40 protein-coding genes and 1 tRNA gene are annotated in these 41,271 nt (G+C 49.2%); 28 read left to right on the forward strand and 13 right to left on the reverse strand.

The features are described from left to right. Window positions 1-162 precede the first annotated feature (162 nt). The 15 genes from HMPREF2700_RS05030 (at window position 163) to ylqF (ending at window position 14,181) form a co-directional block, all read left to right on the forward strand. A complete protein-coding gene (locus HMPREF2700_RS05030; protein ID WP_070590715.1) occupies window positions 163-2,388 on the forward strand; it encodes a DNA internalization-related competence protein ComEC/Rec2 in 2,226 nt (741 codons plus the stop codon). A 304-nt stretch (window positions 2,389-2,692) separates the two neighbouring features. Beyond that, complete coding sequence (locus tag HMPREF2700_RS05035; RefSeq protein WP_070590718.1) at window positions 2,693-3,313, forward strand: phosphoribosylanthranilate isomerase; 621 nt, start codon at window positions 2,693-2,695, stop codon at window positions 3,311-3,313. Between the two features lie 36 nt (window positions 3,314-3,349). Continuing rightward, window positions 3,350-3,952 carry a DNA glycosylase gene (locus tag HMPREF2700_RS05040; protein WP_070590852.1) on the forward strand — a complete coding sequence of 201 codons (603 nt, stop codon included), beginning with the start codon at window positions 3,350-3,352 and terminating at the stop codon, window positions 3,950-3,952. Window positions 3,953-3,956: 4 nt separating this feature from the next. Next, the gene (locus HMPREF2700_RS05045) at window positions 3,957-4,367 is read left to right on the forward strand and encodes a hypothetical protein (RefSeq protein WP_070590721.1); all 411 of its coding nucleotides are present in this window, start codon (window positions 3,957-3,959) and stop codon (window positions 4,365-4,367) included. Between the two features lie 111 nt (window positions 4,368-4,478). Continuing rightward, a complete protein-coding gene (gene trpB, locus HMPREF2700_RS05050; protein WP_070590723.1) occupies window positions 4,479-5,681 on the forward strand; it encodes a tryptophan synthase subunit beta in 1,203 nt (400 codons plus the stop codon). A gap of 194 nt (window positions 5,682-5,875) precedes the next feature. Continuing rightward, window positions 5,876-6,781 carry a DMT family transporter gene (locus HMPREF2700_RS05055; RefSeq protein ID WP_070590726.1) on the forward strand — a complete coding sequence of 302 codons (906 nt, stop codon included), beginning with the start codon at window positions 5,876-5,878 and terminating at the stop codon, window positions 6,779-6,781. A gap of 52 nt (window positions 6,782-6,833) precedes the next feature. Then, window positions 6,834-8,123 (forward strand): adenosylmethionine--8-amino-7-oxononanoate transaminase, encoded by a 1,290-nt coding sequence (bioA, locus tag HMPREF2700_RS05060; RefSeq protein ID WP_070590853.1) that lies wholly within the window; start codon window positions 6,834-6,836, stop codon window positions 8,121-8,123. Beyond that, window positions 8,120-8,776, forward strand: a complete 657-nt coding sequence (gene bioD, locus HMPREF2700_RS05065; RefSeq protein ID WP_070590729.1) for a dethiobiotin synthase — start codon at window positions 8,120-8,122, stop codon at window positions 8,774-8,776. Before bioA ends, bioD begins: the two co-directional genes overlap by 4 nt. Further along, complete coding sequence (locus tag HMPREF2700_RS05070; protein ID WP_070590731.1) at window positions 8,766-9,260, forward strand: chorismate--pyruvate lyase family protein; 495 nt, start codon at window positions 8,766-8,768, stop codon at window positions 9,258-9,260. The genes bioD and HMPREF2700_RS05070 overlap by 11 nt, the downstream gene beginning before the upstream one ends. 174 nt (window positions 9,261-9,434) lie before the next feature. After that, window positions 9,435-10,355 carry a 4-hydroxybenzoate octaprenyltransferase gene (ubiA, locus tag HMPREF2700_RS05075; protein WP_070590734.1) on the forward strand — a complete coding sequence of 307 codons (921 nt, stop codon included), beginning with the start codon at window positions 9,435-9,437 and terminating at the stop codon, window positions 10,353-10,355. A 269-nt stretch (window positions 10,356-10,624) separates the two neighbouring features. After that, window positions 10,625-11,074 (forward strand): PTS IIA-like nitrogen regulatory protein PtsN, encoded by a 450-nt coding sequence (gene ptsN, locus HMPREF2700_RS05080; protein WP_003747374.1) that lies wholly within the window; start codon window positions 10,625-10,627, stop codon window positions 11,072-11,074. A 3-nt stretch (window positions 11,075-11,077) separates the two neighbouring features. Continuing rightward, window positions 11,078-12,040, forward strand: a complete 963-nt coding sequence (gene hprK, locus HMPREF2700_RS05085) for an HPr(Ser) kinase/phosphatase (RefSeq protein WP_003747372.1) — start codon at window positions 11,078-11,080, stop codon at window positions 12,038-12,040. Next, the gene (gene rapZ / locus HMPREF2700_RS05090) at window positions 12,021-12,875 is read left to right on the forward strand and encodes an RNase adapter RapZ (protein ID WP_070590737.1); all 855 of its coding nucleotides are present in this window, start codon (window positions 12,021-12,023) and stop codon (window positions 12,873-12,875) included. Before hprK ends, rapZ begins: the two co-directional genes overlap by 20 nt. Window positions 12,876-12,909: 34 nt before the next feature. Continuing rightward, window positions 12,910-13,146 carry a protocatechuate 3,4-dioxygenase gene (locus HMPREF2700_RS05095; RefSeq protein WP_049351430.1) on the forward strand — a complete coding sequence of 79 codons (237 nt, stop codon included), beginning with the start codon at window positions 12,910-12,912 and terminating at the stop codon, window positions 13,144-13,146. A 93-nt stretch (window positions 13,147-13,239) separates the two neighbouring features. Further along, window positions 13,240-14,181: a ribosome biogenesis GTPase YlqF gene (gene ylqF / locus HMPREF2700_RS05100; RefSeq protein WP_049322861.1), complete on the forward strand. Its 942-nt coding sequence runs from the start codon at window positions 13,240-13,242 to the stop codon at window positions 14,179-14,181. Window positions 14,182-14,236: 55 nt separating this feature from the next. Here ylqF and HMPREF2700_RS05105 read toward each other — a convergent pair whose 3' ends face one another. From HMPREF2700_RS05105 to HMPREF2700_RS05140, 8 genes are all read right to left on the reverse strand, one after another. Next, the gene (locus HMPREF2700_RS05105; RefSeq protein WP_070590739.1) at window positions 14,237-14,830 is read right to left on the reverse strand and encodes a LolA family protein; all 594 of its coding nucleotides are present in this window, start codon (window positions 14,828-14,830) and stop codon (window positions 14,237-14,239) included. Between the two features lie 58 nt (window positions 14,831-14,888). Further along, window positions 14,889-17,111: an NADP-dependent isocitrate dehydrogenase gene (locus HMPREF2700_RS05110; protein WP_070590743.1), complete on the reverse strand. Its 2,223-nt coding sequence runs from the start codon at window positions 17,109-17,111 to the stop codon at window positions 14,889-14,891. Window positions 17,112-17,283: 172 nt separating this feature from the next. Beyond that, window positions 17,284-18,486 (reverse strand): beta-ketoacyl-ACP synthase, encoded by a 1,203-nt coding sequence (locus HMPREF2700_RS05115; RefSeq protein ID WP_070590746.1) that lies wholly within the window; start codon window positions 18,484-18,486, stop codon window positions 17,284-17,286. 3 nt (window positions 18,487-18,489) lie between these two features. Further along, complete coding sequence (locus HMPREF2700_RS05120; RefSeq protein ID WP_070590749.1) at window positions 18,490-19,008, reverse strand: hypothetical protein; 519 nt, start codon at window positions 19,006-19,008, stop codon at window positions 18,490-18,492. Window positions 19,009-19,105: 97 nt separating this feature from the next. Then, a complete protein-coding gene (locus tag HMPREF2700_RS05125) occupies window positions 19,106-20,344 on the reverse strand; it encodes an NAD(P)/FAD-dependent oxidoreductase (protein WP_070590752.1) in 1,239 nt (412 codons plus the stop codon). A gap of 134 nt (window positions 20,345-20,478) precedes the next feature. Then, entirely contained in the window at window positions 20,479-22,797 is a 2,319-nt protein-coding gene (locus HMPREF2700_RS05130; protein ID WP_070590755.1) for an MMPL family transporter, read from the reverse strand. A 93-nt stretch (window positions 22,798-22,890) separates the two neighbouring features. Continuing rightward, window positions 22,891-23,508, reverse strand: coding sequence for a 4'-phosphopantetheinyl transferase family protein (locus HMPREF2700_RS05135; RefSeq protein ID WP_070590757.1), 618 nt, complete (start codon window positions 23,506-23,508; stop codon window positions 22,891-22,893). A gap of 52 nt (window positions 23,509-23,560) precedes the next feature. Continuing rightward, a complete protein-coding gene (locus tag HMPREF2700_RS05140; RefSeq protein ID WP_254323096.1) occupies window positions 23,561-24,073 on the reverse strand; it encodes a hypothetical protein in 513 nt (170 codons plus the stop codon). A gap of 199 nt (window positions 24,074-24,272) precedes the next feature. Here HMPREF2700_RS05140 and HMPREF2700_RS05145 point away from each other — a divergent pair. Both HMPREF2700_RS05145 and HMPREF2700_RS05150 read left to right on the forward strand, forming a co-directional pair. Further along, window positions 24,273-24,365 (forward strand) — tRNA-Ser (locus tag HMPREF2700_RS05145). An 80-nt stretch (window positions 24,366-24,445) separates the two neighbouring features. Beyond that, window positions 24,446-25,006: a pseudouridine synthase gene (locus HMPREF2700_RS05150; RefSeq protein ID WP_070590759.1), complete on the forward strand. Its 561-nt coding sequence runs from the start codon at window positions 24,446-24,448 to the stop codon at window positions 25,004-25,006. A gap of 54 nt (window positions 25,007-25,060) precedes the next feature. Here HMPREF2700_RS05150 and HMPREF2700_RS05155 read toward each other — a convergent pair whose 3' ends face one another. Both HMPREF2700_RS05155 and radA read right to left on the reverse strand, forming a co-directional pair. Next, window positions 25,061-25,867, reverse strand: coding sequence for a DUF4198 domain-containing protein (locus HMPREF2700_RS05155; RefSeq protein WP_070590761.1), 807 nt, complete (start codon window positions 25,865-25,867; stop codon window positions 25,061-25,063). Window positions 25,868-26,018: 151 nt separating this feature from the next. Then, the gene (radA, locus tag HMPREF2700_RS05160; protein WP_049322871.1) at window positions 26,019-27,395 is read right to left on the reverse strand and encodes a DNA repair protein RadA; all 1,377 of its coding nucleotides are present in this window, start codon (window positions 27,393-27,395) and stop codon (window positions 26,019-26,021) included. Window positions 27,396-27,475: 80 nt separating this feature from the next. On the opposite strand from radA, the gene HMPREF2700_RS11390 reads away from it, so the two are divergent. The 4 genes from HMPREF2700_RS11390 to HMPREF2700_RS05175 are packed head-to-tail and all read left to right on the forward strand — an operon-like array spanning window position 27,476 to window position 31,763. Continuing rightward, window positions 27,476-27,655, forward strand: a complete 180-nt coding sequence (locus HMPREF2700_RS11390) for a hypothetical protein (RefSeq protein WP_083303953.1) — start codon at window positions 27,476-27,478, stop codon at window positions 27,653-27,655. A 59-nt stretch (window positions 27,656-27,714) separates the two neighbouring features. After that, on the forward strand, window positions 27,715-28,839 hold the full coding sequence (locus HMPREF2700_RS05165) for a DNA cytosine methyltransferase (protein WP_070590764.1): 1,125 nt from the start codon (window positions 27,715-27,717) through the stop codon (window positions 28,837-28,839). Further along, entirely contained in the window at window positions 28,836-29,873 is a 1,038-nt protein-coding gene (locus HMPREF2700_RS05170) for a restriction endonuclease PLD domain-containing protein (RefSeq protein WP_070590767.1), read from the forward strand. The genes HMPREF2700_RS05165 and HMPREF2700_RS05170 overlap by 4 nt, the downstream gene beginning before the upstream one ends. Continuing rightward, window positions 29,874-31,763 carry a Z1 domain-containing protein gene (locus HMPREF2700_RS05175; protein ID WP_070590769.1) on the forward strand — a complete coding sequence of 630 codons (1,890 nt, stop codon included), beginning with the start codon at window positions 29,874-29,876 and terminating at the stop codon, window positions 31,761-31,763. It begins immediately after the preceding gene. A gap of 69 nt (window positions 31,764-31,832) precedes the next feature. Here the strand turns inward: HMPREF2700_RS05175 and HMPREF2700_RS05180 are convergent, their stop codons facing one another. After that, a complete protein-coding gene (locus HMPREF2700_RS05180) occupies window positions 31,833-33,305 on the reverse strand; it encodes a S41 family peptidase (RefSeq protein ID WP_004520081.1) in 1,473 nt (490 codons plus the stop codon). A gap of 214 nt (window positions 33,306-33,519) precedes the next feature. Then, window positions 33,520-35,436, reverse strand: a complete 1,917-nt coding sequence (locus HMPREF2700_RS05185) for a murein hydrolase activator EnvC family protein (protein ID WP_070590770.1) — start codon at window positions 35,434-35,436, stop codon at window positions 33,520-33,522. 173 nt (window positions 35,437-35,609) lie between these two features. On the opposite strand from HMPREF2700_RS05185, the gene HMPREF2700_RS05190 reads away from it, so the two are divergent. The 7 genes from HMPREF2700_RS05190 (at window position 35,610) to HMPREF2700_RS05220 (ending at window position 39,936) form a co-directional block, all read left to right on the forward strand. After that, entirely contained in the window at window positions 35,610-36,155 is a 546-nt protein-coding gene (locus HMPREF2700_RS05190) for a CreA family protein (RefSeq protein WP_049328632.1), read from the forward strand. A gap of 27 nt (window positions 36,156-36,182) precedes the next feature. Next, complete coding sequence (locus HMPREF2700_RS05195) at window positions 36,183-36,731, forward strand: YqgE/AlgH family protein (RefSeq protein ID WP_049322876.1); 549 nt, start codon at window positions 36,183-36,185, stop codon at window positions 36,729-36,731. Then, entirely contained in the window at window positions 36,724-37,179 is a 456-nt protein-coding gene (ruvX, locus tag HMPREF2700_RS05200) for a Holliday junction resolvase RuvX (RefSeq protein ID WP_003680463.1), read from the forward strand. The genes HMPREF2700_RS05195 and ruvX overlap by 8 nt, the downstream gene beginning before the upstream one ends. A 164-nt stretch (window positions 37,180-37,343) precedes the next feature. Further along, window positions 37,344-37,766 carry a YidB family protein gene (locus HMPREF2700_RS05205; RefSeq protein WP_070590772.1) on the forward strand — a complete coding sequence of 141 codons (423 nt, stop codon included), beginning with the start codon at window positions 37,344-37,346 and terminating at the stop codon, window positions 37,764-37,766. Window positions 37,767-37,915: 149 nt separating this feature from the next. Then, window positions 37,916-38,464 (forward strand): carboxymuconolactone decarboxylase family protein, encoded by a 549-nt coding sequence (locus HMPREF2700_RS05210; protein ID WP_070590773.1) that lies wholly within the window; start codon window positions 37,916-37,918, stop codon window positions 38,462-38,464. 125 nt (window positions 38,465-38,589) lie between these two features. Further along, window positions 38,590-39,681, forward strand: coding sequence for an acyl-CoA dehydrogenase family protein (locus tag HMPREF2700_RS05215; RefSeq protein WP_070590775.1), 1,092 nt, complete (start codon window positions 38,590-38,592; stop codon window positions 39,679-39,681). A gap of 84 nt (window positions 39,682-39,765) precedes the next feature. Continuing rightward, the gene (locus HMPREF2700_RS05220) at window positions 39,766-39,936 is read left to right on the forward strand and encodes a rubredoxin (RefSeq protein ID WP_003680460.1); all 171 of its coding nucleotides are present in this window, start codon (window positions 39,766-39,768) and stop codon (window positions 39,934-39,936) included. Window positions 39,937-39,983: 47 nt separating this feature from the next. On the opposite strand, the gene dapC is transcribed toward HMPREF2700_RS05220, so the two are convergent. Beyond that, entirely contained in the window at window positions 39,984-41,174 is a 1,191-nt protein-coding gene (gene dapC, locus HMPREF2700_RS05225) for a succinyldiaminopimelate transaminase (protein WP_070590777.1), read from the reverse strand. Window positions 41,175-41,271 lie beyond the last annotated feature (97 nt).

The raw sequence follows: 41,271 nt of genomic DNA on the forward strand, positions 1-41,271 counted from the left end.
AAAAAACGCAATCTGTTTCAGATTGCGTTTTTTTGCGTCTACCGGTTTTGAAATGATTTGAACCGCTCTTTTTATCTGCTAATGCTGGTTGGTGTTTGTCATAATCTACTAAAAGTATTTATTATTACATATCTAATAATCATAATTTAAGGGAAAACGTTCATGGCGTGGCGGTTTGTGTTGCCTGCTTGGGTGGTGGGTGTAGTACTTTCGTTTGCGTTGCCGTTTGTGCCGCCATGGTGGGCTTGGTTGTCTGTAATCATTGTTACGCTTGCGTTGTGTCGAAGATTTGCTGTGGCTTGGTTGGTGCTGGCCGTCTGTGTGGGCATGGTGTTTGGGGTGTGGCGGACCGGGCTGGTATTGGCTGGTCAATGGCCTGTGGGGGAGGCAGTGGCTAAAGTTTTGACGGTTGAAGTGGCGGATATGCCGCGTGATGATGGTCGGCGTGTGCAGTTTGCGGCAAGGGCTTGGGATGAACGTGGGCAGGCTTTTGATTTGATGTTGTCCGATTATCAGCGGCGCGATTGGGCGGTAGGCAGCAGGTGGTCTGTATCGGCGCGGGTAAAGCCGGTGATTGGTGAAGTGAATGTGCGCGGTTTGAACCGTGAAACATGGGCTTTGGCCAATGGTATCGATGGCATGGGTACTTTGGGGCGCGATAGGAAACTCGTGCGGCAAGGCGGTGGTTTTGATTTGGCTAATATGCGTGATGCGGTAAGCCGGAGTTGGAAGAGAATAGGGGACAAATATCCTGAGTTTTCAGACGGCATAGGGCTGATGCGTGCTTTGAGTATTGGCGAGCAATCGGCGTTGCGGCCGCCTTTATGGCAGGCATTCCGGCCTTTGGGACTGACGCACTTAGTCAGTATTTCGGGCTTGCATGTGACGATGGTGGCGGTATTGTTTGCCTGGCTGATCAAGCGAATTTTTCGTTATTTGCCGTGGATTCCGGCAAAACCGCGTGTGTGGATATTGGCAGGCGGTGTTGCCGGTGCTTTGTTTTATGCGCTTTTGGCCGGTTTTTCTGTACCGACGCAACGCAGTGTGTTGATGTTGGCTGCGTTTGCGTGGGCATGGTGGCGCAGCAGTGGCGACTCGGGTTGGACAGCATGGTGGCAGGCTTTGGCCGTTGTTTTGTTGTTGGATCCGTTGGCCGTATTGGGCGTGGGAACGTGGTTGTCTTTCGGTTTGGTTGCTGCTTTGATTTGGGCTTCATCAGGCCGTCTGAAAGAGTCGGGCTGGCGTTTGGCTGTACGGGGGCAATGGGCGGCGACTGTATTGTCGGTGGTATTGCTGGGCTATTTGTTTGCTTCGTTACCTTTGCTCAGCCCGTTGGTTAATGCGCTGGCTATTCCTTGGTTTTCTTGGGTGTTGACGCCGTTGGCTTTGCTGGGTTCGGTTTTCCCGTTTGAACCTATCCAGTTGGTAGCGGCATTTTTGGCGGAATATACTTTACGCGGTTTGGTATGGCTGGCTACGGTATCGCCTGAATTTGCCGTCGCAGCGGCGCCTGTGCCTTTGCTGGTGTTGGCGATGATGGCAGCTTTGCTGTTATTGCTACCTAAAGGAATGGGCTTAAAACCTTGGGCATGTCTGGTTTTATTGGGTTTTGTATTTTACCGTCCTGCCAAGCTGGAGGAGGGGGTGGCAAGAGTTACGGTGATGGATGCAGGGCAAGGTTTGTCGGTGTTGATACAAACGCGTAACCGCAATCTTTTGTTTGATACGGGAACGGAGCAAGTGGCGCAAACAGGTATTGTGCCGAGTTTGAACGCCATGGGCGTGCGCCGTTTGGACAGCCTGATTTTGTCGCACCATGATATTGACCATGACGGCGGTTTTCAAAGTGTAGCGGCTGTCGGTACCGATAAATTGCTTGCCGGACAACCTGAGTTTTATCCGAATGCAGAGTTTTGCCAAGAAGACAAATGGCAATGGGACGGCGTAGATTTTGAGTTGCTCAGGCCGTCTGAAAATACGGGCAAGGAAGATAACGACCAAAGCTGCGTGTTGCGTGTCGTGGCAAACGGCAAAGCCTTGTTGATAACCGGCGATTTGGGCGTGAAGGGCGAGGCAGGTTTGATTGAGAAATACGGCAATGCACTGTATAGCCAAGTGTTGGTATTGGGACATCACGGCAGCAGCACGGCTTCGTCGGGCAGCTTTCTGCATACGGTTTCGCCGCAATATGCCGTGGCATCCAGCGGCTATGCCAATGCTTACAAACATCCGACCGTTGCCGTACAAAATCGTGTACGCGCGCACGGTATTGCTTTGTTGAGAACGGATTTGTCAGGCGCGTTGGTGTTTGCTTTGGGACAGGGCGATATATTTCAAGGCCGTCTGAAAAAGGATAAGTTTTATTGGCAGAAGAAACCGTTTGAGTAAAAAGGCTAAAAGGCCGTCTGAAAGACTTTTTCAGACGGCCTTAATATTTTTTATTGACGGGCATTATCCAAATTTTGTGTGAATCCAATTGTGGATAGTTTGGTTTGATATTTGATAATAAAGAATAAATTAATCGTGATGAAAAAATAGGCAGTTTTAAGATAGGGTAATAATTACAAAGTTATTAGTAATTATCGGCTGATGGTTGTTTTAAAGTTTAAGGCCGTTTGAACCTGATATTTCATGTTCAGACGGCCTTAAACTTATATAATATCCGACCCATCTGTTTAAAAAGGCAATCCCCATGAACACCATACGCACCAAAATTTGCGGTATTACCCGACCTGAAGATGCGCTGGCCGCAGCCGAATTAGGCGCGGATGCCATCGGGCTGGTGTTTTACGCCAAGAGTAAACGGGCAGTGAGTATTGAGCAGGCGCAGGCGGTTGTGAAAAACCTGCCGCCGTTTGTATCGGTGGTGGCCTTGTTTGTGAATGAAAACGAGCAAACCATCCGCGAAATTTTGCGTCAGGTGCCGATAGATGTGATTCAGTTTCACGGTGATGAAGACGATGATTTTTGCCGTCGGTTTGACCGCCCGTATTTGAAGGCTGTGCGTGTACAGTCCGCTGCCGATATTCAGACGGCCTGTACCAAATTTTCGAATGCCCGCGCCTTGCTGTTTGATGCCTATCATCCGACCGAATACGGCGGTACGGGACAAAGTTTTGACTGGACCATGTTGTATGGCAATATCAGCAAACCGTGGATACTTGCCGGCGGATTGACTGTGGAAAACGTTGCCGAAGCGGTAAAAATCAGTGGCGCGGCGGCGGTGGATGTGTCCGGCGGCGTGGAAATCTCCGGCGGGGTTAAGAGCAGGGAGAAAATGGCGGCGTTTATTCAGGCAGTAAAGGCCGTCTGAAATTTTGTTTGAATGAAAAACAACAGGAATGCAGATATGCAAGAGTCAATCGTCGAATCCCACCCCTTCGCAGCCTTGTTGCCGCCGCAGGCAACGGTCATGATGATGGGGACGTTTCCGCCTAAAGAAGAAAAACACGCGATGCAGTTTCATTATCCGAATTTTCAAAACGATATGTGGCGTGTGTATGGGCTGGTGTTTTTCGGCGATGCGGCGCATTTTCAAAAGCAGGGCGAAAAAGCGTTTGATGCCGATAAAATCAAAGCGTTTTTAAGTGAGAAAGGGATTGCATCCTGTCCGACCGTGTTGAAGGCAATACGCGAACATGGCAATGCTTCGGATAAGTTTTTAAAAGTGATAGAAACCGTCGATTTGGCGGCAGTATTGGCGCAAATGCCCGAGTGCCGCCATCTTTGCACCACCGGCGGCAAGGCAACCGAAGTTTTGTTGGAGATTCAGGGCAGCGGCATGAAAATGCCGAAGACTGGCGAAACAGTACCGTTCCCCTATGCGGGGCGTGATTTGACTCTGACGCGCCTGCCTTCGACTTCGCGTGCCTATCCTTTGAGTTTGGCGAAAAAAGCGGCGGCATATCGGGCTTTTTTTGAAATGGCTGGATTGACTGTTTTTCAGGAGTAGAGCGATGGACCGTTATGAAATTTCTTTAATGACGTTTATGGCGTTGTGGTGGCTTGTTAATGTCGTCTCAGTGTGGCTGAAGGCCAAACAATGGTACATCAGGGTATTGTTGGGCGGAACGCTTTTATATGTGATACAAATATCTTCAGTCATTATGTCTATTAAGGGCCTTAATTGGATATTTTTGAACGCAAGCACTATAAATACCAATGAGTTGATTATTGCTTTGCTTGTGCTTAACTTTCTGGGTTGTTGGTTGCTGGCACTGTGGCTGGGGATGTTGGCATTAAAAATATGCTTGAGAAACAAAAACGAAGAAAAACATATTGCGCCGCCGTTGGGTACGGCGTTGGTTGCAACATCGAGCTGTACGCTGTTGTTCCTATTTTGTCTGCTGATATTATTATTCAATTAGTTGCCGACAAGATGAATGGAAAACGGCTATAATTGCTGACAATTTTACTTTCAGACGGCCTTATACTGAATCAGGCCGTCTGAAACCATAAAACGAACAAGGAAAAATCCCATGAAAAATTATCACGCTCCCGACGAGAACGGCTTTTTCGGCGAACACGGCGGCCTGTACGTTTCCGAAACCCTGATTCCTGCTTTGCAAGAATTGGCAGAAGCCTATAAAGCAGCGAAAGAAGATCCTTCATTTTGGGAAGAGTTCCGCCATGATTTGAAACACTATATCGGCCGTCCCAGCCCTGTTTACCATGCCGCGCGATTGTCCGAGCATTTGGGCGGCGCGCAAATCTGGCTGAAGCGTGAAGATTTGAACCACACCGGCGCGCACAAAGTCAACAACACCATCGGTCAGGCATTACTCGCCCGCCGCATGGGCAAAAAACGCGTCATCGCCGAAACCGGAGCGGGTCAGCACGGCGTGGCTTCTGCCACTGTTGCCGCGCGCTTCGGCATGACTTGCGACGTGTACATGGGCGCGGACGATATCCAACGTCAAATGCCGAATGTGTTCCGCATGAAATTATTGGGTGCGAACGTGGTCAGCGTTGACAGCGGCAGCCGTACTTTGAAAGATGCAATGAACGAAGCCATGCGTGAATGGGTGGCGCGTGTGGACGATACGTTCTACATCATTGGCACTGCCGCAGGTCCTGCGCCGTATCCTGAAATGGTACGTGATTTCCAATGCGTGATCGGTAATGAAGCCAAAGAACAAATGTTGGAAGCCATCGGCCGCCAACCTGATGTTGCCGTTGCCTGCGTGGGCGGCGGCTCCAACGCCATCGGTTTGTTCTACCCTTATATCGAAGAAGAAAACGTACGTTTGGTCGGTGTAGAAGCCGGCGGTTTGGGTGTGGATACGCCTGACCACGCCGCACCGATTACCAGCAAAGCCCCTATCGGCGTATTGCACGGTTTCCGTAGCTATTTGATGCAGAACGAAAACGGCCAAGTCTTGGGTACGCACTCCGTTTCCGCAGGCTTGGACTACCCAGGCATCGGCCCGGAACACAGCCATTTGAACGATATCAACCGCGTGGAATACACCGTTGCCAAAGATGACGAAGCACTCGAAGCCTTTGACTTGCTCTGCCGTTTCGAGGGTATTATTCCTGCGCTGGAATCCAGCCATGCCGTTGCTTGGGCGGTGAAAAACGCGCCGAAAATGGGCAAAGACCAAGTGATTTTGGTTAACCTCTCCGGCCGCGGCGATAAAGACATTAATACCGTGGCGAAACTCAAAGGCATTGAGTTGTAAGTCTTATTGATTGAGCAGTAAAGGCCGTCTGAAAAAGCTGGATTTCAGTCTTTCAGACGGCCTTTGTTTCCATAATGATTCAGCGTAGTATTTTATCCGCGCAAACTCTATCAAGTATCGGCGGCTAAGGAAATTTATCCTTCCAAACCGAGCTTGTACGCTTTCTAAACCAATTATTCAATTTATCCATCACCATGAAACATTTAGCAATCCATCTAAAACTATTGGGCATGGCGGCGTTTTGGGGCGCATCTTGGCCGATGGGGCGGATGCTGGGACAGGCGCTGCCGCCTTTAACGGGCGGTATGCTGCGCTTTTTGACGGCGGCAATCTTGCTTTTGGGCTGGTTGTTTGCACGGTATCGGTTGCGTACTTTGGCGGTTTTGTCGCGTAAACAATGGCTTGGGTTGGCACTGGCGGCGGCATTCGGCGTATTTGGTTTTACCGTATTGTCTATGCTGGGTTTGCAGCGGATTCCTGCTTCAAGGGCGACGGTATTGGTCACGTTCAATCCTGTGCTGACGATGTTTTTTGCAGCTTTGTTATTTGGCGAGAAACTCAACGGCAAGATTGTGTCGGGTATGTTGTTGGCAGTGGCAGGCTCGATATGGGCGGTTACGCATGGCGAGATTGCGGCATTTTTGTCGGGCGGCGGCATAGGGTGGGGCGAAGTACTGGTGTTTTGCAGCCTTTGCTGCTTGGTTACTTATACGATGATAGGCAGGGCGGTGTTGCAGGGGATTGATGCGCTGACGGTTACCGTGGCCACCGCTTGGCTGGGTGCAATGATGTTGCTGCCGCCTGCGCTGATTTCAGACGGCCTACCGTTTGGTATGCTTGCCGAAATGGACGGCAGGGGCTGGTTTGCGTTGATTGGTTTGTCTGTCGGGGCAACGGTGTTGAGCTATGCGTGGTATTTTGAAGGCGTGAAGACTTTGGGCGCAGGCAGCGCGGCGGCGTACATCACTTTGGTGCCGGTATTCGGTATTTTGTGTTCCGCTTGGTTTTTGGGCGAGGCATTGCATGTTTCCTTGGTTGCCGGCTGTTTGGCGGCGGTGGGCGGATTGGCGTTGATGCAGTACGGAAGACGTGCCGTCTGAAATAGAAAATATGTTATATAATAATGAAACTAATCAAACCATTGTTTTCAACATGTCTGAACCTTCCTCCCTGCTCGATTTTGACCGCGCCCATTTGCTTCATCCCTATACATCCATGACCGACCCGTTGCCTGTTTATCCGGTGCGCCGTGCGGAGGGCGTGCATATTGAATTGGCGGACGGCACGCGGCTGATTGACGGGATGTCGTCTTGGTGGTGTGCGATACACGGCTACAATCATCCTTTTTTAAATCAGGCGGTTGAGGCGCAGATTAAGCAAATGTCTCATGTGATGTTCGGCGGTTTGACGCATGAACCTGCGGTGGAATTGGGCAAGTTGTTGGTCGGGATTTTGCCTCAGGGTCTGGACCGTATTTTTTATGCGGATTCAGGTTCAGTTTCGGTAGAAGTTGCGCTGAAGATGGCGGTGCAATACCAGCAGGCGCGGGGTTTGACCGCGAAGCAGAATATTGCGACGGTGCGGCGCGGGTATCACGGCGATACTTGGAACGCGATGTCCGTCTGCGATCCGGAAACGGGGATGCACCATATTTTCGGCAGCGCTCTGCCACAGCGTTATTTTGTCGATAACCCGAAAAGCCGTTTCGACGATGAATGGGACGAGGCGGATTTGCAGCCTGTCCGCGCCTTGTTTGAAGCGCATCATGCGGATATCGCCGCCTTTATTTTGGAACCGGTCGTGCAGGGCGCGGGCGGTATGTATTTTTATCATCCGCAGTATCTTCACGGATTGCGCGATTTGTGCGACGAATTTGATATCGTGTTGATTTTTGACGAAATCGCCACCGGATTCGGGCGCACGGGCAAGATGTTTGCCTGCGAGCACGCGGAGGTCGTGCCGGATATTATGTGTATCGGCAAGGGCTTGAGCGGCGGCTATATGACGTTAGCGGCGGCAATCACTTCGCAAAAAGTCACCGAAACGATTTCGCGCGGCGAAGCGGGCGTGTTCATGCACGGACCGACGTTTATGGCGAATCCGCTGGCGTGTGCCGTTGCCTGCGCTTCGGTCAAGCTGCTTTTGTCCCAAGATTGGCAGGCAAATATCCGCCGCATCGAAAGCATTTTAAAAGGCCGTCTGAAAACCGCATGGGACATTCGCGGCGTGAAAGACGTGCGCGTTTTGGGTGCCATCGGCGTGATCGAGCTGGAAAAAGGCGTGGATATGGCGCGTTTTCAAGCGGACTGCGTGGCGCAGGGCATTTGGGTGCGCCCATTCGGCAGGCTGGTGTACCTTATGCCGCCTTACATCATTTCAGACGGCCTCTTGACCGAACTCGCCGACAAAACCGTACAAATCTTGAAGGAACACAGCAAATGAAAGGCGTTTACTTCGTCAGCGGCATAGACACGGACATCGGCAAAACCGTCGCCACCGGCGTGTTGGCAAAACAATTATTGCAGCAAGGCAAAAGCGTGATCACGCAAAAGCCCGTGCAAACCGGTTGCCAAAACATCGCCGACGACATCGCCGTCCACCGCAACATCATGGGCATATCCTTGCAGGAAGCCGACAAACAAGGGCTGACCATGCCCGAAATCTTCAGCTATCCCGCCTCGCCCCATCTCGCTGCCCGTCTGGATGGCAGGGCTTTGGACTTAAACAAAATCCGCGCCGCCACGCAAAAATTGGCGGAGCAATATGAAATCGTATTGGTCGAAGGCGCGGGCGGATTGATGGTTCCACTGACGGAAGATTTGTTGACCATTGATTATGTTCAGCAACAGGCTTATCCCGTCATTCTCGTTACCAGCGGACGGCTCGGCAGCATCAACCACACCCTGCTCAGCTTCGCCGCGCTCAAACAATACGGCATCCGGTTACACAGTCTAATTTTCAACCATATTCACGACAGCAAAGATGAAACCGTTGCCAGCGATACCTTGGAATATCTTAAAGGCCGTCTGAAAGATGAGTTTCCCGAAGCCAAATGGCAGGAGTTGGCCAAAACAGAGGTGGTAAATGGAGCTTGATATACCGTGTGGCACGCTTTGTTCGCATGCCGAAGCTTCAAGTCTTTTGCCGTCTAAGGCCGGACAACTGCTGACCGTTTCTTCGCTAACCGCCGCTTTACGCGCTTCCGGTAAGGATTTTTCAGTCGAGCCGGTGTATTTGGGTTTGACGAAGGGTGCGGAAAACGGAGACGAAATCTTTGTGCGCGATGTTTTGCTCAAACTGGACGGCGAAACAGTGATACAAGCCAGAAGCGCGTGCCGGCCGGATAGCCGTCTATGGACTGAATTATTAGATTGCGGAACGCAGCCTTTGGGCGAGCGTCTGTTTGACGGTACATTGCCGTTGAAACGTTCGGATTTTGAGTTTCTTCGTTTTGAAGATGCCGATCATCCGTCTTTCAGACGGCCTGTTACCGCGCGCCGTTCGTATTTCAATTGGAACGGCGAAATATTGGAATTAACAGAATATTTCTTATTGAAATTAATGGATTTATACCGATAAGGCCGTCTGAAAAGAAAACCGATTGCCGATGTTTGTCATAATTCTGTTATAATACAATAAATTAAATCGTTAAGATTCGTTTGATTTCAGACGGCAATAAATTATAATAAGAGCTAAGGCTCTAAAAATGCCTTTCCTTCAGCATCCATACATATACAACGACACATTACACCAATGAACATACGGCGCTTTTTCCTACAATTTTTACCGCGTTACGCTGTCGGACGGATGGTGATATACGCCAAACTGATGCGCATCGACAAACCCATCGGTACCCTGCTTTTGCTGTGGCCGACTTATTGGGCATTGTGGATTGCGTCTAAAGGCGTTCCCGACGCGGATATTTTTATTGCCTTTACCGCAGGTACATTTCTGATGCGCAGCGCAGGTTGCGTCGTGAATGACTTTGCCGACCGCAATTTTGACGGCGCAGTAGAGCGTACCAAAAACCGCCCGTTTGCCAAAGGTTTGGTTTCCAAAACCGAAGCGCTGCTTTTGACCGTCATGCTGTGTCTGATGGCGGCCTTGTGTCTGGTGCCGCTCAACCGCTTTACCTGGCTGATGAGCCTTCCGGCCTTGTTTCTGGCCGTCACATATCCCTTTACCAAACGCTTTTTCCCGTTGCCGCAGTTTTATTTGGGACTGGCATTTTCGTTTGGCATTCCCATGGCCTTTGCCGCCGTGCAAGGCCGAGTGCCTCCCGAAGCGTGGCTGATGTTTACCGCCAATGCCTTATGGACGCTGGCTTACGACACGATTTATGCCATGGCGGACAAAGAAGACGATTTGAAAATCGGCATTAAAACTTCGGCAATCACATTTGGCCATCACGACATTAGCGCAACCATGCTTTGCCATTTTTGGTTTACGGTATTGATGGTGGTGTTGGGTATCAAAATTGGCGCAACTTGGCCGTATTGGCTGGTATTGCCGATAACCGCGTATTGGCAGTGCCAACAATATGCCGCCATCCGTACGAGCGACCGTCAGTTGTGCTTCCAAACGTTTTTGGCCAACAACCGCATCGGCTTGGCGTGGGTTTGCGGATTGGTCTGCCATTATTTCTGGTTGTTTTTGGTGTCCAAACTGTTTTAAAAAACGAGGTTGGGGCCGTCTGAAAAGAAAGGGAAAAGGAGTATGCCGGACATACTCCTTTTTATTTAAACCGTGATTTAGCCAATGATGGAATTTTTACTTTAAATTAATTATAATCAAATGGTTGGATTATTTTCGGCTCGTTAAAAAATATCAAAAACAACATGGAAAATGTTAGCGGGACGAGTGTAAATTACGCCTTCAGGATTGAGATTTGCACCGACAATCGGTACAATCCCATTGTTTTGCGACATTTAAAAGAGATACATATGAGCCTGATCGGCGAAATTTTACCTTTGTCCCATATCGTTTTGGATTTGGAAGTCAGCAGCAAAAAGCGTCTGTTTGAAGAGGCCGCACAGCTGCTGGAGAATGAAGCAGAATTACCGAACGCCAACGTGTTCGACTGCCTGTTTGCCCGTGAAAAACTCGGTTCGACCGGTTTGGGGCAGGGGGTGGCGATTCCCCACGGCCGTCACGCATGCGTGAAAAAAGCTACCGGTGCGTTTATCCGCACCAAAGAGCCGGTCGCCTTTGATGCGCCCGACGGCAAACCCGTTTCCCTGATTTTTATCCTGCTTGTGCCTGAAAACGCTACCGGCGAACATTTGGAAGTCTTGTCCAAACTGGCCGGCAGATTCTCTCAAAAAGCCGTCCGTGAAGCATTGATGGCCGCGACTTCTGCCGAAGAAGTACGCACACTCCTGACCGAAGAGTAATTCATGCCCAGCATATCCGTCCGCCGCCTGTTTTCCGATAATCAGCACAAACTCGAACTTGCTTGGGCTGCCGGCAATTCCGGCGCGGACAACCGTATCGGTGTCGAAGCCGATAAACCCGTCTTGGCCTTGGTCGGCCACTTAAACTTTATCCATCCCAACCAAATTCAAGTTGTCGGCGTAGCCGAAGCCGAATATTTACGCCGTCTGGAATCGGGCGAACTCAACTATGATTTCGGCGAGCTTTTCGACATCCCCATGTCTTTGGTCATCGTCGCCAACGGTTTGCCGGTTTCGCCCAAATTACGCGATTATTGCCATACCAACAGTATCCCCTTACTGACTTCTAAACAGGAAAGCCCGCACTTGATGGACGTTTTGCGGATTTATCTGCAACGCACATTGGCAACTTCCACCATCAAGCACGGCGTATTTTTGGATGTATTTGAAGTGGGCGTACTCATTACCGGGCAGTCCGGCTTGGGTAAGAGCGAATTGGCATTGGAGCTGATTTCGCGCGGCCACAGCCTGATTGCCGATGATGCGGTCGAACTTTTCCGTACCGGCCCGGAAATGCTGGAAGGCCGTTGCCCGCCTATGCTGCGTGATTTCCTCGAAGTACGCGGTTTGGGCATACTCAATATCCGCCATATTTTTGGCGAAACCTCCATCCGTCCGAAAAAAATCCTCCAGCTGATTATTAATTTGGTTCCGGCCGACGACGGATACATGAAACAACTCGATCGATTGAGCATCCGTACCGAAACAGAATCTATCCTCAACGTCAGCGTCCGTTCCGTTACCCTGCCTGTTGCAATCGGTCGAAACTTAGCAGTATTGGTTGAAGCTGCAGTGCGTAATTACATCCTTCAATTGCGCGGTAAAGACAGCACCAAAGAATTCCTCGAACGCCATCAAACACAACTCAAAGAAAACGAACAAAATCATGAAAATCGTCCTGATTAGCGGCTTATCCGGCTCAGGAAAATCCGTAGCCCTCAAACAACTTGAAGATTCAGGCTTTTATTGCGTTGATAATCTGCCTTTGGAAATGTTGCCTTCGCTGGTGTTGTACCATATTGAACGCGGCGAAGAAACCCAGCTTGGTGTCAGCGTTGATATTCGTTCCGGTATCAATATCCAAGAAGCGCAAGAGCAAATCCAATATTTACGTAATGAAGGGCATCAGGTCGAAGTCCTGTTTGTTGAAGCTGAAGAGGGCGTGTTGGTTCGCCGCTTCTCAGAAACCCGTCGCGGACATCCTTTGTCCGGCCAAAACCTGACTTTGTTGGAAAGCCTGCAAAAAGAACGCGAGTGGCTCTTCCCGCTTAAAGACATCGCATATTGCATCGATACGTCCAAAATGAACGCACAGCAGCTGCGTTATGCTGTACAACAATGGCTCAACATTGAACGTGTCGGTTTGCTGGTCATTCTTGAATCCTTTGGTTTCAAATACGGCGTCCCCAACAATGCCGACTTTATGTTTGATATGCGTAGCCTGCCCAATCCGTATTACGATCCGGAATTGCGTCCCTTTACCGGCATGGACAAGCCTATTCAAGATTATTTGGGCCAGCAGCCGTTGGCTCAAGAAATGGTTGATGACATCGACCATTTTATTAGCCACTGGCTGCCGCGCCTGCAACAAGAGAGCCGCAGTTATGTGACGATTGCCATCGGTTGTACCGGCGGTCAGCACCGCTCCGTCTATGTTGTGGAAAAACTGGCCGAACGCCTCAAAGGCCGTTACGAACTCCTTGTCCGTCACCGTCAGGCACAAAGCTTGGCAGGACGCTAACTTGCCGTTTCAGACGGCCTCAAAGGAAGAAACCATGAAAAAAATCAGTCTGACCGCATTATCCCTGCTTATCTTGACCGCCTGTGCAACAGAGCCTGTCACTGCTTACCGTTGGCACCGTACCGGCGCAAGCGAAGCTGAAGTTTCCCGCCAAATCAATACCTGCAAATCACAAGTTCAAAATGGAACCAAACGTGGCGATACATCCAAAACGTTTGAGCAATGTATGGATGAAGCAGGTTATTACAGCTACGAGCATGGCAATCTCTAAATCCTGATTGACCGATTATCCAAATACCGAGGCCGTCTGAAAAACAATGATTTTTCAGACGGCCTCAGATACGAATAGAAAGAATAAAAAGACATGGCTATCCAATGGTTTCCCGGCCACATGAACAAGGCAAAAAAAGCCATTGCCGAACGCATTAAAAGCGTTGATATGGTGATTGAGATGTTGGACGCGCGTATGCCTGCTTCCAGCGAAAATCCATTGCTTGCCCAGTTGTCCAAAGGCAAGCCCAAACTGAAAATTTTAAATAAACAAGATCTTGCCGATCCCGAGCGCACCAAAGTTTGGCTCGAACACTACAACAGCCGCCAAGATACCCGCGCCATTGCGCTTGATTCTTCCGAAACCGGCGCTCATGGCAAAATTACCCAAGCCTGCCGCGCCATGATTCCGCATCGCCAAGGTATTGAGAAGCCGTTGCGTGTTCTGATTTGCGGTATCCCCAACGTCGGCAAATCCACCTTGATTAACGGTATGATCGGCAAAAAATCTGCCAAAACCGGCAACGAACCCGGTATTACCAAAGCCGAACAGCGCCTTTTCCTTGCAGACGATTTCTGGCTTTACGATACCCCCGGTATGTTGTGGCCAAAAATTATCGTCGAAGAAGGCGGCTACAACCTTGCGGCCGGCGGTGCAGTTGGACGCAACGCGCTGGATGAAGAAGAAGTAGCACTTGAGCTTTTGGATTACCTCCGCCGCCATTATCTGGCCCTGTTGCAAGAGCGCTATCAAGCCGACAAAGATCCAAGCAGTCATTGGGACGATACTTCTTGGCTGGAGTGGATTGCCAAAAAACGCGGTGCGGTTTTGAGCGGCGGACGAGTCAACTACCAAAAGGCCGCTGAAAATATCCTGACTGATTTCCGCGAAGGCAAAATCGGCAGAATTACGCTGGAAACGCCAAACCAATGGGAAACTTGGCTGAAAAAAGCCAGACAGAAAGAGGCCGAACTCAAAGCCATTCGCGAAGCCAGAAAGGCGGAAAGAAAAGGGCAGCAGCCTTCTGCCGATTAATATAAAAGGCCGTCTGAAATCTATTTTCAGACGGCCTTTTGTTGGAATAGACAATTTAGAGGGCGGTACGGCTGAAGCTGTCCAGAGCTTTATCGGTTTGGATTTGGTTGAACTGCATGGTGGTTTTGTCGCCTTGTTTTTCGTCCAATTCGATTTTTCGTACCAGCGTATCACCGTTGATTTCGATACGGTTGAAGATTTGGCGGGTAATGGCGGTTTTCGGAGTTAAGATCAACGTCCATTTTTTCTCGTTGCCGTTTAATTTCAAATCAAATTGTTTTTCCAAGCCTTGGGTATTACCGCCCAAAAGGTCGAGGAAGAGTTTGATTTGGCGGCTTTGGCCGTTGAGTTTGCTGGCGTTTGGGTTGACCCATTGGCTGCCGTTCCACTGCATGATGCCGTCTGAACGCACGCGCAGGGTGGTTTCAAATGGTTTTTGCATTTTCCAGAGCAGGCCTTTTTGTGGGACAAGGGTAAAGCTGCCGCTGGTGGTCATGGGTTTGCTGAGGGATTTGAGCTGGCGTTGTTGGACAAAATTGCCTTGCACGTTTTGCGGTTTTTGCAGGGTTTGTGCCAATTCGGCAGGGGAAAATGCCCACAAAGCCGGAGCACTGATGAGGAGAGTAAGAGAAAGAATGGTTTTTTTCATTGTGTTTCCATAAGGTTTGAGGCCGTCTGAAAATTCAGACGGCCTTTTATTGCTTTAATTATAAGGCTGACAAGGCCTGATTAAAGGTTGCGCTTGGACGCATCGCTTGTGCAGCTTTTTCAGGATTGGCTGCGTAGTAGCCGCCGATGTCGACCGCTTTGCCTTGTACGGCAGAGAGTTCTTCAACGATTTTGGCTTCGTCGGCAGTCAAAGCGGCTGCCAATGGAGCAAATGCGGCTTTCAGTTCGGCATCTTTGTCTTGCGCCGCCAATTCTTGCGCCCAGTAGAGGGTGAGGTAGAAATGGCTGCCGCGGTTGTCGAGTTCACCTGCTTTGCGTTTAGGCGATTTGTCGTTCAACAGCAGTTTTTCGGTGGCTGCATCCAAAGTGTCGGCGAGGACTTGGGCTTTGGCGTTGCCGGTTTTTTGCGCCAAATGTTCAAACGATACGGCAAGTGCGAGGAACTCGCCCAAAGAGTCCCAACGCAAGTGGTTTTCTTCGAGGAATTGTTGAACGTGTTTCGGTGCAGAACCACCCGCGCCGGTTTCAAACATACCGCCGCCATTCATCAATGGAACGATAGACAGCATTTTCGCGCTGGTACCCAGTTCCAAAATTGGGAACAAGTCGGTCAGGTAGTCGCGTAGGACGTTGCCGGTTACGGAGATGGTGTCTTCGCCGTTTTTCAGACGGCCCAAGCTGAATTTAGCAGCTTCTTCAGGAGCAAGGACGCGGATGTCGAGGCCGTTGGTATCCAGTTCGGCAAGGTAGGCTTTAACCTTGGTGAGCAGGCTCTTGTCGTGCGGACGGTTTTCGTCGAGCCAGAACACGGCTGGTGTATTGCTCAGACGGGCGCGGTTGACGGCGAGTTGTACCCAGTCTTTAACCGGAGCGTCTTTGGTTTGGCACATACGCCAGATATCGCCGGCTTCAACGTCGTGTTGCATCAGGACATTACCTGCTGCATCAATGACTTGAACTTGGCCGTCGGCTTCGATTTCAAAAGTTTTGTTGTGTGAACCGTATTCTTCGGCTGCTTGCGCCATCAGGCCGACGTTAGGAACGGTACCCATGGTTGTCGGGTCAAACGCGCCGTGTTCGCGGCAGAAGTCGATGGTTGCTTGGTAAACGCCGGCATAGCTGCTGTCAGGAATGACGGCTTTGGTGTCTTGCGCTTTGCCGTCTTTATCCCACATACGGCCGGAGTTACGAATCATTGCAGGCATAGAAGCATCGACGATGACATCGCTAGGAACGTGCAGGTTGGTGATGCCTTTGTCGGAATCAACCATGGCCAAATCAGGGTTGGCGGCGTAAACGGCGGCGATTTCAGCTTCAACGGCGGCGCGGGTGTCCGCATCCAGTTTGTCCAGATTGGCAAGCAGGTTGCCGAAGCCGTTGTTGACGTTGATGCCTGCGGCAGCCAGTTTGTCGCCGAATTTTTCAAATACAGGCGCGAAGAACACTTTGACGGCGTGTCCGAAGATAATCGGGTCGGACACTTTCATCATAGTGGCTTTCATGTGCAGCGAGAACAATACGCCTTTTGCTTTCGCGTCTTTCACTTGTTCAGCAAGGAAGGCGAGCAGGGCTTTTTTGCTCATTACGGTTGCGTCGATAATTTCGCCGGCTTTCAGGGCAACAGGCTCGCGCAGCTCTTTTTTGTTGCCTTGTTTGTCGGTGAATACGATGGATACGGAAGTCGCTTCAGGTACGGTAACGGATTGTTCGTTATGGAAAAAGTCGCCGCTTTGCATGGTGGCAACGTGGGTTTTGGAGTCTTTTGTCCATGCACCCATGCTGTGCGGATGTTTTTTCGCAAAGTTTTTCACTGCTTTAGGCGCGCGGCGGTCGGAGTTGCCTTCACGCAGGACAGGGTTTACCGCGCTGCCTTTGATGCGGTCGTAGCGTTCGCGTACGGCTTTTTCTTCATCGGTTTGAGGGTCGGCAGGATAGTCGGGAACGGCAAAGCCTTTAGACTGCAATTCTTTAATCGCGGCAGTCAGTTGAGGTACGGATGCGCTGATGTTCGGCAGTTTGATTACGTTTGCATCGGGTTGTTTCACCAGTTCGCCCAATTCGGCAAGCGCATCGGGTACGCGTTGCGCTTCGGTCAGGTATTCGGGAAACGCCGCCAAAATACGGCCGGAGAGAGAGATGTCGCTGGTTTTGACATCAATATCGGCGTGGCGGGTAAACGCCTGCACGATTGGCAACAGGGATTGAGTGGCCAATGCAGGAGCTTCGTCGGTGTAGGTATAGATAATGGTGGATTTAGTCATGGGATTATTCTCTATGTAGGTTAAGTTTTTCTTTTCGGGCACATCGCGAGAAGAAACGTGCTAAGCCTATTATGGCATATTTCGGCGGATTTGGTTGTTGTTTTGATGTTATTGTTTTTTAAGTTGCGGAAAAGAAAAAGGCCGTCTGAAAAGACAGCCTAAATATAAGGACTTATCCGATAATCAAAACGGCATTGCTGCCGCCGAAGGCAAATGACGAGCTGGCGGCAATGCGTTTTTCAGACGGCCAGCGGCTGTTTTCGTCGGTCAAAGCGATGTTGGGCAGCTCAGAATCGGGTACGTTGTCCCATTGTTGCGGCGGCAGTTTGCCTTCCGGATTGTATTGGCGGTTGGCCATCAACCAGGCAAATGCGGCTTCAATCGCACCGGCTGCGCCTAAGGTATGGCCGGTGGACGGTTTGGTTGAGGTGCAAAGGGTGTGGCTGCCAAACACTTCGGCAACGGCTCGGCTTTCCATGCTGTCGTTGTGTTGCGTGCCGGTGCCGTGCAGATTGATCCAGCCGATGTCTTCCGCTTTCAAACTGGCTTTATCCAAAGCGGCCTGAAAAGATTGGGCTGCACCCAAACCGTCGGGGCGGGGCGAAGACATATGGTAGGCATCGCTGCTTGCACCATAGCCCAGCAACTGCATTTCGCCGTCAAAATCTGCATCGCGCGTCATTACGAAAAATGCGGCCGCTTCGCCGATATTGATGCCGTTGCGGTTGGCGGAAAAGGGCTTGGCGATGCCGTCTGAAAGCACTTCCAAAGAGGCAAAACCATTAATCGTCAGCGGAGAAAGCGTATCTGCGCCACCGCAAATCACGGCATCACACAATCCGGCACGAAGCAGTCGGGCTGCGCTGATGAGGGCGCGTGCGCCGGAAGTGCAGGCGGTGGAAACGGTATAGCGCAAGCCGTCCAAGCCGTACACTCGGGCGATAAATTCGGAGGGAGAAGCCATGGTGTGTTGCAGCTGTTTGAACGGAACATCCGTCCATTCACCGCCTTGGACAACGTGTTGGAACAAGGGGATATTTTCGTCTGCGCCACTGGTGGACGTACCGGTAACGACAGCGACCCTTTCTTTGCCGTAACGGGCAATGGCCGTCTGAATCAGCACGTCTATTTGCGAAAGCGTGTGCAGGATAAGCTGGTTGTTGCGGCTGCGATGCGCTTCGGGAATGCTGTCGGGCAGAGGCATCAGGGTTTCTTTGACTGCACCGAAAGCATGCTTTTTGCCTTTTACCCATTGGTCTGAAAAAGTCAGGGGCGTGTTTTCAGACGGCGTGAGTAAGGCATCGGCATGAACTTGCAAGCCGCTGCCCAATGCGCTGGTCAGTACTGGACGGCTGAGATAAACAGGAGTATTCATGAATTAGTCTTCTGCAATCGGGCTGACCGTCCAGAAAGTTTGGTCGGGGAAGCCGATAAGGAATTGTTCGGAATGGTGGGCAACACACCACAAGTCATGCTCGCGATAGCTGAACACCGCGCCTTTGCCGTCAGGACAGAAGCCTTGATGAGTGGCATTTTGTTGACGGACTTCAGGGTAAAGCGTGGCGGCGTGTTCGGCGGCCAAAAGCGGCAACAGGGCAGCAAACAGTCGGCGCGAAGTGGCATTGGGCATCACAAAGCCGTCATTTTTCCAGCCTTTGGTGCTGACCGATTGACGCGATACCGGCGCACCCAGTGCATCGGTTTGGACAAAGCGGATGCCGTCTGAATGAGGTTCGACTGCCAAGAGATTGGTTTGAACGGTTTGCCCTGCCGCATTGGTTTGCTCGAGTTTGAACCATTGGCCTTCTTTGGAAAGCGGCGGCAGCGTTTGCGGATGGGGCAGCGAGGTCGCGCATGCGGAAAGCAGCAGTGCGGCAAGCAAAGGGATAAATCGCATAAGGTTTTATCTATCGGTCAAAATATTTAATGATGAGGGTAGATTTTCAGACGGCCTATTCTGTTTTTAGGCGCGGCCGTCTGAAAGGCATTCGTCCTTATTCTACCTTCAAATCGCCCACCAATGCGGCAAGCGTGGACAAGCGTTGCTCGGATTTTTCCACGAATGGATTATCCGTATCCCAAGCGTAGCCTGCCAAAATAGACGAAATCATGCGGCTGATTTCAGGGCTGCGGTTGGGCGCATAGATGGCGTTTTGGAAGCGGAAATCGTACCAGCCGGTTACATAAGTGCGGAACGCGTTCACGCCGACCATCAGTTGATCGGCAAATTCGGTTTGCCAATCGGCGGCTTCGCCTTTGAGCTGTTTGTCCAGTAAATCGGCAGCCAGTTTGGCAGAGTGCAGGGCAATGGTCACGCCGGAGGAGAAAACGGGGTCGAGGAATTCGGCGGCGTTACCTAAAAGAGCGAAGTGTTTGCCGTATAAGGTTTTTACGTTGGCAGAGTAGCCTTGAATAGAGCGGAACGGGAAGTCGTTTTCCCAAACGGCTTTATCCAAGATTTCCGCCAGCATCGGGCATTCGTACACAAATTTTTTCAATACGGCTTCTGATTCGCCTGCCAGTTTGTCGGGCGTGCCGACAACGCCGATGGAGCAACGGTTGTCGCCGAAAGGAATCAGCCAAATCCAGACATCGCGATGTTCGGGATGCGTATTGATCAGGATTTTGTTGCGGTCGAATTTCGGACTGGTGATGTTGTCGTCGATATGCGTGAAGTGGGCTTGGCGCGGAGGCAGCTCGGACGGACTTTCCAAATCTAAAAGGCGGGGCAGGACACGACCATAACCGCTGGCATCCAAAACAAATTTGGCGGTCAGTTCATAGTTTTCGCCTGTATCGGTCGCAACGCTCAAACGTGCCATATCGCCGCTGTTGTCAAACGCGGTTACGCCATGTCCGAAGCGGACATCGACGCCTTGTTTTGCCGCTTCATCAATCAGGATTTTGTCGAAGATGCCGCGGCGCACTTGATAAATAGTACCGGGGCCGTCTGAAAATTTTTCAGTAAAGTTGAAATCTGTGTAACGGCTGCCCCATGAAAATGCAGCGCCGTCTTTAAATTGAAAGCTGGGCTCGGCATGCACTGCATCGGCAAAACCGGCTTCTTCCAACATCTCCATACAATGCGGCAACAGGCTTTCGCCGATGACAAAGCGCGGGAAATGTTGTTTTTCCAATACGCAAACTTTAAAGCCTTGTTTGTTCAGCAAAGCAGAAGCAACCGAACCTGAAGGGCCTGCGCCGATAACGGCAACGTCAAATTCTACGGACATTTGAAAATACCTTTGATTTTAATGATAAATAATGTTTAATCCATCGCCTGAAATTTTTCAGACGGCCTTTTGCGACTTGGCGATAGAAGTTGAAACAAAATATCGCTTCAATTTCAATCGTCTTCATCTTTTGTCTAATTTTTCAACAATGTGCCTGCCAGCCAAATATTGAATGCTACGCCGATGGTAACCGTCATGCCGAACGCTGCAACGGCGGGCGTGCTGCTGATGGCGAGCAGGGCAAAGGAAATAGCTGTCGTTGCGGCAGCAAGCAGCATACCGCCTAATTTTGCCAGGGCGCTGTGGTGTGCGGTGGCGGCATAGACGGCATAGTCCACGCCGATGGCGGACACTAAAAGCAGGCCGAACATGGCAAACAGGCTGACGGGAATACCTGCCAAACCGAGTACGGCAACGGTGCAGATGGCGGCAGCCAGCGGCACGGCAAGGATTTTGCTACCACGTTTGAAACCGAACATTTTCCACAAGAGCAGCCATGCCAACGCATAGGAAGCCAGTTTCAACCATGCGGCCTGATCGCGCGTGTGGTGGAAAAGCTCGTTTAAGTGGGCGCGTTTGTCTGCCCAGTGTACGCCGGAGACGTGTTGCGCCACGGCGCGTACGGCGGCTTCATCGGTCATGCCGTTCAAACGAACGATGGCAGCAAAACGGCCTGGTTCCACTTCACCCAAATACAAGGAACGCCAAGCTTCTGCCAAATCGGTATTTAGGCCGTCTGAAAGCGATAATGGTTGCGTATCGGCAGCTTGCAGCAGGGCATCGCGCACGGTTTTGCGCGGAATACCGATTTCAGTAAGCGGTTTCCAGCTATCAGGCAACTTGGTCAATTCGCGCAGGCGGTTTTGCAGTTTTTGCTGTTCCGTCGTCGGCAGGATGAATTGGTCGGGCGATTGGATGCCGGACAGTTTGCCTTGCGCGATTAAGGGCTGCAGGGCGCGGCCGAGTTCGGCGGTTTTCTTCAATAGGGCATCTTCGCTTTGTGCTTCGGCCACCAAATATTTGCCGCCAAAATCCGTGCCGCTTAACTGACCGATTTGTTGTACTTCGGTCAACATCGCGGTCGGCATATTGACCCATTGACGGATGTCGTCACGCCAGTCGCTGCGCCACAGTCCGACTGCCAGCAAAATTCCGCCCACGATTAACCAGCCGCGTTTGTGCAGGCGGTTTTTCAGACGGCCTGACAAGGAATAGAGCTTTTCGGTTAATGCGGAAAAAGGCACGGTTTTGGCACGGTAGCGGCGAAACAGCGGCGGCAGCCATAAAACGGTGGCACCAAATGCGCCAAATAAGGCAAAGCCTGAAAATACTGCGGTTTGGCGCAATACAGGCAAAGGGGTGAACCACAGCAGCGCGTAGCCCAAGACGGTAATCGTCAGGCTGACGGCAAAACTCGGCAAGACATGTTTCATTGCCGATTCAGCCTGCCAAACGGTCTTTTCAGACGGCCCGAATACCGACGGAGCAAGCCAGTGCAACGGGAAATCCACCAACATACCCACCAGGCTGGTGCCGATGACGATGGTCAGGATATGCACTTCGCCGAAGGTTAATAACGCAACCGCCAATCCGGTCAACATACCGGCTGCCAGCGGCAAGGACAGCAAAAATACCCGGCCGCTGCGGAAGACCCACAAAAGCAGCGCAAAGGTCAGCCCAAGCCCGACCATGCTCATCAGCCGGCTTTCTTTTTCTGCAGCTGCTTTGGATACGGCGGCGAACAATGCGCCACCTGCGCTTAAGGTTTCCGCGCCGTTTTCCGAAGCGATTTGACGGCTTTGCGCCATCAGCGGCAAGAGGGCATCGTTGCCGGAAAATTGATCGCCACCGGCGAGCCGTCCGCGCAAGAACACCCAAGTTTTGCCTTTGTCTTCGGCAAACAGCATGCCGTTGTCCATGTTCCACTGCAAACGGCTTTGCGGATTGGCTTTGTCGGCAACAAAGCGTCCGAAGCCCAGCCAGTCTTGTTCTAAAGACAAAGGTGAGGGGGCGGCAAACGGATTGGCCGCGACTTCAGCACGCGCTTGAAAATAGGCTTGCGGCTGCTCAAACAGCAGGCGTATTTCGTCTTGCGGCAAAATCGCCAAACTCAGTTTCTGCATATCCGCCCGTACTTTGTCCAGATTCGGCGTCATGCTGCTGTCGACTTGTTCAAATATGCCGCTTTTGCGCCATACGTCGGCAATTTGTGAGGTCGTCTGAAAAGCGGTTTCGGCATCGGTACTGCCTGCAAGCAAAATGACTTGCGAATTGAGCTGCGCTTCTGCGGCTTTATCTGCAGCCGTCAGTAAGGCATCGGGTTGCTGCTCGCTTGGTAACAATGCGGTCAAATCGGTTTGGATGCGCGCTTGTGAAGCAAAGGCATAAACCAAAAACAGGGTAAGAAACAGGATAAGGGCAGTATAGAGGCGGTTTAGGAGGCGAAGATTCATCGTTCAGACGGCCTTTTGCAAATGCTGCTGTTGGTGTGTGGAATAAGTAAAAGTGCAGTAAATTAAATCAGATTATTATTATTTTGTCAGTTGTTAGATAGTTTGCAGGTCGGTTAAATCATTGGGCTTGAGCGAGCCGAAAAACTGCCATTGCAGGGCGACGGCTTTTCCCTTCCAAACGCAGGCAAGTACCATCATATCTGCCAAAATTGCGCTTGTGCCGTGCCAATCGGTTTGCTTTCCAGCGCGTAAACCGACGGGTTGCCCTGAATCGAAAACATAGCCGACCGATTTCATGTCCGATGGAAAATCCAAATTCGCCGCTTTAATCAATGCTTCCTTGAAACACCACAATCGGTAAAACGTTTCAGACGGCCAGTTTGCCGTTTCCAAATAGTTTTGTTCTTCCTGTGTGCAGACCAAAGCCGACAGCGCTTTGAAATCGCGCGGGCGGATAAATTCGATATCGACTCCGGCTGTTAAGGGCTGAGGCGCACACAATAAAGCGGCAAAGCCTTGGCTGTGGCTCAGCGATACAATCGGTAAATCGGTTTGCTGTTTTAACGCGCGGCTGACTTGCCAGTCTTGACGCTGCGCCAGTTGCAGCGTGGCAGTCAAACGTTGTGAATCGACCGCGTTTAGAGACGCATGGTCGTAGCGGGCGGCAAAAGACGGATCGGCCAGCAGGCATTGAAGGGGTGTCGTATCCATAAAATAGAAAAATGCCAAACTCCATATTGAAGTCCGGCATTTTTGATATTGCTTAGTGGAAGCTGCCTTTCAAAACCACACGGCTGTTGAATGTAGCGATGTGGCATTCGTACTCGTTACCGCCTTTGGTTACTTTGTCAAAGTAGCTAACCAGATGAACGGATTTGGCTTTTTTACGAAGTGCAGTGCTTTGGAAGCGTTTAACTGCGCTCAGGAATGCGCGTTGGCAGGTTTCATCAGGGGTTTTGCCGACTGAGTTGGAGATTTGACGGGAAGTCAAAGTCGCACCGGATGTGCTGCCGTAGTGAACGCGGATGCTAGGATCCAAAGCGGATTTAGCTTCGGCAGAGTTCAAAGCTACATCGACTTTACACATATAAATATCGTTTTGACCTTTGCCATTGACTTTATGGCCTTCACCCATGCTGCGACAGGCAGAATCGGCGGCAGTTGTTTTTTGAGTAGAAGTTTGAGAGGAGGAAGTAGATGGTTGGGAATTGCCGGATTGTGAGCAAGCGGCAAGCATCAGGGCGGATACGGCAACTAAAGCAGAAAAACGTAACATACGAACTCCTTTGTAATAAGGGGTGTGAAAAAAGGTTTACAGAAAACAGAATCATTTTAACATATATGAAAGAAGTATAAAAATAGGATGATGCAAAAAATATTATATTTTTATTTAAATGATTTCATAGCGTTAAGAAAGTTTGGGGCGGTAATGCTTGACGAGGGAGGGGAGAAAGCGTATATTGCGGTCTTCCTTAGGAGTAATGGCTGAGAGGCTGAAGGCACTTCCCTGCTAAGGAAGCATGTGGGGTCAACCTGCATCGAGGGTTCGAATCCCTCTTACTCCGCCAAATATGAAAGACACCGTTTATACGGTGTCTTTTTTATTATCCGGAATTTCTTGGAATCCAAGACCGTCTGAAAGTGTGAAATGAACGATTTGATTATCCTAAACAAGCCTTATGGCGTGATTTGCCAGTTTTCTGCACATGAAAAACATCAGTGCCTTAAGGATTTTGTCGAGAAACCGGGATTTTATCCGGCCGGCCGTTTGGACACGGACAGCGAGGGTTTGCTGCTGCTGACCAATAATGGCCGTTTGCAGGCGCAGATTGCCGACCCGAAATTCAAGCAGGTTAAAACTTATTGGGCGCATGTGGAGGGTTCTCCTGATGAAGCCAAATTGGATTTGTTGCGCCGTGGCGTAGATTTGGGCGATTTTGTCACCCGTCCGGCAGAGGTCAGGATATTGGAAGAGGGTGAGGCAGGTGTTTTATGGCCGCGCGTGCCGCCGATTCGCGTGCGTAAATCCGTGCCTGATTTTTGGGTGGAAATCAAAATTTCGGAAGGGAAAAACCGCCAAGTGCGAAGGATGACGGCGAAAGCAGGCTTTCCATGTTTGCGCTTGGTCCGTGTGGCAATAGGCCGTCTGAATCTGTTTGATTTGAATTTGGAATTGGGACAATGGCAGTTTGCGCCGCATCGTCCTTAAATAGGATGAATAAAGGCCGTCTGAAATTTCAGACGGCCTTTTGTTATGGAAAAATCAATGATGTGAATGACCGATTTGGAAGGTCATTGTGGTGTAGTTCGCCTGTTTTTGGCACACGCTTTGATCAGGGAAATCGGCTTTGTGTTCTACGCTGGCCTTCCAGAAACCTTGGCGCAATGGAATGATGCTGACTTCGCCTTTGTCATCAGTGGTATCGGAGAAGGCTTGGGCTTCGGTTTTATGGGTTTTGCTGCGGTCGCTGGTGTCGAAGCCGTCAAATGTAGCGGTAACGGTAGCGTTGGGCAGCGGCTCGCCATTGAAGAGGACGCAGACTTTGAAGCGTTCGCCGACGTGGACGTTGGCAGGGTTATCCAAAGGTACGATTTCCAAATGTTGGCCGACTTGCTTGGTGATGATGGCGGTATCCGCACTTTCATGGCCGACATTGACGATGTTTTTACCGAACATACGGGTTTGCTCGCAATAGTTTGCATCAGGCATTTCTTTGATGCTTGCCTGTTTCCAACCCGCGTTGTTTTTTGACCAGAAGGTCGGTTGGTATTCGGCGGTTACCAAGTAGCTGCCGTCTTTAACGGGCAATTTGCTGCGGTATTGGTAATTGTATGTACCTTTTTGAATCATGTTTTCTTTGCCTTTTTCAGTCACCAGTTGCATGGGTTTGCTGAAAATGTGCAGGCGGTCTTTGGCGATGGGCTCAAGCTCCGGGAATTCGCCATAGCCTAATTCGGCTTCAAGGTATTCGCCGCCATGTGTGTGGGCGGTTTCAACCCAAACGCGGTGGGCGTGTGCGGCAGTGCTGAACAGGAAGGCGGATGCGATAAGCAAAGCGGTTTTCTTCATGATTTCTCTCCGATTTTCGATGTGTAGAAAAGATAGAATAAAATGGTTTGTTATAATATAACAAAAATATTTAAATTTAAAGAGAGGCCGTCTGAAAGTTTTCAGACGGCCTTTTAGATGATTGTTTTTTGAGGCGGATTATCGAAACGGTTTAGTCCCCGTCACGACAAACGTCAATCGCTTCCTGCAAACTGCTGACGCCGTAGATTTTCAGGTTTGGAAACTCTTTGGCATTGCGCGGCATATTGGCTTTTGGGACGATGGCGCGTTTGAAGCCGAGTTTTTCCGCTTCTTTAAGCCGCTCTTGCCCGCGTGCTACAGGGCGGACTTCGCCGCTTAAGCCAATTTCGCCGAATACAACGGTTTTTTCAGGCATGGGTCGGTTGCGGAAGCTGGAGAGCATGGCGAGGATGACGGCGAGGTCGGCGGCAGGTTCGCCGATTTTGACGCCGCCGACGGCGTTGAGGAACACGTCTTGGTCGAAGCAGGCGATGCCGCCGTGGCGGTTGAGGACGGCGAGCAGCATGGCGAGGCGGTTTTGTTCGAGTCCGACGGTGAGGCGTTTGGGGGTAAAGCCGTGTGCGTCATCGACCAATGCCTGAATTTCGACCAAAAGCGGGCGGCTGCCTTCCTGCGTGACCAAAACGCACGAGCCAGGCGTGTCGTCGCGGTAGCTGGCGAGGAAGATGGCGGACGGGTTGGATACGCCTTTTAAACCGTTTTCGGTCATGGCGAATACGCCCAGTTCGTTTGCCGCGCCGAAGCGGTTTTTGATGGCGCGTATCATGCGGTAGTTGGAATGTTGGTCGCCCTCGAAATACAACACGGTATCGACCATATGTTCCAGTACGCGCGGGCCGGCAATTGCGCCGTCTTTGGTAACGTGTCCGACCAGTATCATGGCGATGCCCATCTGTTTCGCCATGCGCGTCAGTTGGGCGGCACACTCGCGCACCTGCGACACGGAGCCGGGGGCGGAGGTGATTTGGTCGGAATACATGGTTTGGATGGAGTCGATAACCACGACTTCGGGCTGATGCTGTTTCAAGGCCGTCTGAATCGCTTCCATGCGGATTTCGGCAAGCAGGTTCACGCCTTCGGTGGGCAGCTCCAAACGTTGCGCACGCAGGGCGACTTGTTGTGCGGATTCCTCGCCGGAAACGTACAGCACTTTGCGGCTTTGCGCCATTTTGGCGATGGTTTGCAACAGCAGCGTGGATTTGCCGATACCAGGGTCGCCGCCGAGCAGAATGACCGCACCATCGACCAAACCGCCGCCCAATACGCGGTCAAGCTCGCCCATGCCGGTCGGATTGCGCGGCACTTCGGTAGCGGTAACGGCGGAGAGGGATTGGACGGTCGAGGTGTCCGCCGCCCAAGATTGAAAGCGGGCGTTTTTCGGCTCGGGCGCAGCCAGGCTTTCCTGAAGCGTGTTCCACTCGCCGCAATGCGGGCATTTGCCCTGCCATTTCGGGGAAGTACCGCCGCATTCGGAACATTGGTAGATGGTTTTGGGGGCTTTTGCCATGGTGTTTTCCCTGTGGAATATTTGATGTGTGAAAAGGTCGTCTGAAAACAATCATATCGTTTTCAGACGACCTTGGGATTATGAATACTTTATTTATAATTTCAAGTATTCATCACTTGTTTAATGCAGCGGCATTTGCTGTTTTTTTGCGGCATAATAGGAAAAATTTACATGGAAGTTTTAGAAAAATGATTTTATTTCAAAATAACGATGGTAAGCTTCTTGCCTTGCCTTGCCTTGCCTTGCCTTGCCTTGCCTAGTTCTCTATTGAAATCCCTTCAAGGGTTTTTATCAAATCTATGCATAGGAGTGAAATCCTATGTTATCTAAAAAAATCTCAAATTTTAATTCATCTGACAATAAACCCAGAATTCTATCTCTATTTTCAGGATGTGGAGGTTTAGATTTGGGTTTTCACCAAGCTGGTTATGAAACTGTTTGGGCGAACGATTTTTCCCATTGGGCTTGCGAAAGTTTCCGTAAAAATATCGGCGATGTCATCGTAGAAGGTGATATTGAACAAATTGATCCGAATGATCCAACTATTCCCGATTGCGACATCATTTTAGGCGGGTTCCCTTGTCAAGATTTTTCCATGATTTGGAAACAGCCGGGCTTAGAGGGTGAACGCGGCAATCTTTATAAAAGCTTTTTACGTTTTGTAAATGCAAAAAAACCGAAAGTTTTTGTTGCTGAGAATGTGAAAGGTTTGTTGACTGCTAACAAGAAAAAAGCCATCCAGCAAATTATTACCGACTTTGAAAATTGCGGTTATTACGTTCAGGCAAAGCTGTATAACTTTGCTGAATTTGGCGTACCTCAATTTCGTGAACGTGTGCTGATTGTCGGAGTACGTTTGGATACAGGATTTGATTTTCATCATCCAAAACCGACACACAATGAAACTGGCGAAAATGGCTTAAAACCATATGTAACTGCTGGTCAGGCGATATCTAATATTCCACAAAATGTTAGTAATAATGAATTACTAAAAATTAGTGATAAAACACGCCGTATGTTGGAATTAATTCCTGAAGGTGGAAATTTTACTGATATTCCTAAAGATCATCCTTTATATGTGAAAGGTATGATTAGCCACGTTTATCGTCGTATGCATCGGAACGAGCCATCAAAAACAATTATTGCAGCAGGTGGCGGTGGTACTTGGGGCTATCACTTCCCTGAACCGCGTGCTTTTACTAATAGAGAACGAGCAAGGCTTCAAAGTTTTCCTGATGATTTTGAGTTTGTCGGATCAACAACTGAAGTACGTCGCCAGATTGGTAATGCTGTTCCTCCTCAAGGTGTAGTTGAGCTAGCAAAGGCTATCTTACCAATTTTTTCAGGCAACTATAAAAAAGTAGATTTACATAAGAAATTGAAAGCAGAGAAGGATGTTTTATTTCATGACCGACTGAGCAAAATTCGAGGGGGAAAACAATGAATACAGTTTTTTCCAATATCGCCAATGCCAAAATTACTGAAAAATCGCTTAATACAGTTTGGATGGATTTATTTAAATCAGCGGATGAAGTTTTGATGGTAACAGGTTATGTATCTAATGATGCAGTGGTTGAGCTACATAAAATTTTGGAGCTAAATGATCACATTCAAAAAATAGATTTATTGGTTGGAATGCATTATTTGGAAGGTTTTAGCCATTTGCAATATGACAGCTTATGTAAACTAAATGATTTTTTGCAACATGAGAAAAGAGGAGCTGTCTATATTTCTCCTTTTGTGAAATTTCACGGAAAAATGTATTCCTTTAAAAATAATCAACAAATCAATGGGTTAATTGGTTCTGCTAACTTAACGTGTTTTTGGGATAGTACGGAACGTACTTATGAAACCATGTTACATTTGGATGGTAAGGTTGCACAGATGTTGCAGGCAGATATTCAAAATACCATTCATAAGCTAGGCAAAAATATCCAAGAAGTTGAGAGGCCGAGTACATTTATTGAACATAACAGTCATTTAGAAAATTGTTTGGGGGTACAGAAAATTGTACCAGAAAAGATTCGGCAACTATTTGCCCAAAAGTCAGAATATCATTTCTCAATTCCGGCTAAAACCGAAGAAAAAAGTAATTTGAATGTATTTTTTGGAGAAGGTCGACGAGATAAACGGGGGTTTGTCAAACCACGACCCTGGTATGAAGTAGAGTTGATTGTATCCAAAGACATCACTTCACAAGAAGGTTATCCGATTCTGAAGTCTTTTACAGTTATTACTGATGATGGTTGGCAATTTCAATGTAAGACATCGGGAGATTATTCCAAAAATTTCCGCTCAGAAAATGATTTGAAAACACTTGGCAAATGGATTAAAGGTCGTTTGGAAAATCGTGGTTGTCTGCAAAATAACGAGAAGATTACGCATGAAACCTTACGCCAATACGGTAACGATCATTTTGAGTTCCGTTCAACCGACAATCCTGATGTTTGGCTGCTCTCATTTAAGGGGAAAAACTAAATGTTGCAAACCTACTTGAATCAATTGACCCCGCCTGAATTAGCTGATTCTGTTAAAAATACCGTTGATGGTTTTATGGGGAAATTATCACAAACTGAACCGAAAATCGCTCAAAATGTTTTATTGCTGGGCAATGTTCAAAGTGGCAAAACGGCACAGGTTTTGGGTGTATTAAGTGCGCTGGCTGATGATGGCGACCACAAAGTTTTTTTGTATCTTACTACTGACAGCGTAGATTTACAGGAACAGACAGTCAAGCGCGCCGAAGCTAATCTGAAAAATTTTATTGTGTTGTCTGAAAACGATGACCGAAGTTTTATGCAGGTAATGAAGGCAAATAATCCCATCTTGGTTGTGATTAAAAAGAATGCCCGTGTATTGAAACGTTGGCGTAATTTGTTTGCCAGTCAAAGTAGCCTGAAAGGCTATCCTTTGGTTATTGTGGACGATGAAGCCGATGCGGCCAGCCTAAATACTAATGCTGATAAGCCGGATAAAGATGTCAGTACTATCAATAAACTGCTAAATGACATTAAGAATTCCTGTTGTCAAAGCCTATTTATTCAGTTGACCGCCACACCTCAATCGCTTTTATTGCAACATGAAGAATCTGATTGGCAACCTGAATTTATCCATTTCTTTGAAGCTGGTGAAAAATACATCGGTGGCAATTTTGTCTTCTCTGATCCTCCAAGCTATATCGTTCGCTTCATTGACAGTGAATTGGACGATATGAAAGATGCGAGTGGTGAAATTGCCGAAGGGGTAAAACAGGCATTGCACAGTTTTCTGCTTACTTGTGCAGAGTTTGCTTTATGCGGTAAAACTAATTGTAATTTTGCTTTACATCCAAGTTATAAAATCCAAGACCATCAAGCCTTCTCTCAAAAAATCCAAGCTTTTTTAAATGATTTGGTACAAGCGATTAATAGCGGGGAGAATCTTGCAGACAGCTTTAAAGAAGACTATTTGGATTTACAAAAGACCAAGCCTGATATTCATCATTTTGAGGAAATTTATGAAAAACTAATAGAACTTTTAGAAAATAAGCAAATTTATATTCTCGTCGTTAACTCGCAGACAGAATCAGATTTTGATTTAGAAAGAGGCTTTAACATTATTATTGGTGGGAATGTGATTGGACGAGGCTTAACTATTCCGAAATTACAAACGGTTTATTATAGTCGCACTGCCAAAAAAACGAATGCAGATACTTTCTGGCAACATTCGCGTATTTTTGGATATGACCGTGATAAATCATTATTACGGCTTTATATTCCGTTTGATGTCTATTACTTCTTTGTACAACTCAATCAAGCAAATAATCTGATTATTGAGCAGGCAAAAAATTCAGACGGCAATATTCAGGTTATTTATCCGGAAAATATCAATCCGACTCGAAAAAATGTATTGAAATTCGACAGTATCAATCAAATTGTGGGTGGTGTGAATTATTTTCCACTTCACCCAAACGAGGATAATTTGTCGGAGATTAACAAGATTTTGCCTTCTATTTTGAAAGATGAAATTCAATCTGATTTATATCAAATGGATATAGAAGATTTATTCTTGGTTCTAGATAAATTGGGTCATTATGTCCCAGATGACTGGAATAAGGAAAAATTTATTGCTGGTGTAGAAGCATTAAAGGCACAACGTCCAAGTTTTAAAACTTACGTTTTGATCAAAACAGGACGTAAACTTTCTCGAGCAACTGGCACAATGCTTTCGGAAGACGACCGTAAATTAGGAGAAAAATATCCCAATGATTTATTTCTTACACTTTATCAAGTAGTAGGAAATAAAGACAAAGGTTGGCAGGGAGAAGATTTTTGGTTACCTAATATTAAGTTGCCATATAAGGGACTGGTGTATTGGGGGGTGAAATAACATAAAAAAGGTCGTCTGAAAATAATCATATCGTTTTCAGACGACCTTTTTTATTGAGAAATAACAGGTTTATTTTTTGCTGTCTTTATCCGCATCTTTTTTCGGTGCAGGTTTTTTCGCTGCCAAGCCCAAAGATTTTTGCCATTCGGCTGGATTTTTCACCAAGTCCAAGGCTTTACGGAGTTGATCGTCTTTGGCCGGATTTGGAATGCGGCGGCTGGAGATGTCTTCGTCTTTGTCTTTTTTGGACTTGTCTTTATCGGCTTTGGTTTCGGCGTTGGCAGGCGTTTCGGTGCTGCTGTTGACGTCTTGGCCGCCCAACGGATTGCCGATATGGCCGACCAAATCGGCTTCGCGGCTTTCAAAAGCGCGGTCTTTGTCTTTGACTTCAACGTCAGGAACAATGCCTTGCGCCTGAATTGAGCGGTCGTTTGGCGTGTAGTAAAGGGCGGTGGTCAGTTTGACTGCGCTGCCGCCGGAAAGCGGAATCAGGGTTTGCACGGAGCCTTTGCCGAAACTTTGTGTGCCGACGACGACGGCACGTTTGTGGTCTTGCAATGCGCCGGCAACGATTTCGGAAGCGGAGGCCGAGCCTGCGTTAATCAGGACGGTCATCGGAATGGTTTTCAGCTCGGCAGGCAATCCGGCCAACGGGTCTTTGCCGCTGGTGGTTATGTAGTCTTCGGCAGTTGCTTTGAGAACCATGCCTTCTTTTTTGTTGCGGCCTTTGGTGCTGACAACGGTTACGTCAGGCTGCAGGAAGGCTGCGGATACGCCGACTGCGCCGTTGAGCAGGCCGCCCGGGTCATCGCGCAAGTCGAGGATGATGCCTTTGAGCGGGCCTTTGTTTTCTTTGACAAGGGCTTGTGCGGCTTCGTTGAGCGCAGCAACGGTGCGCTCTTGGAATTGGGAGACGCGGATGTAGCCGTAGTCTTTTTCAAGCAGGTGATGACGTACGCTTTTGACTTTGATGATGGCGCGGGTCAGGTTGACGACGATGGGTTTGTCGGCATTTTTGCGTGAAAGGGTCAGGGTGATTTTGGTACCCGGTTTGCCGCGCATTTTTTTGACGGCTTCACTGACGGTCAGGCCGCGCGTAGAGGTATTGTCGATTTTGACGATGAAGTCGCCGCTTTTCACGCCGGCGCGTTCTGCGGGTGTGTCTTCAATCGGGGCAACGACTTTGACGAAGCCGTCTTCTTGTCCGATTTCCATGCCCAAGCCGCCGAATTCGCCGCTGGTGGACTCTTTCATTTCGGCATAGCCTTTTTTGTCCATATACTCGGAATGCGGATCGAGGTCGGACACCATGCCTTTCATTGCGCCTTCAAAGAGCTCGGCGTCGGGTTTGTCTTGGTAATAGTTGGCTTTGATTTGGCCGTACACTTCTGCCATGGTGCGGATGGTTTGCACGGGCAGGGCCTCGTTGTCTTTTTTGTCTTTTTCGGCGGCAAAACTTTGTACACTCAGACTGAGGGCGATGCCGCTAAACGCGCCGAGAGTGTAGATTGCAACTTTTTTCAAAGTGGATTTTGTTGACATTCGTTTGACTTTCTTTTTGTGTACGGTAAGCAAAGTGGTTTTTGTTTTCTCTGAACCTGTTGACTTTATTTGATTTAAACGCTTGGAACAATAAGTTTAAGGTAAAAGTTTGTTGTTTAATGTGCTGAACAGGCGTGAAAATCGTGTTTTATTGTAGTTTATGATGAAATTCAGACGGCCTGAAGGGGAAAACTCACTCAGGCCGTCTGAAACATCAGTTAATCCAGGAAAGCGGATTCATGACTTGTCCGTTGTAGCGGACTTCAAGGTAAAGGCCGGTTTCGCCCGACGGCAAAGTGCCGCTGGTGCCAATCTTGCTGCCTGCATTGACGGCGTAGTTTTGGGCGGTGTCGATTTCGTTCAGGCCGGAGTAAATGCTGACATAACCGTCGCCATGGTCGAGGACGACTACTTTGCCGTAGCCTTCAAGTTCGCCGGCAAAAGTAACCGTGCCTGAGGCAATGCTGCTGACCGGAGCAGGAACGGTATTGTAGAATACGCCTTTCCAAACTTCGCCATCGCCGCGGTCTTGACCAAACAGGCCTGCCAATGTGCCGTTGACCGGTTTTTTCAGACGGCCTTGCATACGGCTGAAGCTGTTGGCGTTGCTGACGGTAAAGCCTTGGGTGTTGGGGGCTTGCAGTTTCATGTCTTCGTCAGTCAGCGTAGACATGGCGGCACGTTCTGCTTCAGCTTTTTGTTGGGCGGCAGCCTGCTCTTTGCGGGCTTTCTCGGCAGCGGCCAAGCGGGCTTCGGCGGCTTTTTTACGCGCTTCGGCTTCGGCTTTGCGTTGCTCGGCTTTGCGTTTTTCCAAATCTTTCAAGAGATTGTTGAGGCGTTGCTCGTTTTCTCTGTGGTTGATTTTCTTTTGCGCTTCTTTGGCCATTTGCGCGTTTTGACGGCGGCTTTCGGCTTGTTCGGCGGTATTGGTTACGCCTTGTTGACGCAACGAAGCTTGGATATTGGCTTGCAGTTTTTTCAGGTAAGCCAATTCATTGTTGATTTTTTGCTCTTGCGCGGCCAGCTCTTTCTGTTGTTTTTCCAAGTCTCTCATGACTTGGTCGTTGGCGTTGTTGATATAACGCGTGTAACGCAGGAAGCGGGTTTTTTGACCGGCATCGGCGTTTTTCAGGAAGAGGGCAACCGCATTGGGCTGGCTGTTTTTATAGTTGCCGGACACAAAGCGCGAAATTTGCGCGCGCGTGTTGGAAACTTCGGCTTTCAACTGGTTGGCATCGGCATTGAGCTTTTGGAATTTTTCCCATGCGTCGCGTTGTTTGCGGTTGATGCCGGAGAGGTTGTTGCGTGTTTGTTGCAGCTGTTTGAGCGTGGCATTGACATGGATAATGAAACCCTCGTTGCGTTTGGCAAAGAATTTCTTGGTTTCCATATCATTGGCGGCGGCAGTTACGGCTGCTTTGAAATCGTTTTCGACTGAAGAAGCGGCTTTAGGCTCAACTTTAGGCTCGGCTTTTTTGTTTTGCTCTTTGGCTTTTGTGTCTTTTTTAGCGTCTTTTTTGTCTTCAACAGCTTTTTTTGCAGGTTCTTTGGCTTCTTTAGCTTCGGCCTTTTTGTCTTCGGCTGCTTTTTTTACGGGCTCTTTGGTTTTTTTGCCGTCTTTTTTATCCTCTGCCGCCTTTTTAGCAGGCTCTTTGGCATTGGTTTCCTTAGGTTCTGCTTTTTTTAAGGATTCTTTGGCTTTGCTGTCTTTTTTATCTTCAACAGGTTTCTTGTCTTGTTCTTTGGCTTTGCCGGATTTTGTGGCTGCGGCTTTTTTGTCTTTTGCTGTTTCTTTAGGCTCTTCGGCTTTACGGCTGGCCTTTTTATTGTCGGCAGCGGCTTCGGCGGCTTTAGCCGTTTTGTTTTTGGCTGAAGCGCGTTCGTTTTTGTCGGCGGTTTCCTTCTCTTTGGCAGCTTTGGTTTTAACCGCTTTTTTGTCTTCCTCTTTTTCTTTTACCGCTTGTTTTTTTGAGGTTTCTTTTTTGACATCTGCCTTAGTGGCTTCTTTCTCTTTTTTTACGGGCGCAGCTTTTTTGACGGCGGCCGCTTTTTCTTTCGGCGCGTCTTTGGCAGCATAGGTTGGCAGGGAGAAACTGAGCAACAGGGCGAGAATGAGGGGTTTGTAACGCATGGTTCGATCTTGCTATCAAAGTAGGAACAATAGGACGGATTATACTGTCTGTCAGGCCGTCTGAAAATAATATCGGGTTGCAATATGGACGAACGGTCTTATATAGTAACGATAGAGTAGGCGGACGGGGTTTAGTCTGCCTGGAAACTGACAGTCTGGATCGACAGGATATTATGAAAAAATATTTATTAGTAGTGTTGGGTGCCATGGTTTTGGCGGCTTGTGGTGACAATACCGATAAAATCGGGCGCGCCAGTACGGTGTTTCATATGCTGGGTAAAAATGACCGTATTGAAGTGGAAGGTTTTGACGATCCCGATGTGCAGGGGGTTGCCTGTTATATTTCGTACGCGAAAAAAGGCGGTTTGAAAGAAACGGTCAATCTGGAAGAAGATGCCAGCGACGCATCGGTTTCCTGCGTGCAAAGTGCGGAAGTCATCCGTTATAACGAGGCTGCGGTTTTGAAACCGCGACAAGTGTTCAAACGCAGCGCCAGCATAGCATTTAAGAGCCAGCAGATTATCCGCTATTACGACCCGAAACGTAAATCTTTCGCTTATTTGGTGTACAGCGATAAAATCGTTCAAGGCTCGCCGAAAAACTCTTTAAGCGCGGTATCGTGTTTTGCCCATGCGAAAACCGATACGCCGGTACCGGCAGGCGGCGCGGTTTACGGTGCGTGCGTGGTGGACGCGCCGGTTGCCGACGGACAAAAATAATAGAATCAGCTTATAGATTAAAAGAATATGAATTTAGCCAACCATTTCCTGATTGCCATGCCTCATATGGACGATCCGTTTTTTACGGATACGGTCATTTATGTGTGCGAACACGATGAAGAAGGTGCGCTGGGCATCATCATCAACAAGCCTTCGCCGATTACCATGGACATGATTTTTGCCGCCGCCGACCGCAATATCCCGTTGCGCCTGCAACATGAAAACGTGATGATGGGCGGGCCGGTTCAGATTGAGCGCGGCTATGTCGTGCATACGCCGATTGGCCGCTGGCAAAACAGCATGGTGGTAACCGATAACGTTGCGCTGACTTCTTCGCGCGATGTGATTGAAAACTTGTCTAAAGAAGGTGCTGTTGATAAGGCTTTGATCAGTATTGGTTATTCAAAATGGGGCAAAGGGCAGTTGGAGCGCGAGCTGGCAGAAAATGTTTGGTTGACCGTTCCTGCAGACGAGCATATTCTTTTTGATGTGCCTTACGAACTCCGTTATGCCGCCGCTTTTGAAAAATTGGGCGTCAATCCGAACGCCTTGGTTTCAGGAGTCGGCCATGCCTGATGCACCCAAAGGCACGGTTTTGGCCTTTGACTTCGGCGAGGCGCGTATCGGCGTAGCGCAAGGCGATGCCGAGTTGGGCATGACCCATCCGCTGGCGACGGTAACCGGTAACAGCAATGATGAAAAATTCGAGGCCATTGCCAAGCTGGTCAAAGAATGGCAACCCAAGTATTTTGTGGTCGGCCTGCCGACGCATACCGACGGGACGGAGCATGAGTTGACCCGTTTGAGCCGCAAGTTTGGCCGCCGGTTGCACGGACGTTTTAACTTGCCGGTTTATTGGGTGGACGAAAGGATGTCTTCCCTATACGCGGAAAGCTTGCTTGCTGAAGCCCAAGTATTTGGCCGAAAACAAAAATCCGTACTTGACCAAGTGGCGGCGCAGGCAATTTTGCAAGGGTTTTTTGAAGGTGGGGCGGCCGAGTATTTCAATGGCCGCGAAGAATAGCATTATCCCTTATAAAGGCCGTCTGAAACCGGGTTTCAGACGGCCTTTGTTTTGTTACGGCTTTGGGATAAAAGAAGTTTAGTTTGGTTAAGCTTGATTTTTTTCAGTGCAAATTTTGCTACACTCCGTTTTCTTTTTTTAGACACAAATACAAGGAAAAAGTCATGGCACTTATGGACAATCTTTTGAATGCGGCTACTCAAATGTTGGGTGGTAACAACGAAAACGGCGCACAAGGTTCTCTGACCGATATGGCGATGGATTTGGTGAAACAGCAAGGCGGTGTGGGCAACCTGATCAACCAACTGCAACAAGGCGGTTTGGGCGATGCCCTGAGCAGCTGGGTTTCCAACCAATCCAGCAACCTGTCTGTGTCCGGCAGCGACCTGCAAAATGCTTTGGGCAGCGATACGGTAAACCAAATCGCGCAAAAATTCGGCGTGGATGCCGGTCAAGCAGGCGATTTGTTGGCCAAAGTATTGCCTGACTTGGTCGATAAAGCCACACCTAACGGCACGGCTCAAGATGCGGATGGCTTCGGCTTGGACGATATCGCTTCTATGCTGCTGAAAAACTTTATGAAATAATGAGTTGAATCATTTGATAAGGCCGTCTGAATCCGTTCAGACGGCCTTATAACTTTTGGTTCGCGGTAAATAACCAATAAGTCTTTTTCTGATGGAGGCGGATGGCTTATGATGGTCGCTTCATTTCACCAGATAAGAAGGTTATATACATGTCCCGCTTGACCATACACACAGTTGAAACCGCTCCTGAAGCTGCTAAACCACGCGTTGAAGCCGTATTGAAAAACAACGGCTTTATTCCTAACCTGATCGGCGTTTTGGCCAATGCGCCTGAAGCTTTGGCGTTTTATCAAGAAGTTGGCAAGCTGAATGCGGCCAACAGCCTGACTGACGGCGAAGTTGAAGTTGTCCAAATCATCGCCGCCCGTACCAACGAATGCGGTTTCTGCGTTGCTGGCCACACCAAACTGGCTACCCTGAAAAAACTGCTGTCCGAACAATCCATCAAAGCCGCACGCGCATTAGCTGCAGGCGAGTTTGACGATGCCAAACTGGGTGCTTTGGCGACATTCACCCAAGCCGTTATGGCGAAAAAAGGCGCGGTATCCGACGACGAGCTGAAAGCTTTCTTTGATGCAGGCTACAACCAACAGCAAGCTGTTGAAGTCGTTATGGGCGTTGCTTTGGCAACCTTGTGCAACTACGTCAATAACCTTGCCAAAACTGAAATCAATCCTGAATTGCAGGCATTTGCCTAATCTCATCAAAGGCCGTCTGAAAATTCAGACGGCCTTTTAGTAAAAAGCAAGGGATATCCTTGTTGCCAAGAATAATTCATGAGTGGAACCATCTACGCTTTAAACCTTATTCAGAGGAAAAAATCATGACACGCGAAGCTTTACTGAACAATGTTGCCGCACTCGTTAAAAGCAAGCTGAAACCATTGGTGGACGACATCGACCGCAAAGGCCTGTATCCGAAAGAATTTATGCTGGAATTGGGCAAAATCGGCGGTTTTGCCGCGACCGGTACGGTTGAAGAAGGCGGTAACGGTTTGGGTTTGGCAACGCAAATCGCCGTATTGCGCGAAATCGGTAAAGAATGCGGCGCCACTTCGTTCAGCGCATGGTGTCAGGTGGCTTGCGCGTGGTATCTGCACCAATCGCCTAATCAAGCGGTTAAAGACAAATACTTCGCCGATATTCTGCAGGGTAAAGTCTTAGCCGGTACGGGCATGTCCAATACCGTCAAACACCTTGCCGGCATTGAAAAACACAACCTGCAAGCAGAGCGCGTTGAAGGCGGCTACAAAGTCAACGGCGCTTTGCCTTGGGTATCCAATATCGGCGAAGACCATATTTGGGCGAATACCGCCCAAGTCGGCGACAGCTATGTGATGTTTATCACCGGCGGCCAATGGGAAGGCGTTACCCTGCAAGATTGCCCTGAGTTTTGCGGTTTGGAAGGCACGCGCACTTACAGCCTGAATTTTAAAGACGTGTTTATTCCCGATGAAGATGTGATTGCTACGCCTGAGCAGTTCCAGTCTTATATTCCGACCATTAAAGCCGGTTTCATCTTGCTGCAAATAGGTATCGGCGCCGGTGTGATTGACGGTGCGCTCGGTATTATCCGCATGGCCAATGTAGTGAACGCGGAAGTAAACTCATACCTCGACCACAGTTATGATGATTTGAAAGCCGCGTTGGACGGCGCATGGGCGGAAACCGAACGCCTTGCCGATGATGCGTGGAACAACAAACCTGATACGCTGGCAACCTTAAAACTGCGTGAAGCGGCTGCTGTGTTGGCTCTGAACGCCACTCAATCTGCCGCATTGCATGCAGGCGCAAAAGGCTATCTAATGCGCAGCCCGGCACAACGCCGCGTCCGTGAGGCCATGTTTGTCGCCATCGTAACACCGGCCATCAAACACCTGCGTAAAGAAATCGCCGCTTTGGAAGCAGCGCAATAAATTCAAAATATCAACAATAAGACACACGAAAGGCCGTCTGAAAATACGGTTTCAGACGGCCTTTCAAAATGGAAGGAACACCAAATGGCTCAATATATGTGCGGCCCTTGCGGCTGGATTTACGACGAAGACCTCGGCGATCCCGAGCACGGCCTGCCTGCCGGAACTAAGTTTGAAGATATTCCTGATGACTGGAAATGCCCTGAGTGCGGCGTAGGCAAAGAAGATTTTTATCTGTTGGATTTCGTGATATAACTTGGTTGATTTAAAAAGGCCGTCTGAAATTTCAGACGGCCTTTGTTTTATCGACGGTATAAAACAACCATGGTTTCAGCCGCTTTGACACAGCTTTCCACATCGGCAACCAAAGCGATGCGGACGTAGCCTTCTCCCGGATTACCTTGTTCGGTATCGCGGGCGAGGAAGCGGCCGGGCAACACTTGGATAGCGGCTTTCTGCCACAGGTTGCGCGTAAATGCCAAGTCGTCGCCATCGGGAACTTTCAGCCAAATGTAGAACGATGCGTCAGGCAGTTTGACATCAAACGCCTGTTGCAAAATAGGGATAACGCGGTCGAATTTTTCTTGGTAGAGGCGGCGGTTGTCAATAACGTGTTCTTCATCGTTCCAAGCGGCAATGCTGGCGCGTTGGACGGGAATGCTCATCGCACTGCCGTGGTAGGTGCGGTAGAGCAGGAAGTTTTTGAGTAACTCGGCATCGCCTGCGACAAAGCCGGAACGCAAACCGGGGACGTTGGAGCGTTTGGACAGGCTGGTGAACATAATAATGTTGCGCGTGCCGCGTCCTAATTGCGCCGCAGCCTGCAGGCCACCGATTGGTTTGTTGCCGTCAAAATAGATTTCGGAATAGCATTCGTCAGAGGCAATAACGAAGCCGTATTTGTCTTGCAAATCAAAAATTTCTTTCCAGTCTTCTAATTGCAGGACGCTGCCGCTCGGGTTGTTGGGCGAGCAGACGATCAGGACTTTGGTGCGCTGCCATACGTCTTCGGGCAGGCTGCTCCAATCAGGGTTGAAGCTGGGTGCCGGACAGTTGGCAAAATGGATTTCGCCGCCGCCCAAAATAGTCGCACCTTCGTAAATTTGATAGAAAGGATTGGGGCTGATAACGACCGGTTTGGGGACGTCTGAAGCCGGATTTAAAACGGTTTGGATAAAAGAGAACAAAGCTTCCCGGCTGCCTAATACGGGCAGGATTTCATTGTCGGGATTGAGGCTCAAACCATCATAACGGCGGGCAACCCATTCGGCACAGGCTTGGCGCAGTTCGGGCAGGCCGGCGGTCAGCGGATATTTTTCCAGTTCGTGCAGGGAAGCGGTCAGCGCGTCAGTGATGACTTTGGGCGTCGGGTGTTTCGGCTCGCCGATTTGCAGATGAATGGGCGTTACGCCTTCGGGTGCATCAATGCCTTGCATAGCTTCACGCAGGCGGGCGAAAGGATAGGGTTTGAGATGGTTCAATAATGGGTTCATGATGTTTCAGCCGGATAAATTCAGGCAACAATCTTAGCATTTTTTAGATGGGTTAGGACAAAAAGGCCGTCTGAAAACAGGGTTTAAATGTTTTTCA

Source organism: Neisseria sp. HMSC068C04 (assembly GCF_001810105.1).
GTDB lineage: Bacteria > Pseudomonadota > Gammaproteobacteria > Burkholderiales > Neisseriaceae > Neisseria > Neisseria flavescens_B.

Excerpts from the sequence above, each read along its gene's own strand:
- HMPREF2700_RS11390 (WP_083303953.1), top strand. The coding sequence starts at position 27,476 with ATGAATACTTTATTTATAATTTCAAGTATTCATCACTTGTTTAATGCA.
- HMPREF2700_RS05155 (WP_070590761.1), bottom strand. The coding sequence starts at position 25,867 with ATGAAGAAAACCGCTTTGCTTATCGCATCCGCCTTCCTGTTCAGCACT.
- HMPREF2700_RS05195 (WP_049322876.1), top strand. The coding sequence starts at position 36,183 with ATGAATTTAGCCAACCATTTCCTGATTGCCATGCCTCATATGGACGAT.
- HMPREF2700_RS05120 (WP_070590749.1), bottom strand. The coding sequence starts at position 19,008 with ATGCGATTTATCCCTTTGCTTGCCGCACTGCTGCTTTCCGCATGCGCG.
- HMPREF2700_RS05140 (WP_254323096.1), bottom strand. The coding sequence starts at position 24,073 with ATGTTACGTTTTTCTGCTTTAGTTGCCGTATCCGCCCTGATGCTTGCC.
- HMPREF2700_RS05175 (WP_070590769.1), top strand. The coding sequence starts at position 29,874 with ATGTTGCAAACCTACTTGAATCAATTGACCCCGCCTGAATTAGCTGAT.
- hprK (WP_003747372.1), top strand. The coding sequence starts at position 11,078 with ATGCCCAGCATATCCGTCCGCCGCCTGTTTTCCGATAATCAGCACAAA.
- HMPREF2700_RS05130 (WP_070590755.1), bottom strand. The coding sequence starts at position 22,797 with ATGAATCTTCGCCTCCTAAACCGCCTCTATACTGCCCTTATCCTGTTT.
- HMPREF2700_RS05035 (WP_070590718.1), top strand. The coding sequence starts at position 2,693 with ATGAACACCATACGCACCAAAATTTGCGGTATTACCCGACCTGAAGAT.
- bioD (WP_070590729.1), top strand. The coding sequence starts at position 8,120 with ATGAAAGGCGTTTACTTCGTCAGCGGCATAGACACGGACATCGGCAAA.
- dapC (WP_070590777.1), bottom strand. The coding sequence starts at position 41,174 with ATGAACCCATTATTGAACCATCTCAAACCCTATCCTTTCGCCCGCCTG.
- HMPREF2700_RS05055 (WP_070590726.1), top strand. The coding sequence starts at position 5,876 with ATGAAACATTTAGCAATCCATCTAAAACTATTGGGCATGGCGGCGTTT.
- bioA (WP_070590853.1), top strand. The coding sequence starts at position 6,834 with ATGTCTGAACCTTCCTCCCTGCTCGATTTTGACCGCGCCCATTTGCTT.
- HMPREF2700_RS05125 (WP_070590752.1), bottom strand. The coding sequence starts at position 20,344 with ATGTCCGTAGAATTTGACGTTGCCGTTATCGGCGCAGGCCCTTCAGGT.
- HMPREF2700_RS05070 (WP_070590731.1), top strand. The coding sequence starts at position 8,766 with ATGGAGCTTGATATACCGTGTGGCACGCTTTGTTCGCATGCCGAAGCT.
- HMPREF2700_RS05170 (WP_070590767.1), top strand. The coding sequence starts at position 28,836 with ATGAATACAGTTTTTTCCAATATCGCCAATGCCAAAATTACTGAAAAA.
- rapZ (WP_070590737.1), top strand. The coding sequence starts at position 12,021 with ATGAAAATCGTCCTGATTAGCGGCTTATCCGGCTCAGGAAAATCCGTA.
- ubiA (WP_070590734.1), top strand. The coding sequence starts at position 9,435 with ATGAACATACGGCGCTTTTTCCTACAATTTTTACCGCGTTACGCTGTC.
- trpB (WP_070590723.1), top strand. The coding sequence starts at position 4,479 with ATGAAAAATTATCACGCTCCCGACGAGAACGGCTTTTTCGGCGAACAC.
- ptsN (WP_003747374.1), top strand. The coding sequence starts at position 10,625 with ATGAGCCTGATCGGCGAAATTTTACCTTTGTCCCATATCGTTTTGGAT.
- HMPREF2700_RS05180 (WP_004520081.1), bottom strand. The coding sequence starts at position 33,305 with ATGTCAACAAAATCCACTTTGAAAAAAGTTGCAATCTACACTCTCGGC.
- HMPREF2700_RS05220 (WP_003680460.1), top strand. The coding sequence starts at position 39,766 with ATGGCTCAATATATGTGCGGCCCTTGCGGCTGGATTTACGACGAAGAC.
- HMPREF2700_RS05215 (WP_070590775.1), top strand. The coding sequence starts at position 38,590 with ATGACACGCGAAGCTTTACTGAACAATGTTGCCGCACTCGTTAAAAGC.
- HMPREF2700_RS05110 (WP_070590743.1), bottom strand. The coding sequence starts at position 17,111 with ATGACTAAATCCACCATTATCTATACCTACACCGACGAAGCTCCTGCA.
- HMPREF2700_RS05185 (WP_070590770.1), bottom strand. The coding sequence starts at position 35,436 with ATGCGTTACAAACCCCTCATTCTCGCCCTGTTGCTCAGTTTCTCCCTG.
- HMPREF2700_RS05095 (WP_049351430.1), top strand. The coding sequence starts at position 12,910 with ATGAAAAAAATCAGTCTGACCGCATTATCCCTGCTTATCTTGACCGCC.
- HMPREF2700_RS05040 (WP_070590852.1), top strand. The coding sequence starts at position 3,350 with ATGCAAGAGTCAATCGTCGAATCCCACCCCTTCGCAGCCTTGTTGCCG.
- HMPREF2700_RS05190 (WP_049328632.1), top strand. The coding sequence starts at position 35,610 with ATGAAAAAATATTTATTAGTAGTGTTGGGTGCCATGGTTTTGGCGGCT.
- HMPREF2700_RS05210 (WP_070590773.1), top strand. The coding sequence starts at position 37,916 with ATGTCCCGCTTGACCATACACACAGTTGAAACCGCTCCTGAAGCTGCT.
- HMPREF2700_RS05105 (WP_070590739.1), bottom strand. The coding sequence starts at position 14,830 with ATGAAAAAAACCATTCTTTCTCTTACTCTCCTCATCAGTGCTCCGGCT.
- HMPREF2700_RS05030 (WP_070590715.1), top strand. The coding sequence starts at position 163 with ATGGCGTGGCGGTTTGTGTTGCCTGCTTGGGTGGTGGGTGTAGTACTT.
- HMPREF2700_RS05045 (WP_070590721.1), top strand. The coding sequence starts at position 3,957 with ATGGACCGTTATGAAATTTCTTTAATGACGTTTATGGCGTTGTGGTGG.
- ylqF (WP_049322861.1), top strand. The coding sequence starts at position 13,240 with ATGGCTATCCAATGGTTTCCCGGCCACATGAACAAGGCAAAAAAAGCC.
- ruvX (WP_003680463.1), top strand. The coding sequence starts at position 36,724 with ATGCCTGATGCACCCAAAGGCACGGTTTTGGCCTTTGACTTCGGCGAG.
- HMPREF2700_RS05150 (WP_070590759.1), top strand. The coding sequence starts at position 24,446 with ATGAACGATTTGATTATCCTAAACAAGCCTTATGGCGTGATTTGCCAG.
- HMPREF2700_RS05205 (WP_070590772.1), top strand. The coding sequence starts at position 37,344 with ATGGCACTTATGGACAATCTTTTGAATGCGGCTACTCAAATGTTGGGT.
- HMPREF2700_RS05115 (WP_070590746.1), bottom strand. The coding sequence starts at position 18,486 with ATGAATACTCCTGTTTATCTCAGCCGTCCAGTACTGACCAGCGCATTG.
- radA (WP_049322871.1), bottom strand. The coding sequence starts at position 27,395 with ATGGCAAAAGCCCCCAAAACCATCTACCAATGTTCCGAATGCGGCGGT.
- HMPREF2700_RS05165 (WP_070590764.1), top strand. The coding sequence starts at position 27,715 with ATGTTATCTAAAAAAATCTCAAATTTTAATTCATCTGACAATAAACCC.
- HMPREF2700_RS05135 (WP_070590757.1), bottom strand. The coding sequence starts at position 23,508 with ATGGATACGACACCCCTTCAATGCCTGCTGGCCGATCCGTCTTTTGCC.